This is a genomic window from Bradyrhizobium sp. USDA 4461, assembly GCF_054055655.1.
In genome coordinates this window covers 5,905,100-5,959,909 of sequence record NZ_JBSRXM010000001.1, presented here as the reverse complement: position 1 = coordinate 5,959,909, position 54,810 = coordinate 5,905,100, and the positions used below count along the sequence as shown (strand labels likewise).

Here is a 54,810-nt window from a genome sequence, read left to right as displayed (position 1 = left end):
GACAGCGGCAGCAACCCGCGCTGATAGGCATAGCCCATCACCATAATGTTGGTGGCAATGCTGTCACCGAGCAGCGCTTCGGCCGGCTTGGTGAAATCGAAGAACGCGGAGTCCTTGCGCAGCTCGGTCTCCAGCACGCTGTTGACCTTGCGGCTCTGGAAGTTGAAGTCGCGGTTGAGGATGAAATCCGCGGTCGGGATGATGTGGCTGTTGATGATGCCGACGGTGCGGCTCGGATCGCACAGCGTGATGGTGTCCTTCGACACCGCCACGACCTCGTCGGCGGCGAGCACCAGATCGGCCGTGCCGGTCACGATGCGCGAGCAGGTCACGTCTGCCGTGTGCTCGGAGAGCCGGACGTGGCTGAGCACCGCGCCGCCCTTCTGCGCGAGGCCGGACATGTCGAGGATCATCGAGGCCTTGCCCTCGATATGCGCGGCCATGCCGAGCAGCGCGCCGATCGTCAGCACGCCGGTGCCGCCGACGCCGCCGACCGCGATGTTGTAGGGCCGGTCGAGCGCGGGCTTCGAGGCCGGCTCCGGCAAGGCGCCGATATCGCCGAGTTCAGCCGGCGCGCGACGCTTGAGGGTGCCGCCATCGACCGTGACGAAGGACGGGCAAAAGCCCTTCACGCAGGAATAGTCCTTGTTGCAGGTCGACTGGTTGATGGTGCGCTTGCGCCCCAGTTCCGTCTCCAGCGGCTCGACCGAGATGCAGTTCGACTGCACCGAGCAGTCGCCACAGCCTTCGCAGACCGCAGGATTGATCAATACACGGCGCGCCGGATCCTCCATCTGGCCGCGCTTGCGGCGACGGCGCTTCTCGGCGGCGCAGGTCTGCACGAACACGATCGCCGAGGTGCCCTTGGTGTCGCGGCACATCTTCTGGACGTTCTCGAGCTCGTCGCGATGGAACAGCTTGACGCCGGGCGCGATGGTGTCGGCCGGATAGGCACTCGGGTTTTCCGAGACCAGGTAGATCTCCCGAATGCCTTCAGCATGCAGCTGGAAAGTGATCTGCTGCGGCGACAGATCGCCGTCATGGCGCTGGCCGCCGGTCATGGCGACCGCGTCATTGTAGAGGATCTTGTAAGTGATGTTGGCCTTGGAGGCGATCGACTGGCGGATCGCCAGAATGCCGGAGTGGAAGTACGTGCCGTCGCCGAGATTGGCGAAGATGTGGTTCTCGTTGGTGAACGGCGCGATGCCGACCCACGGCACGCCCTCGCCGCCCATATGAGTGAACGTTTCGGTCGAGCGGTTCATCCACAGCGCCATGAAGTGACAGCCGATGCCGCCGAGCGCGCGGCTGCCTTCCGGCACCTTGGTCGAGGTGTTGTGCGGGCAGCCCGAGCAGAAATACGGCGTGCGGCTGACCGGCGCCGTCGCCTGCATCTGGCTCGACTGGCGGCCGTTGAACCAATCCGCCTTGGCACGCAGCATCTCGGCGATTTCAGGGTTGAGATTCAGTCGAAGCAGACGTTCGGTGAGCGAGCTCGCAAGCGAGGCCACGCTGAGCTCGGCGGCGAAGGTCAGGAAGCGCTTGTCGTGATCGTCCATCTTGCCGACGATGCGCGGGCGGACATCGTCGCGCCAGTTGAACAGCTCCTGCTTGACCTGGTTCTCGACGATCTCGCGGCGCTCCTCGACGATGAAGATCTCCTCGAGGCCGACGGCGAAGTTGCGCACGCCTTCCGGCTCCAGCGGCCAGGGCATGCCGATCTTGTAGAGGCGCAGCCCGATCTTGGCGGCGATCTCAGGCGTGATACCGAGCTCGCGCAGCGCCTGACGGATGTCCTCGTAGCTCTTGCCGGACGCCATGATGCCGTAGCGCGCGTTCGGCGAATCCATCGTGATGCGGTTGACCTTGTTGGCGCGGGCAAAGGCGATCGCGGCAAAGCCCTTGTAGTCCTGCAACCGGCGGTCCTGCTCGAAGCGGTCGTCGGGCCAGCGGATGTTGAGGCCGCCCGGCGGCAGCTCGAAATCGGCCGGGATGATGAACGGCGTCATCTCGTCGGTGAGGTCGATCTCGGCCGTGGTCTCGACCGTTTCGGTGATCACCTTCATGCCGACCCAGCAGCCCGAGTAGCGCGACATCGCGATACCCAAGAGGCCCATCTCGATCATTTCATGGATGCTGGAGGGATAGAGGTAGGGCATCAGCGCGGAGATGAAGGCGTGGTCGGACTGATGCGGGACGGTGGAGGACTTGGCGCCGTGGTCGTCGCCGGCTAGGCAGAGCACGCCGCCATGCTTGGCGGAGCCCGCGGCATTGCCGTGGCGGAAAACGTCGCCGCAGCGGTCGACACCCGGGCCCTTGCCGTACCAGATGCCGACCGCGCCATCATATTTGGCGCCGGACGACAGGCCGAGCTGCTGCGAACCCCAGATCGCGGTGGCCGCGAGATCCTCGTTCACGCCGGGCTGGAATTTGATGTTGTACTGCTCGAGATGCTTGCGGGCGGCGAACAGCTGCTGGTCGTAGCCGCCGAGGGGGGAACCGCGATAGCCGGAGATGAAGCCCGCCGTGTTGAGGCCTGCGGCGCGGTCGCGTCTGATCTGCGCCATGGGCAGGCGGACCAGCGCCTGGATGCCGGTCATGAAGACGTGGCCGGTGCCTTGGGTGTACTTCTGGTCGAGGCTGATAGGCCCTTGGTTGATTCCCATTTAGCCCTCTTTGCGCTGGCCGCGACGGCTGCTTTTTAGCTAGTCATCCGAGCTTGTTAGAACCAGTCTATGTCGGATTTTCCGGCCCGCGCAGCACAATTCTGGGCGACCGAGCCCGTCGCCCAAAAATCGCAATTTCGTGCCGGGAATATCGGAGGGCCGTTTCGATTTCTGTCGCAGGACAGGCCCGCGGCGAAATGGCGTGACGCGTCTTGTGGACCGGAAAGGTGCGGAAGGTGAATGGATGCGGCGACGACATCGAACGACGGGTGCGATTCTGGCCGGCCTGCTGTTGTGCAGTGCGTTCGCGGCGCGCGAATGTGCCGCCGCATCGACCGACGACGTCATTGCCCGCGGCAAGGCGCTGATCATCGCCGGCGACTGCGCGAGCTGCCACACCGCCGACCCGGCCAAGCCGTTCGCCGGCGGCAAGCGGATCGACACGCCGTTCGGCGCGGTATTCTCGCCGAACCTCACCCCTGACCGCGATACCGGCATCGGCGGCTGGAGCGACGACGACTTTGTCCGTGCACTGCGGATGGGTGTCGCACCGAACGGAAAGCATTATTATCCCGCCTTCCCCTACCCGTACTTCACGAAGCTGATCCGCGACGACATCCTGGCGATCCGCGCCTACCTCGCGACGTTGGCGCCGGTCAGCAACAGGGCGCCGCCGCCGCAGTTGCGCTGGCCGCTGTGCTACCGCGTGCTGATGCGGGCGTGGAATGCGCTGTTCTTCACGCCAGGCATCATCCAGCCCGACCAGAGCAAGGGCGCGGAATGGAATCGCGGCCGCTATTTGGTCGAAGCCCTCGGCCATTGCGGCGCCTGCCATACGCCGAAGAATGCCTTCGGCGCCGACGAGCGCGGCCGGGCGCTCAGTGGCAGCATGGTCCAGGGCATGTTCGCGCCCCGGCTCGACGGCGCCGCGCGCAGCGGGCTGAAGACATGGAGCGCCGACGACATCGCCGAATATCTGCAGAGCGGCCGCAATGCGCACAGCCACGCCGGCCCCTTGATGTCCGAGGTGGTGCTCAATTCGACCTCGAAGATGAGCGACGCCGATGTGCGCGCGATCGCCGCCTATCTGAAGGGCCTGCCGGCCGGCGCGCCGGAGCCGGAGGTCACGGCGCCCTCGCCGGCGCAGATGAGCGACGGCGAGCGCATCTATCGCGGCGCCTGCGTGGCCTGCCATGAGCTCGACGGCTCGGGGAGCCCACGAATCTATCCGCCGCTGCCCGGCAATGCCAATCTGCAATCGGCCAATCCGGCGAGCACGCTGCGCATCATCCTCGACGGTGCACAGACCGTGACCACGCCACGCGCGCCCAATTCAGGCTCGATGCCGGCCTATCCGAAGCTCACCGACCAGGAGATCGCCGACGTTGCGACCTACATCCGCAACTCCTGGGGCAACGTCGCGCCTGCCGTGACGGCGGACGAGGTCGCCAAGGCGCGGACAGCGAAATGAAGGCGCGGGCGGCGAAATATCCGCTCAGCGGTCCTGGCCCGAGAACACGAATTTCGGCATCTCCCATTTGTAGCGGATCGCGAGCATCCGGAAGGTCAGTCCGATCGCGAAGGTCAGCAGGGTCCAGACCGGAGGGTTGAGGTTCAGTCCGAACGCGGTCGCATAGAACAGTCCCGTCACCACGGAGACGCTGGCGTAGAGCTCGCTGCGGAACAGCAGCGGCACCTCGTTGCAGAGGATGTCGCGCAGCACGCCGCCGGCGCAGCCGGTGATCATGCCCGAGACGATCACGATCGGCAGCGAGGCATCGACCTGCCAGGCCACGTCGCAGCCGGCCATGGTGAACACCACGAGCCCGATCGCATCGAGCACCAGGAAGGCGAGATTGAGCCTGACCACCAGCCGCGCCAGCAGGATGGTGGCGAAGGCGCCGGCGGCTGCGATTGCCAGGTAGACCGGCTGCGCGACCCAGAGCAGCGGATAATGCCCGAGCAGCACGTCGCGGATGGTGCCGCCGCCGAGCGCGGTGATCGCCCCGAGCATGCAGACGCCGGCCCAATCCATGCTGCGCCTGCCGGCCGCCAGCGCCGCCGTCATCGACTGCGCCGCCACCGCGATGAAGGAGAGCACGTGCAGCACCGAATCGGTGGGCGGCATGGTCCACATCGAAAACGCCTCATCAAGCAGGTCGGAACCGGGAATCGCGGGTTCCATCGTGAACAGGTTGCAACATTGACGCGGAACATCCTCGCGCGCCAGCCATTGTCCCCTGCGTTGAGCTTGAGGTGCTAACGGAGGAACTTTGCAATGGCTTACAACCCTGACGATCCGTATCGCGCCAACCTGACCGATGACGAAGTCCGCCGTCAGGCGCGCTTCAACAGCTTGGACAATGAGCTGCAACCGGATCCGGAACTCCAGGAGGGACCGGCCAGCACCACCAAGATCGCAATGTTCGCAGTTGCGGTGGCCGTGGTGCTCGGTGCGCTGTTCTACGGCTTGAACAATACGTCGGTGCACGAGGCCGGCACCACGCCATCGACGCAGACCGCGCAGCAGGCACAACCGGCCAACCCGGCCGCGCCGCCTCCCGGCATGCGCGACGTGACGCCGAAGCCGAACAGCCAACCCGGCATGACGACCGGCGCGGCGCCGGCCCAGCCGGCGTCCCCTTCGCAGAACAAGCCGACCGGACAAGAGATCGACCGCTCGGCGGCACCGACCGATTCGACGGGCGACAAGAAGTAACTCGCTCGCTTGGCGTGAGTGGAGAAGCGGCGGGCCGAGATGGCCCGCTGCTTTTTACGCGCGGTCTACTTGAACATCCTGTTGAGCTCGCCGCCGGGATAGCCATTGGCGAATTCGGTGAAGGTGCCCTTCTCAGCCATCTCCTTCGCCGCCTTCATGACGCCGGTCCAGGCCATCCGCGCCAGCGCGCCGCCGACGCTGATCCGGCGCACGCCGAGATCGGCAACCGTTTGCAGCGTCAGATCGGACCCACCCCCGACCAGGAGATTGACGGGCTTCGGCGCCACCGCCTTCACGACAGCGACGATATCGTCCCTGGTCGAGATGCCCGGCGCATACAAAACGTCGGCGCCGGCTTCGGAATAGGCCTGCAGCCGCTCGATCACCAGGTTGAGATCCTTCTTGCCCCACAGGAATGCCTCGCAGCGGCCGGTGAGCAGCACGCCGCTGTGATCGGCATCGATCGCCTTGCGCGCCGCCCGGATGCGCTCGACCGCCAGTTTGTGCTCGAACAGCGGGTTGGCGGCGTCTCCGGTGGAGTCCTCAATCGAGAGCCCGGCGACGCCGGTCTTGACGCCACGCGCGACATTGACGGCGACCTTGTCGGGCTCGACAGCGAAGCCGCCCTCGAAATCCGCATTGACGGGAATATCGACCGCCGCGCACACCGCGGTCAGATGATTGCAGACGTCATCGACGGTCACGCGGTTGTCGGCCTTGGCGATGGTCCAGGCGAAGCCCGCGCTGGTCGAGGCCAGCGCCTTGAAGCCGAGATGTTGCAAGGCACGGGCGCTGCCGACATCGAACGGGTTCGGGATGATGAAGCACCCGCTCTCATGCAGCTTCTTGAAGGCGGCTCGTTTGTCAGCAGTTGGCAGTGGCATGGGTCGCTCCCTGATGTCGTTGGCCGCGCACAGATAGGCACGCATGCGTCCAGACGCTAGTGCGGCTCATGCGCCGCGCGACTGTCTTTCGGCGCCTGCTCGCGCTCGTTCAGTCCGTAATCCCTGATCACGCTCGCAACGCGCAGGCGATAGTTGTCAAAAATCCGCGCGCGGCCCCTGGCCTGGGTGCGGCGATGCTCGACGGTGTTGCGCCAGGCTTCCACCGCGGCCTCGTCGCGGAAGAACGACAGCGACACGAACTTGCCCGGCTCGGTGATGCTCTCGAACCGCTCGACCGAGATGAAGCCGTCGATCTCCTGCAGGATCGGCTTCAGCTCGGCGGCGAGGTCGAAATAGTGTTGCCGCTCGTCCGGCTTCGGCCAGACTTCGAAGATCACGGCGATCATGGGCGCCTCCGCTCGTTGTTGTTATGGCACCATTATAGCTCGACCTTGCGCAGAAATGTCCGCTCTTCGGCGAGGATGAAGCGGTTTTCTTCCGCGAAGTTGAAGTTCGCCATGGCTTCCTTGTCCTGGCGCAGCCGCGCGCGATAGGTCTCATAGGCGGCGAGGCTTTCGAACGAGATCAGCGCGAAGCCGATATTGTTGGTGCCCTCATGCGGCATCCAGTAGCCGATGAGATCGCCGCCGCAGCGCGGGATGATCGACAGCCAGTTCCGCGAATACTCCTCGAACATCGCGCGTTTGAACGGATCGAGCTGGTAGCGGATGAAGACGGTGATGGTCACTTGATTATCCTCCATTTGATCGTCATTGCGAGCGCAGCGAGGCAATCGATCGCTCCACATATGCGGGACGATGGATTGCTTCGGCGCTTCAGCGCAAAATTGCTTTGCAATTTTGTCGCGAGCGCCTCGCAATGACGGCACGGTGAAGACTACCCGCTTGCCCGCCATCGATGCTTCGGCTATCATCGAACTATGAAAGCAGGACCCGACATCTCCCGGATCGCCGCTCTGGTCGGTGATCCCGCACGCTGCAACATGCTGACTGCGCTGATGACCGGCCGCGCGCTGACCGCGAGCGAGCTGGCGCAGGAGGCCGGCATCACGCCGCAGACCGCGAGTTCGCATCTCGCCAAGCTCGAGGCCGGCGGGCTGATCGAGCCCGAGAAGCAGGGCCGCCACCGCTACTATCGCCTCTCCGATCCCGACGTCGCCGACGTGCTCGAAGGGTTGCAGGGCATCGCCGCCCGCGCCGGCCATATGCGCGTGCGCACCGGGCCGAAGGATCCGGCGCTGCGCCGCGCCCGCATCTGCTACGACCATCTCGCCGGCGATCTCGGCGTTCAGATGCTCGACAGCATGAAGCGGCAGAAGCTGGTGCGCCAGAGCAAGCAGGCGATCGAGCTGACCGGCGAAGGCAAGCGCTTCATGGCGGAGGAGCTGCAGATCGACGCCGATGCGCTGACGCATCCGCGCCGTCCGGTGTGCAAGGCCTGTCTCGACTGGAGCGAGCGACGGCACCATCTCGCCGGCACGCTGGGTGCTGCGATGATGGACCGCTTCACCGCATTGAAATGGGCCGTGCGCGATGCGACGCCCGGCAACCGCGTGGTGAATTTCTCGCGCAACGGCGAGAAGCGGTTCGCGGCGCTGTTCGGCGCCGGCGAATAAGGTCGCGCGCTCCCATGAGCGTCGGCGCGCTCGCGCGCGATGTCACAGTCTTACTTGTTTCGTTCTCACTTGTTTCGTTCTCCGATATTTTTGTGTCCGCGTCGCGATGCGCTCCGTCGTGCCCGCGCCTGCGAAATATTTCGAAACGATGCCGCGCATGGTTGCGGCGCACTGACGCAGGTGTGAGCTGCAACATTCATGTCGCATTCAGCCCGCAACACTAACGTCGGCGACATCGGGCACGGCTTCTGCAATGATCCGGCCGGGCGAATCGGTAATCTAAAGTTTGTTGCGGTGCCGCAGCGCGGCCCAAATAAAAGGAGAAGACATGAAGTATCTTTTTACAGCAGCAGTCTTGGTGACGACCGCTTTCGCCGGCATCAGTGCCGCTGATGCTGCCGGTGGCTGCGGCCCGGGCTGGCATCGCGGGCCCTATGGCGGCTGCGTCAGGAATCGCGGTCCCGTCGTCGTTGCGCCCGGCCCGGTCGTGGTTGAGCGCCCAGTTGTCGTCGCACCCGGCCCGGTCGTGGTGGCGCCGCGCGTGCGCGCCTGCCCCTATGGCTTCGCCTGGCGCTACGGCCGTTGCCGCCCGATCTGATCGCGGCACATTGCGAGCAAACAAAACCCCGCCTCGCGCGGGGTTTTTCTTATGTGATGACCGCGGCAGGCACGCTAACGCCTGCCGCGGTCAAAGGCTCACCAATTGGGGAAGCAGCGGCGGCCGAATGGGCCCGAGTGCCAGCCCGGCGGGCAATTGTACATCGGACGGCAGCCGCCATAGGGCCCGCGATGCCAACCCGGGCCGCAGCCGCCGGCAACGCGGATGGTGTTGTCCGATGCGGCCTGGGCCGGATCGAGCGGCGCGATCGGCATGGCCTGTGATGCAGACATCGCCGCCAGACCAAGGCCAAGCGCAAGCACCGACGCAGCAACAATTTTCATGAGCAATCCTCTTCGTTGAAACCACTGCACTTGAAACGACGTCTCGCGCGGATATCAGCCGGTTCAATCACCAGCGGCGCCAATGATGATGCCGGCGCCAGTGGCGGCGGCGCCAGCCCCAATGCCGGTGGTGCCAATGCCGGTGATGCCAGCGGCGGTGGCCGTGATGCCAGCGCACCTGCTCGGGCTTCAGCCGATCGACCTCGTCGCCGGTGGTGACGGCGGGATGCGCATCGTTGCCCGCGGGCGATCGTGCATCCTGATCGAGGGGAAGCGGCGCGAGCGGCGCCGCCTGCGCCGTTGCGGCGAACGTCGCGGCGCCGGCGACGACACCGAAGGCGATCTTCAGAAAATCCCTGCGTTCCATGAGAGTTTCCCTTTGTTGCTAGAATGGACCGACCAAGTCAGTGAGTTTTTTCGCCACGACCTGAACGCTTGCTGAACCGCGCAGTCACGTTTGACGGAACTCGATGGGTTGCCGACGTTGTGATGTCACACAACCGTCCGCCCGACCCGCCCGCACCTCGTCACCAACGCCGGCACCTCGTCGCTGACGTTCCCGATCCTGCAAGGCGCCGGCGAATACGACTACGTGCCGCTGGCTTCGAGCTAGCCACGCGCACCGCTGCCAATACCGTTATCCTGAGGAGCGCGAAGCGCGTCTCGAAGGATGCACGGCCACCAGCCGGGCCGTCGATCCTTTGAGACGCCGCTTCGCGGCTCCTCAGGATGACGGGGAAGCGTCTCTCTCTCCACGTCATTGCGAGGAGCGAAGCGACGAAGCAATCCATCCCTCCGCATGCGCTGAATGATGGATTGCTTCGCTCCGCTCGCAATGACGGGGTCAGATTCCGATTCACATCTCAAACAGCATTGAGAGTAAGCGTCCGCATTCTCGCGGCGCGTTTCGCCCGAGCTTTGCGTTTGGTTTCGCCGCTCTGCGAGCAGAGGGCGCAGGGAAAGCCGGGTGCCGATCGCACCCATGGGCCCCGTGCAAAAGGGTAGAAAGCACGGGGGTAGGACCACAGGTGTAACCGGAGCAATCCGGCTTTCCCTGCGCGATGGCTTACAGCTTATACGTGCTCACCCCGGCGAGACTTGGCTTTGTTGTCACCGTCTCCGCACGCGCAAATGCGCAATGGGAAAGACACCTGCCACTAGGGTGTCAGGCCTGCACGATTTCGCCGTCCGCCCGATCGCGCACTCGTCAGTTGCGCAATCGGCGTCCACCGCATCTCACCGCAACACTCCTGACGATGCGCAGCGCCCCTCGATCGGGTGAGACACGCATATTGAACATCTGAGTTGGGTGAAACGCGAAGCGGAATTTTGCCCGTCGGGTTAATATGTCGCAGGGCACGCGCACTCCACCCGTCATTCCAGGGCGTGCGAAGCATGAGCCGGAATCCATTGCCCCACACGCTTTGCGGCCCAATGGATTCCGGGCTCTCGCCTACGGCGAGCCCCGGAAATGACGGAGAGTAGTGAGCGAAGCATGTAGCCCGCATGAGCGAAGCGATATGCGGGGCGATGCTCGCCGAGCGTTAGAACGGCCCCGGATATCGCGGAGCCTATCATCGGGCGCGCGTTCGGGCGACCCGTTGGCTCATCCGGGCTACAGCCTTTGCCTCACATCAACTTTAGCGGCGCATCATGCACGAGCCGAAGATCGATATTGCCGATCAGCCGCGCACGACGCGCCTCGGCGGTGCTGATCGCGGCCTCGGTCTGCCGCAAGGTGCTGACATTCGATCCGAGCGACACGATACCGCCGAGCACCAGCGCGATCGATCCGAGCGCTGCGGTCTGCCCTGCCCCGAACAGGCCGATCAGCGCGATCGCCAGCAATGCGAACCCACCGGCGATTGCGACCTTCGAGCCGAGAATGATCCGCCGCGATCGTTCGGCGCTTTCGGCCAGTTCCTCGATCTGCGCCTCGATGTCGGAAATCTCGTCGGTCGGATCGTCTTCAGTCATCGGATTCGAACCCTGCAGAGCGGGTCAGGCAACGGCGGAAGCCGTAACCCGCCATGTTCATTTTCGCAAGGAACCGCTACGCTCACAAGCACGCCATCCGATCGGGGCTCAAATCGATGCTAGCCTGCGCAACGCTTGACGACGGATGGGCCGTTGCGGCTCCCGCCGAGGTCGACTTCGATGCCGACCGGCTCTCGGCGCTCGACGCGTTTCTCAAGCAATGGCCCAAGCGTAATGTTCACGCCGTTGTCATCGTGCGGCGCGGCAAGCTGGTGTTCGAGCGCTATTTCTCCGGCCGGGAACGGCGGTGGATGGAGTGGTCTGCACCCGTTCAGTTTTCGCCGGAAACGAAGCACGACATCCGCTCCATCACGAAAAGCGTGACCTCGCTGCTCATCGGCCGCGCCGTGAGCGACGGACAATTTCCGCCACTCGATTCCTCACTGATCGACTACTTCCCCGAATATGCCGATCTTCGTACAGCCAAGAACGCGCGGATCACGTTCCGGCACCTGCTCACCATGTCGCATGGCCTGCGCTGGGACGAGGCGCGCGGCTGGAAAAGCCAGGCGAACAACGAACGGCATCTGCTCGAAGCGCAGGATCCCTATCGCTATGTTCTGCAGCAGCGGATGGCGCTACCGCCCGGCGTCCTGTTCAACTATAGCGGCGGCGCCACCAGCCTGCTCGCTGCGGCCCTTGCCAAGAGCGTCGGCCAAAGGATCGATGTCTATGCCCGCGAGAAGCTTTTCGAACCGCTATGCATCACCGACGTCGAGTGGCTGACCTTTACTGGCAGCTCCGAACTTGCGGCCTTTGCCGGATTGCGACTGCGGCCGCGCGACCTCGCCAAGCTTGGCCAACTCGTCGCGGATGATGGACGCTGGAACGGCAGACAGGTCGTGCCCGCCGCGTGGATCGCCGAGTCGACCAAGCCCCGCGTCAACGCCGGAGGGCACGTGGGCGTCTACTATGGCTATCAATGGTGGCTCGGCCGTTCCCTGCTGCACGGTCGCGACCTGACCTGGATTGCCGGGTTCGGCGCTGGCGGCCAGCGCCTTTTCATCCTGCCCAGGCTCGATCTCGTTGTCGTCGTGAACGCCTTCGATACCCATCTCATCCCGAACGCCATCTTCAACCAGTTCGTCCTGCCTGCCGTCACGGATTGTCCGCCCGTTTCCGGATAAAAGGGCGCGAATGGATTGAGGTCCACTTCGGTTGGTAGGGCGGGTCAGGCGAAGCCGTAACCCGCCGCGGATCGTGCGGACGAAGATGGCGGGTTACGCTTGCGCTAATCTTACTGCGTCATAATTCTGCCTCCGCCGTCATTGCGAGGAGCGATAGCGACGAAGCAATCCATCCAACCGCGTTTGCGGGCCGATGGATTGCTTCGCTTCGCTCGCAATGACGGCTGGATTCGTTCACGGCCTCTCAGGATCGGCTGAAAGAGCGCTTGTGACGCAGTAGTACTAACCCACCCTACGCTGCCGTCACAACGGCAAATTGTCGTGCTTCTTCGCCGGGATCTCCACCTTCTTATCCCTGAGCATCGCCAGCGCCCGCGCGATCCGCTTCCTCGTCGAATGCGGCATGATGACGTCGTCGATGTAGCCGCGCTCGGCGGCGATGAAGGGGGACAGGAAGCGGTCTTCGTATTCCTTGGTGCGCGCCGCGATCTTGTCGGGGTCGCCGATGTCACTGCGGAAGATGATCTCCACCGCGCCCTTGGCGCCCATCACGGCGATCTGGGCGGTCGGCCAGGCGTAGTTCATGTCGGCGCCGATCTCCTTCGACGCCATCACGTCGAAGGCGCCGCCATAGGCCTTGCGGGTGATGATGGTGACGAGCGGCACCGTGCACTGCGAATAGGCGAACAGCAGCTTGGCGCCGTGCTTGATCAGCCCGCCATATTCCTGCGCGGTTCCGGGCAGGAAGCCCGGCACATCGACGAAGGTGACGATCGGGATGTTGAAGGCATCGCAGAACCGCACGAAGCGCGCGGCCTTGCGCGAGGCGTCGGAGTCGAGCACGCCCGCCAGCACCATCGGCTGGTTGGCGACGAAGCCCACGGTGCGGCCGGCGATGCGGCCGAAGCCGGTGACGATGTTCTTGGCGAAGGTCTCCGAGATCTCGAAGAAGTCGCCCTCGTCGACGACCTTCAGGATCAATTCCTTCATGTCGTAGGGCTTGTTCGGATTGTCGGGGATCAGCGTGTCCAAGGACATGCCGAGGCGGCCGACATCGTCGAAGCTCGGCCATTCCGGCACGCCGTCGGTGTTGTTCGACGGCAGGAAGTCGATCAGCCGGCGCATCTGCAAGAGCGCGTCGACGTCGTTCTCGAACGCGCCGTCGGCAATCGAGGAGCGCGTCGCATGCACCGAGGCGCCGCCGAGTTCCTCCGCGGTCACCACCTCGTTGGTGACGGTCTTCACCACGTCGGGGCCGGTGACGAACATGTAAGAGGTGTTCTTCACCATGAAGATGAAGTCGGTCATCGCGGGCGAGTAGACGTCGCCGCCGGCGCAGGGGCCCATGATGACGGAGATCTGCGGGATCACGCCCGAGGCAATGACGTTGCGGCGGAACACGTAGGAATAACCTGCCAAGGCAGCGACGCCCTCCTGGATGCGCGCGCCGCCGGCGTCATAGAGGCCGATGATCGGCGCCCTCGCCTTCATCGCCATGTCCTGAAGCTTTGTGATCTTCAGCGCATGGGTTTCGGACAGCGAGCCGCCGAACACGGTAAAATCCTTGGCAAAGACAAACGTCTTGCGGCCATTGACCGTGCCCCAGCCGGTGACGACGCCGTCGCCGGGAATCTTGCTCTTCTCCATGCCGAACTCGATCGAGCGGTGCTCGACGAACATGTCGAATTCCTCGAACGAGCCCTTGTCCAGCAACAGCTCGATCCGCTCGCGGGCGGTCAGCTTGCCGCGGGCATGCTGCGCCTCGATGCGCTTTTCGCCGCCGCCCAATTTGGCGCCGGCGCGCCGCTCTTCGAGGGTGTCGAGGATGTCTTTCATTTGTTTCCGCCCGTGTTAGCTACAGTTCGCGTCCCGGCGCCAGCCGGGGGTCCGTTTGGTTCGGAAATAGCTTTAGCACGGCCATTTCGGAACCGGAAAGCCGCTTGTGGGCGGCTAAAGCGCGATGGAATCGAGTGAATGGCGCTTTAGCTCCTTGTTTGGGCATGATCTCTTCGGAAAACCGCTTCGCACTTTTCCGGATCATGCCGTGGGGCGCAAAAACGGTAGGATTTTCCGACATCTGGGGAGACAGCGATGACTGACACGACCACGGCCGAGACCGGCGCTGCGACCGGCGGGGTCCGCACCCTCCTCCGGCTGGAAGGGCTGGTGCTGTTCGTCGGGATGACCGTGCTCTATTACAAGTGGGAGGGCTCCTGGCTGGTCTATGTGCTGCTGTTCCTGGTGCCGGATATCAGCTTCGCCGCCTACCTGATCAGCCCGCGCGCCGGCGCCATCGCCTACAATGCCGCCCACACCTATCTGGCGCCGGTGGCGCTGATGACGCTGGGTTTTGCCGGCGAAGGCCCGCTGGTGCTCTCGATCGCGATGATCTGGCTCGCCCATATCGGGATCGACCGCGCGCTCGGCTACGGGCTGAAATACTATGCCGGGTTCGGCTACACCCATCTCGGGCGAATCGGCAAGGCACAGGATCCCGCCTGAGGAGAAACAGCCGTCAGGCGAAGCGGCGCGCGAACACCACGCAGACGACGACCAGCATGGTCGCTGCCATCATCGACCACGGCACCGGCTCGTGCAGCAGCAGCCCGGCCAGCGCGAGGCCGAAGAACGGCTGCAAGAGCTGCAACTGGCCGACGCTGGCGATGCCGCCGCGCACAAGGCCGCGGTACCAGAACATGAAGCCGACCAGCATGCTGAAGATCGAGACATAGCCGAGCCCGAGCCAAGCCGGCGCGCCGATGCCCTGCCAGCTCGGCGGCAGCGTCATGACGGTCATCACGAGCACCACCGGCGCCGAGAGCACCAGCGCCCAGGAGATCACCTGCCAGCCGCCGAGCCGGCGCGACAGCGCAGCCCCCTCGGCATAGCCGAGGCCGCAGACGATGATCGCCGCGACCATCAGCAGGTCGCCGGTGAGCGACGCCGATCCGCCGCCCGACAACGCGAAGGCTGCGACCGTGGCGCTGCCGACGCCGGAGAACAGCCAGAATTTTGGCCTCGGCCGCTCGCCGCCGCGCAGCACGCCGAAGATCGCGGTCGACAGCGGCAACAGCCCGATGAACACGATCGAATGCGCCGAGGTGATGTGCTGAAGCGCGAGCGCCGTCAGCAGCGGAAAGCCGATCACGACGCCGAGCGCCACTGTCGTCAGCGACACCAGGTCGCGCCGTTGCGGCCAGGGCTGCCGCAGCACCGCGAGCAGCACGGCCCCCAGCAGCGCCGCGATCGCGGCGCGGGCCGAGGTCAGGAACAGCGGCGAGAACCCGGCCACCGCGACACGGGTCGCCGGCAGCGAGCCGCTGAAGATGATCACGCCGAGCAGGCCGCTGCCCCAGCCCTCCAGCGACGCGCCGCCGCTCCCCTCGCCCGCCCAAGACGTTTCCGACAATGACTTTCCCGACAATGACTTGCCCGACAACGTCTTCGAATCGCTCATCGCACACCTCGACTTTCGCGGGCGAGGATAGCGGCGACGGACTGGCCAAGGCAGTCACGGATCAGTACAATATCGCCAAGCTGTATGGGTAAAGGTAGGCATACACTTGCGGCAACCATCCAACGATCGCGCTATTTTGGCGCCGAAGGCGAGGCGGACCACCGACGTGATGAACGCGATCCGCGCCAGGATCGCGAGCCGCACGCTCGCCGCCAGCGACCGCCTGCCCTCGATCCGCAGCTTTGCCGCGACCATGGGCGTCTCGCCCTCGACCGTGGTCGAGGCCTATGACCGGCTCGCCGCCGAAGGCCTGATCCGGGCCCGGCCGGGCTCAGGCTTCTATGTCTCGTCCGCGGCGCTGCCGCCGCTGTCGCTGGCCAAGGACCAGCCGCAGCGCGACCGCGCCGTCGATCCGTTCTGGGTGTCGCGGCAATCGCTCGATGCGGCGAGCGGCGCGCTGAAGCCGGGCTGCGGCTGGTTGCCCGCCGACTGGATGCCGACCGAGGCGCTGCGGCGCGCGTTCCGCGGCCTGGCGCGGGCCGAGGACGCGGTGCTTGCCGATTACGGCGCGACGCGCGGCTCGCTGGCCCTGCGCCGCACGCTGATGGCGCGGTTCGCCGACGAGGGCCTCGACGTATCGCCCGAGCAGGTGCTGCTGACGATGTCCGGCACCCAGGCGATCGACCTGATCTGCCGCTTCCTGCTGCGGCCCGGCGACACGGTGCTGGTCGACGATCCCTGCTATTTCAATTTCCGCGCGCTGCTGCGCGCCCATCAGGTCAAGCTGGTCAGCGTGCCCTACACCCCGGCGGGCCCCAATGTTGCAAGCTTCGAGGCGGTGCTCGAGGCCGAGCGGCCGCGGCTCTACATCACCGTGTCCGGGCTGCACAATCCGACCGGGGCGACGATGTCGCCGCAGACCGCGCACCGCGTGCTGAATTCCGCCACCGCCTGCGATCTCACCATCGTCGAGGACGACATCTTCGCCGATTTCGAGCCGGAGCCGTCGGCGCGGCTCGCGGCGCTCGACGGGCTGAACCGCGTGATCCGGATCGGCAGCTTCTCCAAGACGCTTTCGGCGTCGTTGCGCTGCGGCTTCATCGCGGCGCGCGCCGACTGGATCGAGCAGCTGGTCGATCTGCAGGTCGCGACCGGGTTCGGCGGCCCCTGCGCGGTCGCGACCGAGATCATCGCCAGCGTGCTCGCGACCGGCTTCTACCGCAAGCATGTCGAGGAGCTGCGCCGGCGGCTCGTGCGCGCCCGCCGCGACGTCGGCGAGAAATTGCAGCGCATCGGCATCGAGCCGTGGCTGATGCCGCGCGGCGGCTTCCAGCTCTGGTGCCGCCTGCCCGACGGCTGCGACTCCGCCGACGTGGCACGCGCCGCGCTCGCCGACAACATCGTGCTGGCGCCGGGCAACGTGTTCTCGACCACGCAATCGGCCACCGGCTTCATGCGCTTCAACGTCGCGCAATGCCGCGACCCGAAGCTGATGCCGGCGTTGCAGCGGGCGATCGGGCGGTGATGGCTACCGCGACGGCGCTCTACTCCCTCGTCCCGTTCTTACGGGGTCGAGACAAGCGAAGCTTGCTCTTAGAGGGTTGGGGTGAGGGGCTGTCTCCGCAAACACGGTAATAGCTGCATTCGCGGAGACTCCCCCTCACCCGGACCGCATCTACGATGCGTTCCGACCTCTCCCCGCAAGCGGGGCGAGGTGAAGTGGGGGCAGCACCCTACTTCTCCCCGACCTTGAACGGCTCCTCCTTGCCGGGCGGCACGGTCTCCTCGGCCATCGCCAGGATCATCGCGACCATCACGTAATTGCCGGCGAGCGCGGTGAGATCGACGATCTGCTGATCGTTGAAGATCTTTTTCGCCCGCGCATAGGTCTCGTCGGACACCTTCTTGGTCGTGGTCAGCTCGGTGACGAAGTCGTACACGACGGCCTCGTCGTCGGCCATTTTCGACGGCCGGTTGCCGGCCTTGAGCTCGGCGATCACGTCGGTCGACAGGCCGGCCTTGGCCGCCAGCGGCGCATGCGCGAACCATTCGACCTGCGAGCGCCACTGCCGGCCGATGATCAGGATCGCGAATTCGTTGAGCCGCGTGGGCACCGAGGTCTGCCAGCGCAGATAGTAGAACAGATCGTACAGGCGTTGGCCGAGCACCGGGCTGCGGATGATCGGATTGTAGGGCCCGCCGATTCCGACGCTCGACACCTTCATGATCTGCTCGCCGAGCGGCTTCTGCAGATCGTTGAGCTGATCCATCGTGAGCTGCGGGAAGCGCGGCTCCTTGCTGGTTGCCGGTGCCGAGAACGTCGTGGCCGCGAGCCAGCCGCCGGCTGCGGCCAGCGTCAGCGACGAGAGCCAGACTGTTGCCGAATGCATGATTTCCTCCGCTTGATTTTATTGGAGGATGCTAGTCGAGCGCAGCGGCGGTCACCAGCCGTTGGGAACGCAGGTCAGCTCGTCACAACGCGACGATATCGGTGAGGCATTGCTGCGTCACGCTCATCCGCGCGTCGATCTGCGCCTGGGTCTTGCAGTCCATGTTCATCGCGAACACGGTGACGTCATTGCCCTTCTCGCTCCAGCCGACCAGCCATCCCAGCGAGCCATGCTCCTTGTCGGTCAGGCCGGTCTTGGCGCGGATGACGGCGTCGCCGACCTTCGTCACCGGCAGGATGTCGCACACCAGCTGCTGGCTGCGCTTGCCGACCGGCAGCACGCCGCGGCGCAGCCGGTCGAGGAAGTCGATCTGCTGCACCGGATCGATCCGCAAATTGCCCGAGACCCAGAACCGGTCGATGCCGCCGCCGATGTCGCGGTTGCCGTAGTCGATGATGTCGACATACTTCTTCATCCGCTCCTCGCCGATCCGGCGGGCGATCTCCTGGAACACCGGAAAGGCCGACACCGCGAGCGCCGAGCGCAGCGTGTGATCCTTGTTCCAGGCCTCGATGCTGCGGGTCGTGCCGTCCCATTTGAAGACGTCCTTGTCGGGGTCCTGCACCACGCCGGTCTCGAGCGCGATCAGCGCGTTCGGGATCTTGAAGGTCGAGGCCGGCAACTTGCCCTCGCCCGAGCGGGTCTTGTCGCTTGCGATGATCAGATAGTCGTCGATCTTGTAGCCGACGAAGGTGCCCTCAGTGCCGAGATCGAAGAACCGCTTCTGCAAATCCTCGCGAAACTCGCTGCGCTGGTAGGATACGTTGGCGAAGCTGCGCGACGGCAGGATGCCCGCGGCAGCAAGCAGACCGAGCGCATGGCGGCGATGGATCACGGGAGACCTGATCTGGTTCGGGTTGGCGACGATGGTGGATGCCATCGTGGTGAAAGGATGGCAAGAAGGCTCTCGTCTGACGCGCGATCGCTACCGCGCCCGGCCCGACATCCGCAGTACGAACACCAAGACCTCGGCGACGGCCTTGTAGAGCTCGGCCGGAATCTCGTCGCCGAGCTCGACATTGGAGAGCGCGGCGGCCAGGACCTCATTCTCCTCGATCGGGATATCGTTGGCCTTGGCGACTTCGATGATCTTGGCGCCGATCGCGCCCTTGCCTTTGGCGACCACGCGCGGCGCGCCGGCATGGTCGTAATGCAGCGCGACCGCGAGCTGGTTCTGCGTCTCGCTCATGATGCGCGGTCCAGGAAATGGCCGGCGCGCGCCGGCGCCGGTTGCGGCGGGCTGCCGTCGCGGATCTCGATGTCGCCGGGCACGAGCTCGGCCCTGGTCAGCGCCTGGCTGAGTTCGGAGGCGCCGGCGCGCAACTGCGCGGCGGTCGAGGGACGCTCGGCCCACATCCGCACCGAGGTGCGCTCGCCGTTCAGCGAGACCAGCGCGTGCACCGGCCCGGCCGGCTCGACGTCGAGCGTGAAGCGCGCCCGCCACACCCGCTTGGCGGCTTCGGCCTCGTTGCCGCCGCCGTCGCGGGAAATCTCGAACTGCGCCATCGCCGTGCCCTGCTGGGTCAGGAACGGGATCTCGAAATTCCAGCGCGGCACCAGAGCGTCGAGCTGCGCGTGCGCGGCATCGCCATGGCCCGGCAGCGACGCGACCTGCAGCAGCGTCTGCCGCGCCAGCGCGGCGTCGGTGTTTTCCAGAAGACGATGGGCCGCGGTCGCGAGCGGCGTGCCCTGCGCAATCGACGGCTCGGCGACGGCCTGCGCCGACGGCAGCGCGCCGTGAAACGGCGGTGGCGGCGTGCTGCCGCGTGCGGGCATATCGCCCGGCAGCATCTCCCGCGGCGCGGTGCCCTGCCGTGCCGGATTGCCGAGCTCGTGCAGCGCTTCCTGGATCAGATTGAGCGCGCCGCCCGATGACGGGCCGGCATCGAGCGCGTCCGCGAGCGCGCCCGCGAGCCCCGTGGCGGTGCGCGTCACATCCTCGGCGACCGGCACGCGGGCCTGCGGCAGCAGGATCTCCTGAACCTCGAGGCCGGGCGTATCCGGCGGCACGATGCTCGGCGCCGTGCCGACGCTGGGCAGCGCCGGTTGCGGCGGTGGTGGCGCGGACGCCGGGTTTGCGGCATCCCCGGCGCCGAGCGAGGTCAGCGCCTGGCGCAGCACGATCAGCGCGGCCTTCAGATCGGGCGCGCTGCCGGCTGGTGGCGTGACGCCCGCGGCGAGCGTCGCCTCGAGCAGCAGGCCGGATTTCTGGAAGCCCGCCTTGACGGCATCGCCGCTCAAAGTCCCGTCGAGGCTGGTCTGCTGCGCCAGCACCTGCGCGATCGCAGCCTGTAGTTTGGGCGGCAGATTGGCTGTCGCGACCGCGGTGAGATTGGCAAACAGCGGCGCCTGGCTGCCCTGCACCGTGGCCGCGTGCTGCGCCGTCGCGGTGATCGTGACGCGCTCCAGCGGCGTCAGTGCAATCCTCGGTGCCGTGGCGGCAGGCTGAGCGGCTGACGTGGCGTTGGCCGCCTGGGGCGACAGCTGCACCGCATCGCCGGTGTCCGCGCCCGGTCCGACCAGTTGCAGGCGGACGCCGCCGTCATTGCTCTGCGACACCGCGAGTTGCAGGGTCTGGCCCTGTTGCAGCGGCACCTCGGTCTGGACGTCGATCGCGAGGCTCGCAATCACGATCCGCACCAGATCGGCGGACAAGACCTTCAGCACCTGCGCGTTGACGACGCTGCCGGTCTCGAGCGTGAGATCGGGCGCAACGCCGTCCGCCTCCTTCGAGGCGAGCACAGGCAGCACGGGATTGACGGCAATTGCCATGTCGGGGGTCTCGGCCGGGCGCGAGGAACGTGCCGCAGGCTAGCCCGGCGCCGTAAAGGTCTCGTTAACCGGTCGCCGGCCTGAGCTCCCTGAGGACGCCGGCGGCGGCCTTGAAATCGACCAGGCGGGCGGCGCGGCGCTGAGCGACCTCCTCGTCGACGCCCCATTTCTCGATATTCCAGTCCTCGTCGACATGGGCTGCCGCCCAGATCTGGTCCTCGTCGCGGACACCATGCGCCAGCGCCAACGCCAGCAGCGCCGAGCCGGTCAGCGTCGTCACCACATGGAGTGCGGCAACCGACCATGGATCAGTCGGGAACGCGGCGCGCGCGGCCTTGATCGCGGGTTCGGGCTGGCCGACATGCATGACCCCCTCCGCCATCACGAAATGGGCGCCGAGCGCGTCCGCGGCCCAGAACAGGATCGGATCCCAATGCTGGGCCTCGCGCGCCACCAGGGTGTCGGGGTAGCCGGCGCGATAGAACAGCAGATCGCTGCCGAGGAATTTTGCCGCATCGTCGGCGACCTCGTCGACGCGATCGATCACGCCCTCGATCACGCTGTTGGCAAGCCGCGTCAGCGGCATGGTGGTGGGATCGATGGTCTCGCCTTGCGCATTCCATTCCGCTGCGGCCGTATCCGCGAGAGCACGCGTGGGCACCACGATCGGCTTGCCGGAGGGCGAGCGGATCTGCTTGCCGTCGAGCGTGACCGAGAATCCGCCATCGGCTTCAGTGACACCGGCGCTGGTGTAGAACCGCTTGCGCTGCGGCGTGCGGATGTGGCGCCGCACCGCCTGCTGCGGATCGAGCGGAGCTTGGTCGGGGACGTCTTCGAAGAGTTCGCGCATTGCGCCGGCAGGCTTTCGTTCGGAGGGATTTCCCTGCAAGATATGTCAGCGGCAACGGCAAATAAAGCTGATGGGACGCGGCAAATTCCTTGCGGGTTTCTCACTGGTTGCGGCGGTTTTCGCCGCCACTACCGCCGGTGCCGGGTTCCGCTCGCCGGAATCCCTGATCCGCAACGTCTACGCCCATTACGGCAAGGGCAGCGCGGAGCATTCAGCCGGGCTGCCGCGCGACGAGGCGACGGCGCGGCAGTTCTTCGAGTCCGGCCTGCGCGCGGCGTGGTCCGCCCCGCACGATGCGCCCTATGATTTCCTGGTGCAGAGCCCGGCCTGGCAGCTCGGCGCCGTCTCGATCGCGATCCTGCGCCGGCAGTTCGACAGGACCTACCTGACCGTCACGTTCGACAACCAGGGCCGCAACGTCACGCTCAACTTCATCGTCGTCAACGGCCCCGACGGCTGGGTGATCTCGGACGTCGAGAGCCCGCACGATTCATTGCGGATGTTTCTGGCGCAGTTCAGACGGTAGATGGCAGTCGGCCGCGATCGACGCCCACATCGTGCGATTTCGGAACAAGCCTTTCGGTTTGCGTTGCTGTAAAGCTGTGGGGGCGACATCAGAGGAATGGATCGTGGCCAACGAACCTGACAGCTCCAACGACGGGCCACTGGATCGGGCGATCGCGATCCTGAGCTTCGTTGCCGAACAGAAGAAGGCCTTGTCGGCTGCCGAGATCGCGGCCGCGTTGTCCCTTCCGCTTCCGACGGCGCACCGGCTGATCGGCAATCTCGAAGCGCGAGGCCTGATCCAGAAGGCGCTCGGCACCAAGCGCTACGTGGTCGGAAGCAAGCTCGTGACGCTCGCCGCCAAGACGATCGGCGCCGCGTTTCGCACCGTGCGCCGGCACGCGGTGCTGAGTGCGGTGGCTGATCGCATCGGCGAGCAATGCGAGATCGGCGTCGTCCGCGACAACGTCGTGGTCTATGTCGACAGCGTTCGCTCCAAGCAACAGCAAGCGCTACAGTTCAATCCGGGTGAAGCGGCGCCGCTGCACTGCACGTCGACCGGCAAGATCTACATGAGCCGTCTGCCCGCCAAGATCCGCCAGCGGCTGGTGCAGTCGCTCCCCCTCGTGCGCTACACCCCGACCACCATCGCCGATCCCGACGCGCTGTTGGCGTTACTCGAGGAGACGCGGCGCAGGGGCTGGGCCAAGACCAACGAGGAATTCGTACAGGGCGTCGTCGGCTGCGCCGTGCCGATCGTCTCGCCGGACGGCGACCTGATCGCATGCCTCGGTGTTTCGGTGCCGGCGGCACGCGTCGGCTTCGCCGGGCTCGACGCCTTCATCGCCCCGTTGCAGGAGGCGGCAACGCTGCTGTCCGAGACCATTCTACAGGATCATGAAGAACATTTCGCATATTCTCATTTTTCGGAATAAATTCTCTCGTTTTTCGAATTAGTGATCGATCTTACGCCAATCCTGTGTATCCTTGAGGCAGTTGATTGCGCTGACCACGATTGAGGCAGCGCACGCCAAGTCCACTTTGCGACGTCAGACCTGATCGCGCCGCCGGCCCGTCCGGCGGAACGTCTTGCCCTGCCCAGAGCCACCGGAGTGATCATGCGCCAGCACTATGACATCTCGGCCGTTCGCAAGGCCTTCCCGGCCGCCGAGCGCGTGGTCTACCTCGACAGCGGCTTTCAGACGCCGCTCTCCCGTCCGGTGAAGGAGGCGTATGAACGCTTCCTGTCGGAGAGCTTCGAAAACGCCGGCCCGAAGCAGGTCTGGCTCAATCGCCTCGAGGAGACCCGCGCCAAGGTCGCCAATTTCCTCGGCGTCAAGCCGCGCGAGATCGCGTTCACCAAGAACACCTCCGAGAGCATGAACATCGCCGCCAATGCGCTGCCACTGCGGGCCGGCGACAAGGTGCTGATGATCCATGGCGATCATCCCAACAACGCCTACGCCTTCCTCAATTTGCGCAAGAAGGGCGTCGAGATCGTGTTCATCCCGATGACCGACGTGGTGGATGCGGACAGCTTCCGGCCGCATATCGACGAGCGGACACGGGCGATCTCGATGTCGCAGGTCACCTTTCACGCCGGCCATCGCTTCGACGTCGAGAGCGTCGGCGAACTCTGCGCACAGCATTCGCTCTACTTTGTCGTCGACGTGATGCAGGGCATCGGCGTGGTGCCGATCGACGCCAAGACCATGAAGGCCACCTTCATCGGCTCCGGCACGCACAAGGGCCTGCTGGTGCCGCAAGGCCTCGGCCTGCTCTACTGGGATGCGACACGGACCGAGCTGCAGCCGGCCTACCTTGCGGCAGCCAGTCTCGCCGAGCCGCCGCTCGATTTCATCGCTAGCGCGGACAACATGGCACTATCAGCGACCGCGGGCCGCTTCGAGCTCGGCAATTTCAACCTGCCGGCGGTCCAGGCCCTGGGCGCGGCGATCGACCTCATCAACCAGATCGGACTCGAGAACATCCAGCAGCATTGCTTCGAGCTCGGCGATTACCTGATCGAGCGCCTCGATCGGCTCGGGATCGGCCTGATCGGCCCGCGCGCGCGGCAGCATCGCGCGCCGCACATCTATGTCATCGCGTTGCCGGCGGCCGACTGGCTGGACTACTTCACCCGGAACGGCATCCGCATCTCGCCGGAGCGCGACGGCATCCGCGTGTCGCTCGGCATGTTCAACACCACTGAAGACATCGACCGTCTGATCGAGGCCATCCGTGCCCGCAACGCGCCATCGACCCAGGCGCGTGCGGCCGTCTTGTCCAAGCTAGGCTAGCCTATTCGACTGTCCATTCAATTCAGCGGCACCCCGAGACGCCGGAAGGCGCGCCACAGCTCGGATGCGGCAACTCTCCGGTGGCGCAGGATCACGTCATGCAGGCAGGCAGCAGAGTCCAGACTTCGAGCAAGCTGACCACGTACATCATGGTCAGCCTGTTGCTGGGTATCGCCGTGGGTTACGCGTGCAATGCTCTCGCGAGCCCGGAACAAGCCAAGGCGATCGCCGGCTATTTCGCCATCATCTCCGACATCTTCCTGCGCATGATCAAAATGATCATCGCGCCGCTGGTGTTCGCCACCATCGTCTCCGGCATTTCCAGCCTCGGCGCCAGCGGAGGCGCGGTGGGACGCATCGCAGTCAAATCGCTGGCCTGGTTCATCACGGCGTCGGTGGCGTCGCTGACGGTCGGTCTGGTGCTCGCGAACCTGCTGCAGCCGGGGCACGGCCTCGGTCTTACGCTGCCCGACGCCAATGCCACCGCCAACGTCCAGACCGGCGCCCTGAACATCAAGGATTTCGCCGCCCACGTCTTCCCGATCAGTGTGGTCCAGGCGATGGCCGGCAACGAGGTGCTGCAGATCCTGGTGTTTTCGATGTTCTTCGGGTTTGCGCTGAGTGCGGTCAAAGGCACGCTTGCCCCCGACATCGCGCGGTCGATCGATCAGATCGTTCCTGTGATGCTGAAATTCACCGACTATGTCATGCGCTTTGCGCCCGTCGGCGTGTTCGCCGCGATGGCCGCGGTCATCACCACGCAGGGACTTGGCGTGCTCGTCACCTATGGCAAGTTCGTCAGCGCCTTCTACTTCGGCCTGCTGGTGCTCTGGGTGATCATCATCGGCGCGGGCAGCGTCGTGCTCGGCGGGTCGATCAGGAACCTGCTGCGCCTGCTGCGGCAGCCGATGATGATCGCGTTCTCGACCTCGAGCAGCGAGGCCGCCTTCCCGAAGATGATCGAGCAGCTGATGAAGTTCGGCGTATCGGAGCGGATCACCGGCTTCGTGCTGCCGCTCGGCTATTCGTTCAACCTCGACGGTTCGATGATGTATCAGACCTTCGCCGCGCTGTTCGTCGCCCAGGCCTTCAACATCGAGATGCCGATCACGACCCAGATCGCGATGCTGCTGCTGCTGATGATCACCAGCAAGGGCATCGCCGGCGTGCCGCGCGCCTCGCTGGTCGTGGCCGCCGCCACCCTCCCCACCTTCGGCCTGCCGGCCGGCGGCCTGGTGTTGCTGATCGGAATCGACGCCTTTCTCGACATGGGACGGACGATGACCAATGTCATCGGCAATGGCGTCGCAACCGCCGTCGTTGCGAAATGGGAGAACGAACTGAGCGAGCCTGCCGAGCAAGACGCAAAGTTCCTGCCAACCGCTGTCGCGGGATAGCGAGAGGTCGCGGCCGTGGAATCACGCGGCCGCTTGCTGGAATTTGTTCGTCGTCGGCAGGGATGCACGCGACGGCATCATCGTTGCTGAAAAAATTTCTGCCTATTGCCTGCGCGTCTCCGTATCTCCGCAATTCAGTCGGTGAATGGGCCATCCGATTGATCGCTCAGCAGGTTTGAACGTTGCGCGCACTTCTGCGTCGAAGTGCCGCAAGTTTCTGTCATCTGCGTGTTAAATACTTGCCAGATTTCGGCAACAACGCGCCGCTAGCTTTCCGATACCAAACAGAAGCATTTGCCGACCCCTGCGGTCGCAAGACGTGAACTGACGTCACCCGTGACGCCGGTCGCGCGCTTGCGCACGCGTGGCGGCGCATAAGCGGGGCGGCGTGGCGCGACGACTTTCGACCGTGTGTTGTGTCATCGCTGCGGCATGCCTCGGGCTCGCTGCGAGCGGCGTGACGGCCTTGTTCGGTGCAACCGGCCTGCAGGATGCGCCGCGAGCACAACCGGACGTCTGTGCCCGCCCCGACCCCGGCAGCACGATCAACGAGCCCGGCGAATTGCGCAGCCGCGACGGCGTGCTCGAAACCGACCTCGGCATCCACGACGAGAAGCTGGCCGATGGAGCGAGCCGCTATTGCTACCTGACGCCGGACGGCAAGCCGTCGCCGACGCTGCGGCTGAAGCCCGGCGATCAGCTCGTCATCCATTTCAAGAACGACCTCGTCGATCTCGATACAGCCACGCCTGCGATCGACAAGCCTCTCGCGGGCGCGCCGATCTGCACGACCAGGCCGAAGGTCGATGCCTGCGCAAGCGGCGCGATGACGCCGATCTCGACCAATCTGCACTTCCACGGACTGACAGTGCCGCCGGTCTGCCATCAGGATGATGTGCTGAAGACCTCGATTCAGCCCGACGATGCGCCGTTCGAATACCGCCTGCGGATTCCGGACGACGCGCCGCCCGGACTCTATTGGTATCACCCGCATCTGCACGGCTTCAGCAAGACGCAAGTGCTCGGCGGTGCCTCCGGCACCATCATCATCGAAGGCATCGAGCGCGCCGATCCGCAGCTCGCTGGCCTGCCCGAGCGCGTGCTGGTGATCCGCGACCAGGACCTCGTCAATCCCGACGCGCCGCCGTCGAGATTCGAGCCGGTCATGACCAAGAGCCAGCTCGACAATGACGGCGATGTCGCCAACTCCGGCACCGGCTTCGGCAAGCCGTCGAAGGATCTCTCGGTCAACTTCGTGCCGGTGCCCTATCCGAACTATCCGCCGGCCCAGTTGAAGATGAAGCCGGGCGAGCGGCAGCTCTGGCGCGTGCTGAACGCCTCCGCGATCACCTATCTCAACCTCGCTTTGTTGGTCGGCCGCGCACCGCAGCAGATCGGCATCGTCGCCCTCGACGGCATGCCGTTGCAATTCCAGGGCAGCCCGTCGCCGCCGGTGCAGTGGGTCAACCATATCGGCCTGCCGCCGGGCTCGCGCGCCGAGTTCATCGTCGAAGGACCGCCGGCCGGCTCACAGGCATTGCTGGTGACGCGTGCGGTCGACACCGGGCCCGCCGGCGAGAACGATCCCAATCGCGCGCTGGTTGCCATCACTGCCTCAGCGGATGCCGCCGCGCCGCAGGCCGCGCTGCCTGCGCATGCCGAGCCGATGCCGCGGCCGGAGCGGCCCTGGGTCGGCAACGTCGCGCCGGTGCGGGTGCGAAAATTGTTCTTCTCCGAACAGCCGGAGAACCCGAACGATCCGAACAGCCCGACCAAGTTCTTCATGACGGTCGACGGCGAGACCCCGAAGCCGTTCGATCCGCAATCCGATAGTCCCGACATCACCGTGAGACAGGGCGACGTCGAGGACTGGATCATCGAGAACCGCTCGATGGAGCTGCATGATTTCCATATCCACCAGCTGCACTTCCAGCTGCTCGACTGGTCCGGCGTCGCGGTCAACGAGCCGTTCCTGCGCGATACCGTCAACGTCCCCTACTACAACGGCCGGATGCTGAAATATCCGAGCGTGCGCCTGCGCATGGATTTCCGCGATCCCAACATCGTCGGCACCTTCGTCTACCACTGCCACGTCCTCGAGCATGAGGACGGCGGCATGATGGGACGGATCAAGGTCGTGCCGCGAGACACCGCAAGTTCCACCAAGCCGCTCAACGAGCAAAAAGGAGAGCTTTAATGCGCGACAGGCACAAGTCACGTTGGCTGCAGGGATGCCGCCTCACCCTCAGCGCGCTGGCGCTGGGTCAGTTCACCGCCGGCCCGGTGCTTGCGGAAGACTGGAATCACCATGGTGGCGGACACGAAACCCGGACCCCGATCAAGCACGTGATCGTCATCGTCGGCGAGAACCGCAGCTTCGACCATGTGTTCGCGACCTACGTGCCGCAGCGTTCCGGCGAAAGCGTGTTCAACCTGCTCTCGCAGGGCATCGTCAAGCTCGACGCCAACAAGAACGCGATTCCCGGTCCGAACTTCGAAAGGGCGCACCAGCAGGCGGCGATGGATAACGGCCCGAACGATGCGTTCCTGCTGAGCCCGCCGAAGCAGAACTTCCCCAAGGACCAGCTGCCGGCGCCGCTGGTCGGCGGCCCCAAGGTCTCCTACATCCCGAACCAATGCGGCAGCTCGCCGATCACCAGCTGCGAGGCGTCGCTTGCGCTTGCGCAGCAGTCGGAATCCGGCCTGCCGTCCGAATACTACCAATACCTGCTGTCCGGCGGCACCGGCCAGACCTCGCAGACCCCCGACCAGCGCATCACCAATGTCAGCGCGCTGCCGGCCGGCCCGTTCCAGCTCACCAACGGCGAGGCGATGCCCTACGACTCCTATTCGGCGAGCCCGGTGCATCGCTTCTACCAGATGTGGCAGCAGCTGAACTGCAACCACTCGGCGGCCAGCCGCGACAATCCGTCGGGCTGCGGCGGCAACCTGTTCGCCTGGGTTGAAGTGACCGTCGGCGCCGGCGCCAACGGCGCGACGCAGCCCTCCAACTTCTCCACCGAGTATTCGCCGACTGCGACGACCACCGGCGAGGGTTCGACGGCGCTCGGCTTCTACAATGTGCAGAAGGGCGACGTGCCCTACTTCACCTCGCTGGCACAGAAATATGCGATGAGCGACAACTTCCACCAGTCCGTCAACGGCGGCACCGGCGCCAACCACATCATGCTCGGTCATGCCGACATGATCTACTTCAGCGACACCTACGGCAACGCCGCGGTGCCGCCGAACGGCACGCAAGTGTTCGGCGGCACGCCGGACGCCGGCATCGTCCATCAGATCGAGAATCCGAATCCGGCTTCCGGCACCAACAACTGGTACACCGAGGACGGCTACGGCGCCGGCGGCAATGGCGGCTATCCCCCGCCCTACCAGACCAGCCCGGTGTCCGGCGGCGGCTCCTACAGCGACTGCTCGGATCCGACCCAGCCCGGCGTCAAGCCGATCCTCGACTATCTGAAGAACATCCGGATCAACGCGAATTGCGAACCGGGCCACTATTATCTGTTGAACAACTACAATCCCGGCTATTTCGGCAACGGCAAGAACGCCTACACCGACACCAATCCGTCGAACACGCCGTTCACGATCCCGCCGTCCACCCGCAAGAGCATCGGCGACAGCCTGAACGAGCGCAACATCTCCTGGAAGTATTACGGCGACCAGTGGAACAACTACGTCAACGATCCCTACCAGCTCAACTGGGGCGTCGCCGGCCCGACCGCCGACGAGTACTGCAACATCTGCAATCCGTTCCAGTACGACACCTCGATCATGTCGCATCCGGAACAGGTCGCAGCCCACATCAAGGACTCGGTTGATCTGTACTCCGACCTCTCCAAGCACTCGCTGCCGGCGGTCTCCATCGTCAAGCCGAGCGGCTTCACCGACGGTCACCCGTCGTCGTCCAAGCTCAATCTGTTCGAGGGCTTCGCCAAGAAGATCGTCGACCAGGTCCAGGCCTCGGACTACGCCAAGGACACCGCGATCTTCATCACCTTCGACGAAGGCGGCGGATACTTCGATTCCGGCTATGTGCAGCCGCTCGACTATTTCGGCGACGGCACCCGCATTCCGCTGATCGTGGTGTCGCCGTTCGCGCGGCAGGGCCACATCTCGCATGAATATGCCGATCACGTCTCGATCATCAAATTCATCGAGCGGAACTGGCGCCTGGAGCCGATCACCAACCGCAGCCGCGACAACTACCCGAATCCGGTCACGGCGCCCGGCAATCCCTATGTTCCGGTCAACAGCCCGGCGCTCAGCGATCTCTTCGACTTCTTCGACTTCGACGGCGGCGGCCATCATCATCACGATGGCGACGGCAACGATCGGGGCGGTAACTGGAACAACTGACGACCGCACCTCGCAACCTAACGATCCGCCGGCCCGAAAGGCCGGCGGATTTCGTTTTGTCGGGCTTGCGATTGGCGTGGAGGCCGCATGAGCGCAGCGATAGACGGGAACGGGCTTTCCCGGATGTCGCGGAGCCTGTCATCGGGCGCGCGTTCGCGCGACCCGTTGGCTCATCGAGCTACGGATTCCCGACTGGGCGGCAATGGTTCGCGTGACTGCCGAATGCGTCCAAGCTGCCGTTGAAGTGTCCCCGCCGGCCGTTACGGCTTCTGATAGATCACGTGGCCGGCGCGGATCGTCGTGCTCACCTTCGCGAGATTGCCGACGTCGGCGAGTGGATCGCCGTCGAGCACCACGAGATCGGCGTCAAAGCCCTGCTCGACCTTGCCCTTCTTCGCCGCCTTGAAGAACCGCGCCGGATTGGTGGTCAGCGACGCCAGCACCTGGCGCTCCGACAGCACCCGGTGCATCAGCCGGACTTCCTGCGTGGTATCGTACTGCGTCGTGAAGCCGACATCGGTGCCGAACAGCACCGTGCCGCCGTTGTCGGAGAACTGCTTGAGCTGGTTGACGGTCGCAGCAATCAGACGGTTGGTGACGTTGGGATCGAGCACGACGGTGGTGAACAGCCCGAGCGTCGGAATGAGCGCCGTGCCCTGCGCCTTGAACCGCGCCAGCTGGTCGTCGGTGTAGGCGCGCTCGCTCGGCGTGGTGTGCGCAAGCACGTCGACATCGGATGCGATCACCGTCTCGACGCCGACCTTGTTCTGCGGGTGCGCGAACACCGGGCGGCCCTGCGCATGCGCGACGTCGACGGCCGCCTTGGCAATCGCGGGATCCATGTTGATGACAGGCTTGTCGCCCATGAACGCGCCGGTGAACAGCTTGATGCCGTCCTCGCCTATCGCGAGCCAGTCGCGCGCCCATTTTGCGGCCTCCTCCGGCGTCGCGACCTCGGGCAGTTGCACCTCGCTCGGGACGTAGACGGGATGGCCTCCCTTCGGAAAAATGTTGCCGGCGAGCAGGATGGTCGGACCCGCGACCTCGCCCGCCGCGATGCGCTTGCGCAGCGGCAACGTGTCGTTTGGATCGGAGCCGAGATCCCAGACCGTGGTGAACCCCCACCGCGTCAGCATCTCCTGCATGTGCTGTGTCAGCACCGCGGCCGGCGCTGCGCCGGCGTTGTGCCAGACACGCTCCGTGAAATGCACATGGCTGTTCCAGAACCCGGCGACGATGGTCTTGCCGCTGCAATCGATCACGCGCGCATCCGGGGGCGCCGTGACCTCGCCTGATTTGCCGACCGCGCTGATGACGCCGTCCGATATCACGATCACCGCATCCGGCAGCGCCGCCGCATCGGCCGATGCGTAAAGCGTGCCGCCGCGGAGCACCATGGTTTCGGCATCTGAAGTCGCCGTCGTGGCGACCAAGGCAATGAGAACAAGCGCGACGCGTAGCCGGATCCCGGTCATGGACAGCCTCTTTCAGGATTGCACGCCGGCAACGGTCCGGCGCGCGGCACCATAGAGGCTGTGTGCGGCGCGGTTTGATCGTTCTTGCTGTGCGCGAGGGATATTGGGGCAGCGCGCCCGCCTCGTCACTCCTCGGGCGCGTTCTCGATCGGGTCGAAGCGATCGGCCTCGAGCCCGAGTAGATTCCAGGATTGCAGCATGTGCGGCGGCAACGGCGCGCTGACATCGATCACGCCGCCGCGCGGGTGCGGGATCACGATGCGGCGGGCGAGCAGATGCAGCCGGTTTTGCAGGCCACCGGGCAGCTGCCAGTTCTCCTTGTTGAAATATTTGGGGTCGCCGACGATGGCGTGATCGATATGCGCCATGTGCGCGCGCAATTGATGGGTGCGGCCGGTCACCGGCTTGAGCGACACCCAGGCGAGCTTGGTCGCGGAAGCCTCGACCACGGCGTAATAGGTCACGGCGTGGCTGGCGCCTTCGTCACCATGCTCGGCGATCCGCATGATGCTGTCCTCCTCGCTCTCCTCCTTGGCGAGGTAGGTCGAGATGCGGCCCTGCTTCGGCTTCGGCACGCCGGCGACCAGCGCCCAGTAGATTTTTCGCGCGGAGCGGTGGCGGAAGGCGCCGGTGAGGAACGATGCAGCGAAGCGCGTCTTGGCGATCAAGAGGCAGCCGGAGGTCTCGCGGTCGATGCGATGCACCAGCCGCGGCTTCTGCCCCTTGGCATCGCGCATCACCTCCAGCATCTGGTCGACATGGCGCGTCATGCCGGAGCCGCCCTGCACGGCGAGACCGGCCGGCTTGTTCAGCACCAGCACGTCGTCGTCCTCGTACAGCGTCATCTCCTTCAGCGCCTGCAGCGTCTTCGCCTCGGCCTCCGAGAGCGTACCGACCGTCTTCGGCGTATCGAGCCGCAGCGGCGGGATCCGCACGCTCTGGCCTTCCTCCAGCCGGTCCTTGGAATCGGCGCGCTTGCCGTTGACGCGAAGCTCGCCTTTCCGGACGATGCGCTGGATGTGGGAGAACGACAGGCCGGGAAACCGCGCCTCGAGGAAGCGGTCGACGCGCATGCCGTTCTCGTCAGCGGTAACGACGACGGTCTGCACCTTGGTCGGCAAGAGCTGCTCGGCCGCGGGCTTCGCGGCGGCGGGCTCGACCCGCTCCCCGCGGTCGCGGCGCGGCTCGGCAAAGCGCGGCGGCTTTCCCGGCGCACGGTGCGCGAACGGACGGTCGCCCGACTTGCGGTCAGCTTTGCGATCGTCCGGCTTGCGGCCGCGTTGTGCCGATCCGCCCTTGCTGCGATCCTTGCTGCGATCCTTGCCGTGTTCGCCGGCACGGTCACGGCCCTTGTCGCGCCCTTTGGCGCGATCGCCCGGCGATGTGGTTCTCTTGATGCGGCGGCTCATGATGGTGTTTCGGCTCCAGACCTGCATTGTGCCTAGCGCAAATGCCGCGAATCGTCACGGCGAAATCGGTACAATTCCGGCGCAACATCGGCCATGGTCGCGCCGGCTGCGGCAAGCGATGGGGGCGCCCCCCGCAATGAGACCTTCGATAGCGGCGCTGGCGGGCACCCAGTTGGTGAAGTGCGGCCGCCCAGTTGGTGAAGTGAAGCGCTAGCCGCCGCGCTCCTTGCGCAGCCGCTGCCAATAATCCAGCCGTTTCCTGATCTCGCGCTCGAAGCCGCGGTCGGGCGGATCGTAGAAGGTCTGGCGGCCGAGCGCTTCCGGGAAATAGTCCTGGCCGGAGAACGCGTCGGGTGCGTCGTGATCGTATTGATAGCCGGAGCCATAGCCCTCCGACTTCATCAGCTTGGTCGGCGAATTCAGGATGTGCTTCGGCGGCAACAGCGAGCCGCCCTGCTTGGCGGTCTGCATCGCCGCACCGAACGCGGTGTAGACCGCGTTCGATTTCGGCGCGGTGGCGAGATAGACCACCGCCTGTGCGATCGCGAGCTCGCCTTCCGGCGAGCCGAGGAAATCATAGGCATCCTTGGCGGCGTTGCAGACCGCCAGCGCCTGCGGATCGGCCAGGCCGATATCCTCGACCGCCATGCGTACCACGCGTCGCGCCAGGAACAGCGGATCCTCGCCGGCGTCGAACATGCGCGCGAGATAATACAGCGCCGCATCCGGATCGGAGCCGCGCACCGACTTATGCAGCGCCGAGATCAGATTGTAGTGGCCGTCGGCCGATTTGTCGTAGATCGGCGCGCGGCGTTGCAGGATCGCCTGCAACTGCTCGGCGTTGAACACCTCGCCCTTCCGCGCGGCGCGCCAGACCTCTTCGGCCAATGTCAGCGAGGCGCGGCCGTCGCCGTCGGCCATGCGCACCAGCACGGCGCGTGCCTCCGCATCGAGCGGCAGGGCCTTGCCCTCGATCTTCTCGGCATTCGCGAACAGCCGCTCGATCGCCGCGGTATCGAGCGAATGAAACACCAGCACCCGGGCGCGCGACAGCAGCGCCGCGTTGAGCTCGAACGACGGGTTCTCCGTGGTGGCGCCGACCAGCACCACGGTGCCGTCCTCCATCACGGGCAGGAAGGAATCCTGCTGCGCGCGGTTGAACCGGTGCACCTCGTCGACGAACAGCAGGGTGCCCTTGCCGGTCTCGCGGCGGGCACGCGCGGCATCGAACGCCTTCTTCAGATCGGCGACGCCGGAGAACACCGCGGAGATCTGCTCGAAATGCAATTCGGTGGCGTCGGCGAGCAGCCGCGCCACGGTGGTCTTGCCGGTGCCGGGCGGTCCCCAGAACACCAGCGAGCCCAAGGTGCGCGTCTCCAGCATGCGGGTCAGCGCGCCGTCGGGGCCGAGGATGTGATCCTGCCCGACGACGTCGGCCAGCGTGCGCGGGCGCAGCCGGTCCGGCAGCGGGTGTGGCGCGTCCTGCTCCATCCCCGCCGCAGCGAACAGGTTCGGCGCGTCGCGCGGTCTCTTTGGGCTCATCCGCCGAGCGTCACGTTGATCTGCTGGCCGCCGCGCACCAGCGTGATGCGCCAGATCCGCGAGCCTGCCTTCGATACCTTCTCGAGATCGCTGGTGCGCACGATCTTCTCATTGTTGACCGCCAGAATGATGTCGCCCTTCTGGAAGCCGACATTGGCGGCGGTGCCGTCATCGGCGAGCTCGGTGACGACAACGCCCTCGGCGCCGGCATCGAGATGCAGCTCATCGGCGAGCGCCGGCGAGATGTTGGCGACCCGTGCGCCCTGGAACGGCGAGCGCGCGGTCAGCACGATCTCGTCGCGGTTGGTGTCGGGCGCGGTCTCCAGCGGCACGGTCAGCTTCACCGGCTTGCCGGCACGCTGCACCTCGATCTCGGCGCTGCCGCCGAGCGGACGGGTGGCGAAGCGGTAGTCGAAGGCGTTGGGATCGTCGACCGGCGTCCCGTCGATCCCGACGATCAGGTCGGACAGTTTGAGCCCGGCCTTCGCCGCCGGGCTGTTCGGCGCGACGTTGGCGACCAGCGCACCGGACGGCAACTTCAGCCCCAGCGTCTCCGCGATCTCCGGCGTGACCGCTTGCAGCCGCGCGCCGAGCCATGGCCGCTTCACATTCTTGCCGCCGCTCTTGGCGGAGGCCACCACCACGCGCACCATGTTGGCCGGGATCGCAAAGCCGATGCCCTGCGAGCCGCCGGAGCGCGAGAAGATCGCGGTGTTGATGCCGGCGAGCCGGCCGGTCATGTCGACCAGCGCACCGCCCGAATTGCCGGGATTGATCGCGGCGTCGGTCTGAATGAAGAATTGATAATCCGTGATCCCGACTTGAGTACGCGCCAGCGCCGAGATGATGCCGTGCGTCACGGTCTGGCCGACGCCGAACGGGTTGCCGATCGCGAGCACGACGTCGCCGACCTGCAGCTGGTCGGAATTGGCGAAGTCGAGCGTTGCGAACTTCTCCTTGTTGGTCTCCTTCAGCCTGAGCACCGCAAGGTCGGTGCGGCTGTCCTTCAGCACGATCTCGGCCTCATATTCGCGCTTGTCGGCGAGCGAGACCTTGACCTGGTCGGCGCCCTCGATCACGTGATTGTTTGTGACCACGAGGCCGGACGCATCGACCATCACGCCGGAGCCGAGCGAGCGCTGCATCTGCTCGGGCTGCTGCCCGGGCACGCCGAAAAAGCGGCGGAAGATCGGATCGTCCAGGAACGGATTGCGGTTCTGCACCATCTTGGCGGCGTAGACATTGACCACCGCCGGCTGCACCCGCTGCACGATCGGCGCATAGGATAATTGCAGTTCGGCCTGCGAGGACGGCACGCGGCGGTCCTGGGCTGCGGCCGGGGATAGAATCCCCATGAAAGCCAATGTGCACAGGGCGGATATGGCAGCAAAACGGACGGGTCGGAGCATTCTCACCTCTCGAGGAAACGCCGGAATATAGGCGCGTTCGCCGGGCAAATGAAGGGCGCCCGACCGGATAAACCGCCCCTGCCGGACCGGTGCAAAACCCCTGGCCGCCGCGTTGAAGCGCGCCGCCAGGCTTCTATGATGGCTGTCATCTCACTGCGCCGCGCCGCTTGTTGCCTGCGGACAACAAGCGGAACTGCGAGGCTCGAAATCGCTGTCGTGCGTCAGTCACGTTCGACTCCTAGGACGTCTCGGTGAGTGAGTGGGGACTTCAAAACACAACAGGGGTGCACAATGGGTGCAACAAAACTTGGTGCCATCGCCATCGGGCTGGCCGGGGCGCTCGCCGCCTCGCCGGCCTATTCGCAATCGGCCGGAGGCGGCAGCGACGCGGAGATCGCGCTGCTCAAGCAGCAGCTGAAGATGCTCGAGCAGAAGCTCGATAAACTTCAGAAGCAGACCAATGCCAACACCGCGACCGCGGCCAGCGCGAACGCCAACGCGAAGGCGGCCGATGCCAAGGCAACCGATGCGAAGGCCGCGCGCGTCGCAAGCGCCAACGCCGCGATCCCGGTGAAGGGCCCGGTCGCGCCGTCGGGCGTCGTGGTGACGATGCCGAACAACCGGCCGACGATCTGCACCGCGGACGAACAGAACTGCGTCGCGATCACCAGTCGCGTGCACTGGGATGTCGGCGGCTACGACTATCGGCCGAACACCGCAGCCACCTCGCCGCAGAAGCTCGACAGCGGCGAGAACGTGCGCCGCGCGCGCATCGGCATCGTCGGCAAATTCCTCGGCGACTGGAATTACGCGTTGATCTACGACTTCGGCGGCTCGTCCGACGGCTTCGGCGGCGCGGCAGCGGGATCGCTGCCCGGCGGCGGCACCTCCGGCATCGAGAACGCCTATCTGAGCTACACCGGCTTCAAGCCGTTCGGCGGCAAGATGGCGATCGAAGGCGGCATCATGGATATCCCGTGGACGCTCGACGAAGCCACCAGCTCCAACGACATCCTGTTCATGGAGCGCGCCTCGGTCGGCATCATCGCGCAGAACATCGCCGCCGGCGACTTCCGCTCCGGCGCCGGCACCCGCTGGTGGAACGACCAGCTCTGGATCGGCGGCTACGTCACCGGACCGACCACCGGCGCGATCCACTCCGCCTCGTCGGCCTCGCCGGCCGGCACCTCCGAGCAGTATGGCGGCGTCGTCCGCGTCGCCGGCAATCCGATCAGCGGCAAGAACTATTCGGTGCATATCGGCGCCGACGCGGAATGGCTGGTGCAGCCGCCGCGCAACCAGCTGACGCAGGCGCAGACGCTCACGCTGAGCGACCGGCCCGAGCTGCGCATCGATCCGACGACGCTGATCTCGACCGGCGCGATCGCCAATGTCTCCGGCGCCCAGGTCTACGGCGTCGAGGCGGCGGCGACCTATGGCCCGTTGATCGCCCAGGGCGAGTACTACTGGTTCAACGTCGACCGCTCCGCGAATACCGGCCTGCCGCCGTTCGGCGCGCCGAGCCTGAAATTCGACGGCGGCTACGCGCAGGTCGGCTACGTGCTGACCGGCGAGAACCACGCCTACAATGCGGCGACGGCCTCCTATAGCGGAATCAAGCCGCACGATCCGGTCTCGCTCGCCGGCGGCGGCATCGGCGCCTGGGAAATCGCCGGCCGCGTCAGCACGATGAACCTCAACGACCAGGTCGGCCAGGCGGTCGGCGTCGCCGGTGGACGGCAGACCGTCTACACCGCCGCGCTGAACTGGTACGTCAACAACAACGTTCGCTTCATGCTGAACTATCTGCACGGCGACGTCGCCAAGCAGGCTTCCGCGACGTCGAGCGCGGATGCCGGGTCGAAATTCGACGCGGTCGCGCTGCGCACGCAGGTCGCGTTCTGAGGCAGTGTGATCTGTCGCTAACAAACAGACGGCCGGGGCATTGCTCCGGCCGTTTCGTTTTGGAGTGCTAAGCCGCGCGCTTCTTCTTCACCACGACCTCCGGCGCCGGCGCACAGGACAGCCGCTCCTGATGGCCCTCGCCCCAGGCTTTCAGAATATCGATCACCGGGCGCAGGCTCTCGCCGAGTTCGGACAGCGTGTATTCGACCCGCGGCGGCACCTCGGCATAGACCTTGCGGATCACGAGGCCGTCGTCCTCGAGCGCCCGCAGCTGCTTGGTCAGCATGCGTTGCGTGATGCCGGGCATCCGCCGCCGCAGCTCGCCGAAGCGCTGGGTGCCGGCCTGCAAGTGATAGAGGATCACGCCCTTCCATTTACCGTCGATCAGGTCGAGCGCCGCCTCGACCGCGCAGCCCGGCCGGCGGGCAAAATTCTTCCGTTTCATCGGTATTTTCCCAATAGTATACAAACAGTGACTAGTTCCCTGATTTTACAGTACTTGCCAAAAGGACGCCAGCGCGACAGGTATCACGGCAGGCAATCGCCCATCACGGAGACCAACATGAAGGCCGTCGGATACCAGAAGTCGCTGCCGATCGAGGCGGCGGAGTCGCTCGTCGATTTCGAGATCGCCAAGCCCGAACCGAAGGGACGCGACATCCGCGTCGCGGTGAAGGCGATCTCGGCCAACCCGGTCGACTACAAGGTGCGCAAGCGCGCGGCGCCGACCGACGGGAGCTACAAGATCCTCGGCTTCGATGCGGCCGGCGTGGTCGACGCCGTCGGACCCGACGTGTCGCTGTTCAAGCCGGGCGACGAGGTGTTCTACGCGGGCTCGATCCAGCGCCAGGGCACCAATTCGGAATTTCACCTGGTCGACGAGCGCATCGTCGGCAACAAGCCGGCCTCGCTGTCGTTCGCGCAGGCCGCTGCCCTGCCGCTGACCTCGATCACCGCCTGGGAGCTGCTGTTCGACCGGCTCGGCGCCGTACCCGGCAAGAGCCTCGATCCGCGCACGCTGTTGATCATCGGCGGCGCCGGCGGCGTCGGCTCGATCCTGATCCAGCTTGCCCGCCGCCTCACCGGCCTCACCGTTGTCGCAACCGCGACGCGGCCGGAGTCGCAGAAGTGGTGTCGCGATCTCGGCGCACATGCGGTGATCGACCACTCGCAGCCGATGAAGGAGCAAATCGAGACGTTGAAGCTGGCGCCGGTCGGCCTGGTCGCCAGCCTCACCTTCACCGACCAACACTACAAGTCGATCGCCGACTTCATCGCGCCGCAAGGCAAGTTCGGCCTGATCGATGATCCCGCCGAATTCAACGTCGCCGTGTTCAAGGGCAAGGCGGTGTCGGTGCACTGGGAATCGATGTTCACGCGCTCCTCGTTCCAGACGCCGGACATGATCGCGCAGCATCACCTGCTCAACGACGTTGCCGACCTCATCGACAAGGGCGTGCTGCGCACCACGCTCGACCAGACCTTCGGCACCATCAACGCCGCCAACCTCAAGCGCGCCCACGCGCTGCTGGAGAGCGGCAAGTCGCGTGGCAAGATTGTGCTGGAGGGCTGGTAGCCCCCGCTGCGGTGGGTGGATTGGGCCTACTGCGTCATGGTTCTGCCCCCGTCGTCATTGCGAGGAGCGATAGCGACGAAGCAATCCATCCAACCGCGTTTGCGGGCAGATGGATTGCTTCGCGGAGCCTGTCATCCGGCGGCGCTTCGCGCCGATCGGGTGGCTCGCAATGACGGCTGGGCCGCAGGATCTGTGGAGAATCGGCTGCAGCGCGGTAGGCGCAGCCAAGCCGCCCTACATGACTTCCCCACAGGCCTGCTTGTGGCTTTTGCCAAAGCCGCCGGCGCCTGTATGATTTGCGCAACGATCACCCCGTCTTCAATCCGGCCGATGCAAAGCGTGGCTGGAACGGTGGTGACGCTCACGGGGATGGGAGGAAACCGATGCGTTTGCTCACGGCCGATCCGTCGCGGATCGATCCGGAGTGGATGACGCGGGTGCTGCGCACGGGCGGTGCGATCGACCAGGTCAGGGTCACTGATCTCGTGTGCAATCCGGTCGGCAACGGCCTCGTGGGCGACAGCTATCGATTTCACCTGAGCTATGACGGTTGTGAGCCGAATGCGCCCGCGAGCGTGGTCGGCAAATTCCCGGCCGCAGATCCCGACAGCCGCCATTCCGGTTCCGCGCACACGCTTTACGTCCGCGAGGTCGCGTTCTATCGCGAGCTGGCAACAACGGTTGCCATTCACACCCCGCGGCCGATCCTCGCCGAAATCGATCCGGCCACCGACGATTTTACGCTGATCCTGGAAGATCTGGCCCCCGCACGCCCGGGCGACCAGCTCGCCGGATGCACAATCGCGGACTGCCAGACCGCGATCCGTGAGGCCGCCGCGTTGCACGCGCCACGCTGGAACGATCCGACGCTCGATGCCGTGCAATGCTTCACGGTTGCTGCCAGCCGGCGCAAGGACCTGCGCGCGGTGCTGCCCGGCATTATCGGCCACTACAAGGAGCGCTATCGCGGCGTGATCGAGCCCGAATTCCTCGATCTGATCGATCGGCTTCCGGACGCGATCCCGCGCTATCAGGCCGATCGATCGGTGCCGCGAACCCTGCAACATGCGGACTTCCGGCTCGACAACATGCTGTTCGACGTCCGCGGCAACAGCCGTCCGATGGCGACGCTGGATTGGCAGACGCTGACGGTGGGGCCCGGGATGGTCGACGTCGCCTATTTCCTGTCGGCCGGAATCGATCCAGCCGAACGGCGATTGCATGAATCCGATCTGGTGCGGCTCTATCATTCCGAGCTGATCCGGCGCGGCGTGCGCGACTACGGCTGGGATCAATGCTGGCGGGATTACCGGCGCTACACGCTGCATGGCATCATGATGGGCGTGGTCTCGGCGCTCAGTGTGCAGCGCTCCGAGCGCGGCGACGCGCTGTTCCTGAAGATGACCCGCGGCGCCTGCGCGCAAGCGCTCGACCACGACAGTTTTGCATATTGGCAGGACTGAAGCGGTTCGCGTGAGGAAACCGCGTCAAGACATCGAAAGGGATCGCGTGCTCAACAAACTGGACGACTTCCCCATCCACCAGACGCCCGAGCCGATCGCGGTTCCCTCGACCAGCGACCGCAATGTCTATGACCGGACCTGGTTCAACGGCTACACCGCCGACGGCGCGTATTATTTCGGCATCGGGATTGCGATCTACCCGCACCGCAGGATTCTCGACTGCGCCTTCAGTGTCGTCGAGCGCGGCGGACGGCAGCACTGCTTCTACGGCTCGCGGCGCGCGCCGCTCGAGCGCACCGAGATGCAGGTCGGCCCGTTCCGGCTCGAGGTGCTCGAACCGATGCTGCGGACCCGCGTCGTGCTCGACGACAATGCGACCGGCCTAGCCTGCGACCTGACCTTTTCCGCACGCACGGCCGCGATCCAGGAAGCGCGCCAGACGCTGTGGTCGGGCGACCGCCGCGCGATGGATGCGACCCGGTTCGACCAGTTCGGCCGCTGGAGCGGCGTCATCCGCCACCCCGACGCCGAGATCAAGGTCGACGATCAGACATGCTACGGCACCAAGGATCGCTCCTGGGGCGTACGCAATGTCGGCGAGCGCGACGTCGGCGGCGCGCCGATGCCGCTGCCGAGCGTGTTCTTCCTGTGGGCGCCACTGGTCTGGGACGACCACATCTCGCACGCCATCTTCTTCGACGGCACGCAGGGCGAGGCGCTGGTCCGCGAAGGCATCACCGCGCCGCTCTACCGCAGCGAGGCCGAGATCCCCGGCGTCATCGACGGCCTCGATCGCCGCATGGCGACCGCACGGCATCGCGTCACCTATGTGCCAAAGACGCGGCTGGCGCGCTCGGCCGAAATCGACCTGGTCGACATCGACGGCCACACCACGACCATCGCGCTCGACCCGATCCTCAAATTCCAGATGAAGGGCCTCGGCTACGGCCATCCGCAATGGGGCCAGGGCATGTGGAAGGGCGAGCTCGAAATCGGCGGCGAGTCGTTCGATCCCCTGACGCTCGACCCGCTGGCCCGCGAGAACGTCCACGTGCAGCAGGTGGTGCGCGCCAGCCAGGGCGGCGAGACCGGAATCGGCGTGCTGGAGCAGATCTGCTTCGGCCCCTACCGTCCCGCGGGGTTCAGCGAGTTCCTGGACGGAGCGAAGGGATAGCTAAACCGGCGGCACGCCCTCGACAAACAGCAGCCGCCGCTCCAGCGCCGTCCACCGATGCTTGAGCGCTTCCGCGTACTCCGCGGACGCGTACCATTCGCGCAGACGCGCCATCGTCGGAAATTCGACGATGATGATTGTCTTCGGCGGCGGACCGCCCTCCGCCAGTTCGGCGCCGCCGCCGCGCACGATGTAACGCCCGCCATACTGTTCGATGGTCTTCGCCGCCAGCGTGCGATAGACCTCGAACGCGGCAGCGTCCCGTATCTCGACTTCCGAGATCACATAGGCCGGCATGCGGCCTCACGCGATGGTATTGACGATGCCGCCTTCGGCGCGCAGCGCGGCGCCGTTGGTCGCGGAGGCCTGCTTGGAGCAGACATAGACCACGAGGTTGGCGATCTCCTCGGTGCTGGCAAGGCGCTGCAACAGCGAGGTCGGCCGGTGCTGCTTGACGAAGTTGGAGGCCGCCTCCTCGACCGACTGCCCGTTCTGCCTGGCGAGGTCCTTGATGAAGGTCTCGACGCCTTCCGACATGGTGGGTCCGGGCAGCACGGAGTTGACGGTGACCGCGGTGCCCTTGGTCAGCTCGGCAAGCCCGCGCGCGATCGCAAGCTGCGCCGTCTTGGTCATGCCGTAGTGGATCATCTCGGTCGGGATGTTGAGGCCCGATTCCGAGGAGATGAAGACGATGCGGCCCCAGTTGCGCTTCAGCATGCCCTGCATGTAGCCGCGCGACAGCCGCACGCCCGACATCACATTGACGTCGTAGAAGCGGCTCCAGTCCTCATCGGGAATATCGAAGAAGCCCTTCGGCTCGAAGATGCCGGCATTGTTGACGAGGATGTCGACCTCGGGCAGCGCCGCGAGCAGCGTCTTGCATCCCTCCGCGGTCGAGACGTCGGCGGCGATGCCGCGGACCTTGGCGCCGGGCACGGTCTTCGCGACCGCGGCGACCGCTGCATCGACCTTGGCCTGACCGCGGCCGTTGACCACGACCTCGGCGCCGGTTCCTGCCAGCCCCCTGGCGATGGCGTTGCCGATGCCCGCGGTCGAGCCGGTCACCAGCGCAGTCTTTCCGGAAAGGTCGATTTTCATGACTTCATCTCCATTGATGGTGACGGAGATATCGGGCGCGGCATGATGCATCGCAATTGCATCTCACCGACGCGTGAGGAACATGCCACAGCGAGGTCGTTCTGGCGAAGGCCAGGAGGTGGATTCACACTCGAAGTGCAACACTTGAGAGAAGGCCTCGAGAGGGGTTTGGAAGTCAAGGCATTTGCGCGGGGTGTTGTTGTAGGCGTTGATCGACTGGCGGAGGCGGCGCGTCGGGAAGGTCGCGAGATCGGTTTTGCGTGGAATGAAGCGGCGCATCCGACCGATCGCATTCTCGATGCCGCCCTTCTGCCAGGGCGCGTGCGGATCGCAGAAGAAGGTCTCGATCGCGAGGCGGTGCAGCTCCAGGTGACAGGCGAACTCGGTCCCATTGTCGAAGGTAACGGTCTGGCACAGGCCTTCCGGCAAGGCAGCAAACAAGCGGACGAGATGACGGGCGATACCGCGCGCGAGCTTGCTGGCGATGCGGATGCCGAGCAGCAGGCGCGAGGTGCGCTCGTGCACGGTCAGGATCGCCTGACCGTATTTGGAGAACATCATCAGGTCGGCTTCCCAATGACCGGGGGCATTGCGATCGGCGGCCTCGATAGGCCGTTTGTTCAAGGAAACACGGCCTTCTATGAAGCTTGCGGGACTGCCGCCCTTCTTGCCGCGGTAGCCGCGTTTGCTCTTGCCGCGTGGCAGATAACGCCGCCAGCTGAAGTCCGAGGTGCGTCGGATCTGGGCGTATATGAAGCGGTAGATGGTCTCGTGGGAGATCACCTTGCGGCCGTGTTCGCGGGCCAGCCGGCCCGCGACCTGCTCGGGCGACCAGCCCCGACCAAGGCGCTCCAAGACCGCGCGGCGCAGGCCGGGCTCCCGTTCGAGGCGTACGCCCGTCCAGCGCCGCGCTCGCATCTGTTGCTGGGCATAGCTGGGTTTGTAGCCGACCTGGGCGCCAGAATTGCGGTTCAGCTCCCGAGAGATCGTTGATGGCGAGCGATCCAGAGCTGCCGCGATTTGCCGCACCGAGCTGCCATTGGCTGAAAGCCGGGCAATCTCGCATCGCTCGTCCAGGGATAGCTGCTCGTAACTCCGCCCCATCGCAACACCTCCTCAAGGAAGTGTTGCACTTCGTTTGTGAACTCAGGGGACCCATTACCACCGCCTTCGATGGTGAGCGGGAACGTGGCCCCAGCGTCAACAATGAGCTGTTGGGGTTATGGGTCCTGGCCTTCGCCAGGACGACCGCGGGGAGAGAGCCATTTCTCCTGACCAAACAAAAACGGCGCCCGAAGGCGCCGCTTTCAAACCTTGGCTCGTAGACCGGCTTACGCCGCCTCGGCTTCTTTGTCCTGGGCGGGACCCGAGTCCTGGCCCTTGGCGTCGACGTCGCGATCGACGAACTCGATCACGGCCATCGGTGCGTTGTCGCCGTAGCGGAAGCCGGCCTTGATGATGCGGGTGTAGCCGCCCTGGCGGTCCTTGTAGCGGGTCGCCAGCGTGTCGAACAGCTTCTTGACCTGGTCGAGGTCGCGCAGCTCCGAGATCGCCTGGCGGCGCAGCGACAGCCCGCCCTTCTTGCCGAGGGTGACGAGCTTCTCGACGATCGGCCGCAGCTCCTTGGCCTTCGGCAGCGTGGTGACGATCTGCTCGTGCTTGATCAGTGCGGCCGCCATGTTGGCGAACATCGCACGCCGGTGCTCGGCGGTGCGGTTGAGTTTCCGATGAACCTTGCCGTGACGCATTGACTTCTTCCTTCTTCAATTCTGTCGCGGTGGTTCAGCGACAAGTGCAGGTGGGCATCCCGCGTTCGCCCAAGACAGCGAATAGCGAATGGCGAGTAGCGAATGGTGTTCTATTCGCTATTCGCCACTCCCAATTCGCTCAGTAATGATCCTCGAAGCGCTTGGCGAGCTCGTCGATGTTCTCCGGCGGCCAGCCCGGCACTTCCATGCCGAGGTGCAGACCCATCTGGGCCAGCACTTCCTTGATCTCGTTCAGCGACTTGCGGCCGAAGTTCGGGGTGCGGAGCATTTCCGCTTCCGACTTCTGCACGAGGTCGCCGATATAGACGATGTTGTCGTTCTTCAGGCAGTTTGCCGAACGCACCGACAGCTCGAGCTCGTCGACCTTCTTGAGGAACGCCGGATTGAACGCGAGATCGGGGATGATCTCCTGCGTGACTTCCTTGCGCGGCTCTTCGAAGTTGACGAACACGTTGAGCTGATCCTGCAGGATGCGCGCGGCATAGGCCACCGCGTCCTCCGGCGTGATCGCGCCGTTGGTCTCGATCGTCATGGTCAGCTTGTCGTAGTCGAGGATCTGGCCCTCACGGGTGTTCTCGACCTTGTAGGACACCTTGCGGACCGGCGAGAACAGGCTGTCGACCGGGATCAGGCCGATCGGCGCATCCTCGGGCCGATTGCGCTCGGCGGCGACGTAGCCCTTGCCGGTCGTGACCGTGAACTCCATGCGGATCTCGGCGCCGTCGTCCAGCGTGCAGAGCTGCAGGTCGGGGTTGAGCACGGTGACGTCGCCGACGGTCTGGATGTCGCCGGCGGTGACGGCGCCCGGGCCCTGCTTCTTCACGACCATGCGCTTCGGGCCTTCGCCCTGCATCTTGATCGAGATGTCCTTGATGTTGAGCACGATGTCGGTGACGTCTTCACGGACACCGGCGATCGAGGAGAACTCGTGCAGCACGCCATCGATGTGCACCGACTGCACCGCGGCGCCCTGCAGCGAGGACAGCAGGATGCGGCGCAGCGCGTTGCCGAGCGTCTGGCCGAAGCCACGCTCGAGCGGCTCGGCGACCACGGTGGCGAACCGGCTCGCGTCCGAGCCCGGCGTCACCTGCAGCTTGTTCGGTCGAATGAGTTCTTGCCAATTTTTCTGGATCGTCACTTTTTCACCCTTTGCCGGTCGTTCGGGCCACGCGAATGGCCGAGCCTGGCGTTGGAGATCGCGGATCAGTCCGCGCGGTCAATTCCAAAAACCATCGCAGGGCGGCCAAGGGCCGCCCGCGACTTACAGATCAAACGCGCCGACGCTTGCGCGGACGGCAGCCATTGTGCGGGATCGTGGTCACGTCGCGGATCGAGGTGACGGTGAAGCCCGCAGCCTGCAGCGCGCGCAGCGCCGACTCACGGCCCGAACCCGGGCCGGCCACTTCAACCTCCAGCGTGCGCATGCCGTGTTCCTGCGCTTTCTTGGAGACGTCTTCGGCCGCGACCTGCGCGGCATAGGGGGTCGACTTGCGCGAGCCCTTGAAGCCCATCGTGCCGGCCGACGACCAGGCGATGGTGTTGCCCTGCGCGTCGGTGATGGTGATGGTCGTGTTGTTGAACGACGAATTCACGTGCGCGATGCCGGAGGCGATGTTCTTGCGTTCGCGGCGGCGTACGCGGGTGGCTTCCTTGCCCATTTCAAACCTTTCCTGTGATCTCAACGCCGCCGTAGTGCCAGCGGCTACACCTCAAAACGCAAATAGCGAGTAGCGAATTTCGATTCGCTACCCCCCACCTGCAATTCGCAAAACTTACTTCTTCTTGCCGGCGATCGCCTTGGCCGGCCCCTTGCGCGTGCGCGCATTGGTGTGGGTGCGCTGGCCGCGGACCGGCAGACCGCGGCGGTGACGCAGGCCGCGATAGCAGCCGAGGTCCATCAGCCGCTTGATGTTGATGCCGACCTCGCGACGGAGGTCGCCCTCGACCAGATAGTCGCGGTCGATGACTTCGCGGATCTGGAGGACCTCCTGGTCGGTCAACTGATTGACGCGACGGTCCACCGGGATCTTCACCTTCTCCATGATGTCGGCCGCGTTCTTCTGGCCGATGCCATGGATGTACTGAAGCGCGATCAGCACGCGCTTGTTGGTCGGAATGTTGACGCCGGCAATACGGGCCACGGACTTCTCTCCTGTCGCCGCTCCATCACGGATACGGGCTTCTCAAGTTCTTGCTACTTGCGGGCTTGTGTCCACAAACGCGAACACGACGCCCACCCCTCATGTCCTTTGGGGCCCGGCATCGTCATAAAACTATCCACTTGGATGCGGGGCTTATTAAAGGATTCATGTCGGTTTCGTCAACCGCTCCTAGCGTTTAGCTCGCTTTTTCGTGAGCTTTTTGCGGCCTTTTTGGCGGTCTTTGCCCCCTTCCGGGCGTTCGCCGCGCGAGCGGCCTTCTTTGGGGCTTTCTTGGCAGTCTTCCCGGCAGCCTTCTTGGCCGCTTTGGCCTTGGAGGGCGCCTTGGCGGCCTTCCGAGCAGGCTTTGCGGCTTTTTGGGCCGCCTTGGCTGCCTTCTTGGCCGGTTTCTTCGCTGTCTTCTTCACCGTCTTGGCGGCCTTCTTGGCCGCCTTGGGGGCGTGATCCTCGTGTTCCCGGGGTTCCAGCGCGCCGAGCGCGGTCAGGATCCGGTTGATCTCGCGGGTGACGTGCTCGATGGTCATCATGCCATCGACCGTCAAAAGCTTCCGCCGCTCCGAGTAATAGTGAATCAGCGGTTCCGTCAGCGAGCGGTACTGCGCCAGCCGCTTGGTCAGCACTTCCGGCGTGTCGTCGAGGCGGACTTCCTCGCCGCGGGCGCGGGTCTCTTCGGCACGCTTCTCGACGCGGGCGAGCAGCGCGCTCTCGTTGACGCGCAGCTCGACGACGGCGTCGAGCTTGAGGTGCTTCTTCCGCAGCAGCTCGTCGAGCGCCTCGGCCTGCGGCACGGTGCGCGGGAAACCGTCCAGGATGAAACCCTTCTTGGCGTCGGGCTCCTCGATCCGGTCGGCGATGATTCCCACCACCACCTCGTCGGGCACCAGGCCGCCATTGGCCATGATCTCCTTGGCCTGCAAGCCGACCGGGGTGCCTGCGGCAACCGCTGCGCGCAGCATCTCGCCGGTCGAGAGCTGAACGATGCCGTGCCGGTGCACCAGCCGCTGCGCCTGGGTTCCCTTGCCCGAGCCCGGCGGCCCCAAAAGGATCAATCTCATATCTGTTTCGCCCCCCGGCTAGGTGGGCGACGTCCGCACACCTGTGTTTTGAGTTTGGCGCCGCGCCGCGATCAGCGGCGGCGGCCTCCCCTGAGCTTCGACTTCCTGATCAGCCCTTCATACTGATGAGCGAGCAGATAGCCCTGCACCTGCGACACCGTATCCATCGTCACGCTGACGACGATCAGGAGCGAGGTGCCGCCAAAGTAGAACGGGACCGAAGCGTAGGAAATCAGAATTTCGGGAATCAGGCAGACGATCGCCAGATAGATCGCACCGAGCACCGTGATGCGCGACAGCACGTAGTCGATGTATTCCGCGGTGCGCTCACCGGGCCGGATGCCCGGGATGAAGCCGCCATGCTTCTTGAGATTGTCCGCGGTCTCGGTCGGGTTGAACACGATCGCGGTGTAGAAGAAGGCGAAGAACACGATCAGCGCCAGATAGAGCAGCAGGAACAGCGGGCGGCCGTGGCTGAGCTGGGTGGTGAGCCACTGGAACCACTCCGGACCCTTGCCGGCGTTGAAGTTCGCAACCGTGGTCGGCAGCAGCAGCAGCGACGAGGCGAAGATCGGCGGAATCACGCCGGAGGTATTGAGCTTGAGCGGCAGATGCGAGGACTGGCCCTCGAACATCTTGTTGCCGACCTGGCGCTTCGGATACTGGATCAGCAGCCGGCGCTGGGCGCGTTCCATGAACACGATGAAGGCGATCACCGCGACCGCCATCACGATGACGATCAGGATCAGGCCGGTCGACATCGCGCCCTGGCGGCCGAGTTCCAGCATGTTGGCGAGTGCCGACGGCAGCTCGGCGACGATGCCGGACAGGATGATCAGCGAGATGCCGTTGCCGATGCCGCGCGAGGTGATCTGCTCGCCGAGCCACATCAGGAACATGGTGCCGCCGGTCAGCGTGATCGCGGTCGAGATCCGGAAGAACATGCCGGGGTCGCTGACGACATTGCCGGCGCCTTCGAGGCCGATCGCGATACCGTAGGACTGGAACAGCGCCAGGATCACCGTCAGATAGCGGGTGTACTGGTTCAGCGTCTTGCGGCCCGCCTCGCCTTCCTTCTTCAGCGCCTCGAGCTGCGGCGACACGGTGGTCAACAGCTGCACGATGATCGATGCCGAGATGTACGGCATGATGTTGAGCGCGAAGATCGCCATGCGGTGGATGCCGCCGCCGGCGAACATGTTGAACATGCCGAGGATGCCGCCGGACTGGCTGCGGAACACCTGCTCCCAGATGTTGGGATCGATGCCCGGCAGCGGGATGTAGGTGCCCAGCCGATAAACAAGCAGCGCACCCAGCGTGAACCAGATGCGCTTCTTCAGCTCGTCGGCTTTCGCCAGAGATCCGAAATTGAGGTTGGCTGCGAGTTGTTCGGCTGCTGAGACCATGTTCGGCTTTCTCCCGGAGCCCCCTATGCCCACCGCCCCGAGAACTCGTTCTGTTGGGGTGGTCGGCAGACACCGGACATTATCTGGTGCTCGGCCTCGATAAGTCCATCATTCGATCTGCGGATTGCCCGCGCAGGCCGCGGGCAATGACGCAGATGTTACGCGGCTTCGCCTTCTTCCTTGGCGGGGGCCAGGATCTTGACCGAGCCGCCGGCCTTCTCGACCGCGGCAATGGCCGACTTGGAAGCGCCGTGCACTTCGATGGTCAGCTTGGCCTTGATTTCGCCGCGGCCGAGCAGCAGCCGCAGGCCGTCCTTGGCGCGGCGCAGCACGCCGGCCTTGACCAGCGTCTCGACGTTCACCGTCGCGCCCGCATCGACCAGCTTATTGTCGATCGCTTCCTGCAGACGGTCGAGATTGATCTCGGCGAAGTCGAGCCGGAAGATGTTGTTGAAGCCGCGCTTCGGCAGACGGCGATGCATCGGCATCTGGCCGCCTTCGAAACCCTTGATGCGGACGCCCGAACGCGCGGTCTGGCCCTTGCCGCCGCGGCCCGAGGTCTTGCCCTTGCCGGAACCGATGCCACGGCCGACACGCATGCGCTTCTTGCGCGAGCCGGCGTTGTCGGCGATATCGCTGAGCTTCATCGCCCTTCTCCTTATCTCTGCTTACTCGCCGACGACGCGGACGAGATGCTGAACCTTGCTGATCATGCCGCGAACTTCAGGGGTGTCCTGCAGCTCGGCAACCCGGCCGATCTTGTTGAGCTTGAGGCCGATCAGCGTCGAACGCTGCGAGTGATGGCGGCGGATCGCGCTGCCGGTCTGCTCGACCTTGATCGTCTTGCTGGCCTTGGCCATCGTCTTGAACTCCAGAAAGCGCTGGTCGCGCGGGGTTATTCCGCCACCGCTTCAGCGTCGCCGCCGACGCGGCGCGACTGCAGGGTGGAGACCTTGATGTTGCGGCGCGCAGCCACCGAGCGCGGCGAATCCTGATGCTTCAGCGCGTCGAAGGTCGCGCGAACCATGTTGTAGGGATTCGACGAGCCGATCGACTTCGCCACCACGTCCTGGATGCCGAGCGTCTCGAACACCGCGCGCATCGGGCCGCCGGCGATGATGCCGGTACCGGCCGGAGCGGCACGCAGATAGACGCGGCCGGCGCCATGACGGCCGGCGATGTCGTGATGCAGCGTGCGGCCTTCGCGCAGCGCGACGCGAGTCAGGTTGCGCTTCGCCGATTCGGTCGCCTTGCGGATCGCTTCCGGCACTTCGCGCGCCTTGCCGTGGCCGAAACCGACCCGGCCCTTCTGATCGCCGATCACGACCAGCGCCGCAAAGCCGAAGCGCTTGCCGCCCTTGACGACCTTCGCCACGCGATTGATGTGGACGAGCTTGTCGACGAACTCGCTGTCGCGCTCCTCGCGCTCCCTGCTCCGTTCGCGTCCGCCGCGTTCGCGTTCACCTGCCATGGTGTTTTCCAATCTCTAGGAGGCCCGAAGCCTCTTTCCTTGTAATCGTTCGATTCGTTTAGAAGCTCAATCCGCCTTCACGCGCCGCATCCGCGAGCGCCTTGACGCGCCCGTGATAGATGTAGGCGCCGCGATCGAACACGACTTCCTTGACACCCTTCTGCGCCGCGCGCTCGGCGAGCAGCTTGCCGACCGCCTTCGCCGCATCGATGTCGGCGCCGGTCTTGCCGGCGTCGCGCATGGTCTTCTCCAGCGACGAGGCGGACGCCAGCGTCTCGCCCTTCTGGTCGTCGATGACCTGGGCGTAGATGTGCTTGGACGAGCGGAACACCGACAGCCGCGGACGGCCGCCAGCCGAGCGGCGAATTGCAAGGCGCACGCGCTGCTTGCGCCGGGCATTCGTAACCTTGAGTGACATGACCGGCTCCGTTACTTCTTCTTGCCTTCCTTGCGGAAGATGAATTCGTTGGCGTACTTCACGCCCTTGCCCTTGTAGGGCTCCGGCGGACGGTAGGCGCGGATCTCGGCGGCGACCTGGCCGACGCGCTGCGGATCGTTGCCGGTGATCGTGATCTCGGTCGGCTTCGGCACCGCGATGGTGATGCCTTCCGGGATCGCGTAGACCACGTCGTGGCTGTAGCCGAGCGCGAGCTGCAGGTTCTTGCCCTGCATCGCGGCGCGGTAGCCGACGCCGGTGATCTCGAGCTTCTTCTCGAAGCCCTTGGTGACGCCCTCGACGAGGTTGGCGACCTGCGCGCGCGCGGTGCCGTACATCGCCTGCGCGCGGTTGGTCTTGACGCGCGGAGCGACCTTGACCTGGCCGTTCTCGAACTTCACCTCGACGTCGTCATGCACGACGAACTGAAGCTGGCCCTTCGGCCCCTTCACCTTCACCGTCTGGCCCTCGACGGTCGCCGTCACACCCGACGGGATCGCCACCGGCCGCTTGCCGATACGTGACATCGTAAAATCCTTCCTCAGAACACCGTGAAGAGAACTTCGCCGCCCACGTTGGCGTCGCGCGCCTCGTGGTCAGCCATGATCCCCTTCGGCGTCGACAACACCGAAATGCCGAGACCGTTGTTCACGCGCGGCAGGTTCTTCACCGAGGCGTAAACGCGGCGGCCCGGCTTCGACACCCGCTCGATCTCGCGGATGACGGGCTCGCCGTCGAAATACTTCAGCTCGATCTCGAGCTCGCTGCGGCCCGAGGCATGCTCGACGCTGGCGTAGCCGCGGATGTAACCCTCGGACTTCAGCACTTCGAGCACGTTGGCGCGCATCTTCGAGCCCGGGCTCGAGACCTTGGACTTCGAACGCATCTGCGCGTTGCGGATGCGGGTGATGAGATCGCTGATCGGATCGTGCGTAGACATGGTTCCGACCCTCCCCTTACCAGCTCGACTTCACGAGGCCGGGAACCAGGCCCTTGGAGCCGAGTTCACGCAGCGCGATGCGCGAGAGCTTGTTCTTGCGATAGTTCGAGCGCGGACGCCCGGTCAGCTCGCAACGGTTGCGGATCCGCGTCGGCGACGAGTTGCGCGGCATCTCGGCGAGCTTCAGCGTCGCCGCGAAGCGCTCTTCCATCGGCTTGGTCTTGTCGGCGATGATCGCCTTCAGCTTCTCGCGGCGCGGGCCGGCGTTCTTCGCCATCCGCTTGCGCCGGTTGTTCTTCTCGACTGAACTCTTCTTTGCCATGCTTGGCTCCTGGGTATCCGCGTTTGAGTGGCTTTGGCTCAGCTACTCACTGCCGGAACGGGAAATTGAAAGCGGTCAACAAGGCGCGCGCCTCGTCGTCGGTCTTGGCGGTGGTGCAGACCGTGATGTCCATGCCACGCGCTTCCGAGACCTTGTCGAAGTCGATCTCGGGGAAAATGATGTGCTCCTTGATGCCGAGCGAATAGTTGCCGCGGCCGTCGAAGCTCTTCGGGTTCAGGCCGCGGAAGTCACGGACGCGGGGCAGCGCCACGTTCACCAGGCGGTCGATGAACTCGTACATATGGGCCTTGCGCAGCGTGACCTTGCAGCCGATCGGCTGGTTCTCACGCAGCTTGAAGGTCGCGATCGCGATCCGCGAATAGGTCACGATCGCCTTCTGGCCGGCGATCTGGGTCAGCTCGGCGGCGGCGGTCTCGGCCTTCTTGCGGTCGTTGACGGAATCGCCAACGCCCATGTTCAGCACGACCTTGTCGAGCCGCGGCACCTGCATCACGTTGGCATAACCGAACTTCTCGGTCATCATGCCGCGGATCTTCTTGTCGTACTCCGTGCGCAGGCGCGGAATGTAAGCGGTATCAGCCATCGATCTCTGCTCCCGAGCTCTTGGCAACACGAACCTTCTTGCCATCGGCCTGAATCTTGAACCCAATGCGGGTCGGCTTGCCGTCCTTGCCGACATACGCAATGTTGGACAGGTGGATCGGCGCCTCCTTGGAGATGATGCCGCCTTCCTGGGTCTGGCTCTGCTTCTGGTGACGCTTCACCATGTTGATGCCGCGAACCAGCGCCTTGTTCTCGTCCGGACGCACCTCGAACACCTCGCCGGTGCGACCCTTGTCGCGGCCGGTGAGCACCATCACCTTGTCGCCCTTGCGGATCTTGGCAGCCATCACAGCACCTCCGGCGCGAGCGAAATGATCTTCATGTGGTTCTTGGCGCGCAGCTCGCGCGGCACCGGCCCGAAGATACGGGTGCCGACCGGCTCGGACTGATTGTTGATCAGCACGGCGGCGTTGCGGTCGAAACGGATCACCGAACCGTCGGCGCGGCGGATGTCCTTGCGGACCCGGACCACGACGGCCTTCATAACGTCGCCCTTCTTCACCTTGCCACGCGGAATGGCTTCCTTGATCGACACAACGATAACGTCGCCCACGGTGGCATAGCGGCGCTTGGAACCTCCAAGAACCTTGATGCACATGACACGGCGTGCGCCAGAATTATCGGCCACGTCGAGGTTGGTCTGCATCTGAATCATTGATGCACCTCGTCCTCTTTCTGCGCTTTAGCGCGCTCAAAATTTCCCTGAAGTACTTCGGCCAGGCCGAAGAAATCAGGCCGTTTTCTTGTGTTCGCCCCGGACCACGGTCCAGCGCTTCAGCTTCGAGATCGGCTTCGATTCCTCGATCCAGACCATGTCGCCCGGCTTGAACTGGTTGTTCTCGTCGTGCGCGTGGTAGTTCTTGGAACGGCGGATCGTCTTCTTGTAGATCGGGTGGGTGAAGCGGCGATCGACGCGCACCACGATCGTCTTGGCTTGCTTGTCGCTGACGACCACGCCCTGCAGAGTACGTTTCGGCATAGCGGCCCCTTACTTCTTCTTCGCGCGCAGCTGCGCGGCGATGGTCTTGATACGAGCGATATCGCGGCGGGCTTCCCGCATCCGCGAGGTGTTCTCCAGCTGCCCGGTGGCGCGCTGGAAACGCAGGTTGAAGCGTTCCTTCTTCAGGTTCAGGACCGCGTCTTCCCGCTGGTCGTCGCTCATCGCGCGAATGTCTTCAACTTTCATCTCGGCCATGGCGATTACTCCGCAATGCGCGCGACGAAGCGCGTCTTGATCGGCAGCTTGGCGGCGGCGAGCGACAGTGCTTCCTTGGCGGTCTGCACCGGCACGCCGTCGATCTCGAACATCACGCGGCCCGGCTTGATCCGGACCACCCACAATTCCGGCGCACCCTTGCCGGAGCCCATGCGGACTTCGGCGGGCTTCTTCGACACCGGCACGTCCGGGAACACGCGGATCCAGACGCGGCCGGCGCGCTTCATGTGACGGGTCAGC

Annotated in this window: 59 protein-coding genes (2 of these 59 only partly in view); 17 read left to right on the top strand and 42 right to left on the bottom strand. The window is 65.1% G+C overall.

The features are described 5' to 3' along the window. Positions 1–2,666, bottom strand: partial view of an indolepyruvate ferredoxin oxidoreductase family protein gene (locus ACVINW_RS27880; RefSeq protein ID WP_456754239.1) — the 5' portion only. The gene continues 829 nt to the left of window position 1, outside the view; the window shows 2,666 of its 3,495 coding nt (coding positions 1–2,666); it begins with the start codon at positions 2,664–2,666; the stop codon falls past the left edge of the window. Between the two features lie 244 nt (positions 2,667–2,910). Here ACVINW_RS27880 and ACVINW_RS27875 point away from each other — a divergent pair, with 244 nt between their 5' ends. Then, positions 2,911–4,137 carry a c-type cytochrome gene (locus tag ACVINW_RS27875; protein WP_456754238.1) on the top strand — a complete coding sequence of 409 codons (1,227 nt, stop codon included), beginning with the start codon at positions 2,911–2,913 and terminating at the stop codon, positions 4,135–4,137. A 24-nt stretch (positions 4,138–4,161) separates the two neighbouring features. Here the strand turns inward: ACVINW_RS27875 and ACVINW_RS27870 are convergent, their stop codons facing one another. Then, entirely contained in the window at positions 4,162–4,803 is a 642-nt protein-coding gene (locus tag ACVINW_RS27870; protein WP_456754237.1) for a trimeric intracellular cation channel family protein, read from the bottom strand. Positions 4,804–4,944: 141 nt separating this feature from the next. Here ACVINW_RS27870 and ACVINW_RS27865 point away from each other — a divergent pair, with 141 nt between their 5' ends. Further along, complete coding sequence (locus ACVINW_RS27865) at positions 4,945–5,385, top strand: hypothetical protein (RefSeq protein WP_456754236.1); 441 nt, start codon at positions 4,945–4,947, stop codon at positions 5,383–5,385. Between the two features lie 65 nt (positions 5,386–5,450). Here ACVINW_RS27865 and ACVINW_RS27860 read toward each other — a convergent pair whose 3' ends face one another. The 3 genes from ACVINW_RS27860 to ACVINW_RS27850 are packed head-to-tail and all read right to left on the bottom strand — an operon-like array spanning position 5,451 to position 7,017. Next, on the bottom strand, positions 5,451–6,269 hold the full coding sequence (locus ACVINW_RS27860; protein ID WP_456754235.1) for an isocitrate lyase/PEP mutase family protein: 819 nt from the start codon (positions 6,267–6,269) through the stop codon (positions 5,451–5,453). Positions 6,270–6,325: 56 nt separating this feature from the next. After that, a complete protein-coding gene (locus ACVINW_RS27855; RefSeq protein WP_456754234.1) occupies positions 6,326–6,676 on the bottom strand; it encodes an antibiotic biosynthesis monooxygenase family protein in 351 nt (116 codons plus the stop codon). 32 nt (positions 6,677–6,708) lie between these two features. After that, on the bottom strand, positions 6,709–7,017 hold the full coding sequence (locus ACVINW_RS27850) for an NIPSNAP family protein (protein WP_456756519.1): 309 nt from the start codon (positions 7,015–7,017) through the stop codon (positions 6,709–6,711). A gap of 192 nt (positions 7,018–7,209) precedes the next feature. Between ACVINW_RS27850 and ACVINW_RS27845 the strand changes: the two genes are divergently transcribed. Together ACVINW_RS27845 and ACVINW_RS27840 are read left to right on the top strand one after the other, a co-directional pair. Continuing rightward, on the top strand, positions 7,210–7,905 hold the full coding sequence (locus ACVINW_RS27845) for an ArsR/SmtB family transcription factor (RefSeq protein ID WP_456754233.1): 696 nt from the start codon (positions 7,210–7,212) through the stop codon (positions 7,903–7,905). 328 nt (positions 7,906–8,233) lie between these two features. After that, positions 8,234–8,503, top strand: coding sequence for a GCG_CRPN prefix-to-repeats domain-containing protein (locus tag ACVINW_RS27840; RefSeq protein ID WP_456754232.1), 270 nt, complete (start codon positions 8,234–8,236; stop codon positions 8,501–8,503). Positions 8,504–8,601: 98 nt separating this feature from the next. Here the strand turns inward: ACVINW_RS27840 and ACVINW_RS27835 are convergent, their stop codons facing one another. From ACVINW_RS27835 to ACVINW_RS27825, 3 genes are all read right to left on the bottom strand, one after another. Next, entirely contained in the window at positions 8,602–8,847 is a 246-nt protein-coding gene (locus tag ACVINW_RS27835; RefSeq protein ID WP_456754231.1) for a GCG_CRPN prefix-to-repeats domain-containing protein, read from the bottom strand. A gap of 67 nt (positions 8,848–8,914) precedes the next feature. Further along, positions 8,915–9,214, bottom strand: a complete 300-nt coding sequence (locus tag ACVINW_RS27830; RefSeq protein WP_456754230.1) for a twin-arginine translocation (Tat) — start codon at positions 9,212–9,214, stop codon at positions 8,915–8,917. 1,262 nt (positions 9,215–10,476) lie between these two features. Further along, the gene (locus ACVINW_RS27825; protein WP_456754229.1) at positions 10,477–10,824 is read right to left on the bottom strand and encodes a hypothetical protein; all 348 of its coding nucleotides are present in this window, start codon (positions 10,822–10,824) and stop codon (positions 10,477–10,479) included. Positions 10,825–10,877: 53 nt separating this feature from the next. Between ACVINW_RS27825 and ACVINW_RS27820 the strand changes: the two genes are divergently transcribed. Beyond that, entirely contained in the window at positions 10,878–12,011 is a 1,134-nt protein-coding gene (locus ACVINW_RS27820; protein ID WP_456754228.1) for a serine hydrolase domain-containing protein, read from the top strand. A 303-nt stretch (positions 12,012–12,314) separates the two neighbouring features. Here ACVINW_RS27820 and ACVINW_RS27815 read toward each other — a convergent pair whose 3' ends face one another. Next, entirely contained in the window at positions 12,315–13,847 is a 1,533-nt protein-coding gene (locus ACVINW_RS27815) for an acyl-CoA carboxylase subunit beta (RefSeq protein WP_456754227.1), read from the bottom strand. Between the two features lie 255 nt (positions 13,848–14,102). On the opposite strand from ACVINW_RS27815, the gene ACVINW_RS27810 reads away from it, so the two are divergent. Next, positions 14,103–14,513 carry a DUF4260 domain-containing protein gene (locus ACVINW_RS27810; protein WP_456754226.1) on the top strand — a complete coding sequence of 137 codons (411 nt, stop codon included), beginning with the start codon at positions 14,103–14,105 and terminating at the stop codon, positions 14,511–14,513. Between the two features lie 13 nt (positions 14,514–14,526). Here ACVINW_RS27810 and ACVINW_RS27805 read toward each other — a convergent pair whose 3' ends face one another. After that, positions 14,527–15,468 carry a DMT family transporter gene (locus ACVINW_RS27805; protein ID WP_456754225.1) on the bottom strand — a complete coding sequence of 314 codons (942 nt, stop codon included), beginning with the start codon at positions 15,466–15,468 and terminating at the stop codon, positions 14,527–14,529. A gap of 169 nt (positions 15,469–15,637) precedes the next feature. On the opposite strand from ACVINW_RS27805, the gene ACVINW_RS27800 reads away from it, so the two are divergent. After that, positions 15,638–16,993 carry an aminotransferase-like domain-containing protein gene (locus ACVINW_RS27800; protein WP_456756518.1) on the top strand — a complete coding sequence of 452 codons (1,356 nt, stop codon included), beginning with the start codon at positions 15,638–15,640 and terminating at the stop codon, positions 16,991–16,993. 208 nt (positions 16,994–17,201) lie between these two features. On the opposite strand, the gene ACVINW_RS27795 is transcribed toward ACVINW_RS27800, so the two are convergent. The 5 genes from ACVINW_RS27795 to ACVINW_RS27775 all read right to left on the bottom strand — a co-directional run bounded on the left by ACVINW_RS27795 (position 17,202) and on the right by ACVINW_RS27775 (position 21,540). Then, complete coding sequence (locus tag ACVINW_RS27795) at positions 17,202–17,858, bottom strand: carboxymuconolactone decarboxylase family protein (protein ID WP_456754224.1); 657 nt, start codon at positions 17,856–17,858, stop codon at positions 17,202–17,204. Between the two features lie 82 nt (positions 17,859–17,940). Next, positions 17,941–18,753 (bottom strand): class D beta-lactamase, encoded by an 813-nt coding sequence (gene blaOXA / locus ACVINW_RS27790; RefSeq protein WP_456756517.1) that lies wholly within the window; start codon positions 18,751–18,753, stop codon positions 17,941–17,943. Positions 18,754–18,843: 90 nt separating this feature from the next. Further along, positions 18,844–19,107, bottom strand: a complete 264-nt coding sequence (locus ACVINW_RS27785) for an EscU/YscU/HrcU family type III secretion system export apparatus switch protein (protein ID WP_456754223.1) — start codon at positions 19,105–19,107, stop codon at positions 18,844–18,846. Next, on the bottom strand, positions 19,104–20,690 hold the full coding sequence (fliK, locus tag ACVINW_RS27780; protein WP_456754222.1) for a flagellar hook-length control protein FliK: 1,587 nt from the start codon (positions 20,688–20,690) through the stop codon (positions 19,104–19,106). The genes ACVINW_RS27785 and fliK overlap by 4 nt, the downstream gene beginning before the upstream one ends. Positions 20,691–20,754: 64 nt before the next feature. Next, positions 20,755–21,540: an ATP12 family chaperone protein gene (locus ACVINW_RS27775; RefSeq protein ID WP_456754221.1), complete on the bottom strand. Its 786-nt coding sequence runs from the start codon at positions 21,538–21,540 to the stop codon at positions 20,755–20,757. A gap of 70 nt (positions 21,541–21,610) precedes the next feature. Between ACVINW_RS27775 and ACVINW_RS27770 the strand changes: the two genes are divergently transcribed. The 6 genes from ACVINW_RS27770 to ACVINW_RS27745 all read left to right on the top strand — a co-directional run bounded on the left by ACVINW_RS27770 (position 21,611) and on the right by ACVINW_RS27745 (position 30,121). Continuing rightward, on the top strand, positions 21,611–22,066 hold the full coding sequence (locus ACVINW_RS27770; protein WP_456754220.1) for a hypothetical protein: 456 nt from the start codon (positions 21,611–21,613) through the stop codon (positions 22,064–22,066). 103 nt (positions 22,067–22,169) lie between these two features. Further along, positions 22,170–22,979, top strand: a complete 810-nt coding sequence (locus tag ACVINW_RS27765; protein WP_456754219.1) for an IclR family transcriptional regulator — start codon at positions 22,170–22,172, stop codon at positions 22,977–22,979. Positions 22,980–23,162: 183 nt separating this feature from the next. After that, positions 23,163–24,344 (top strand): aminotransferase class V-fold PLP-dependent enzyme, encoded by a 1,182-nt coding sequence (locus ACVINW_RS27760; RefSeq protein ID WP_456754218.1) that lies wholly within the window; start codon positions 23,163–23,165, stop codon positions 24,342–24,344. 98 nt (positions 24,345–24,442) lie between these two features. After that, positions 24,443–25,741, top strand: a complete 1,299-nt coding sequence (locus tag ACVINW_RS27755) for a dicarboxylate/amino acid:cation symporter (protein WP_456754217.1) — start codon at positions 24,443–24,445, stop codon at positions 25,739–25,741. Between the two features lie 457 nt (positions 25,742–26,198). Continuing rightward, positions 26,199–27,938 carry a multicopper oxidase family protein gene (locus ACVINW_RS27750; protein ID WP_456754216.1) on the top strand — a complete coding sequence of 580 codons (1,740 nt, stop codon included), beginning with the start codon at positions 26,199–26,201 and terminating at the stop codon, positions 27,936–27,938. Further along, positions 27,938–30,121, top strand: a complete 2,184-nt coding sequence (locus ACVINW_RS27745) for an alkaline phosphatase family protein (protein WP_456754215.1) — start codon at positions 27,938–27,940, stop codon at positions 30,119–30,121. The genes ACVINW_RS27750 and ACVINW_RS27745 overlap by 1 nt, the downstream gene beginning before the upstream one ends. Before the next feature lie 260 nt (positions 30,122–30,381). Here the strand turns inward: ACVINW_RS27745 and ACVINW_RS27740 are convergent, their stop codons facing one another. The 4 genes from ACVINW_RS27740 to ACVINW_RS27725 all read right to left on the bottom strand — a co-directional run bounded on the left by ACVINW_RS27740 (position 30,382) and on the right by ACVINW_RS27725 (position 35,902). After that, complete coding sequence (locus tag ACVINW_RS27740; RefSeq protein WP_456754214.1) at positions 30,382–31,596, bottom strand: amidohydrolase family protein; 1,215 nt, start codon at positions 31,594–31,596, stop codon at positions 30,382–30,384. A 125-nt stretch (positions 31,597–31,721) separates the two neighbouring features. Continuing rightward, the gene (locus ACVINW_RS27735) at positions 31,722–33,005 is read right to left on the bottom strand and encodes an RluA family pseudouridine synthase (RefSeq protein WP_456754213.1); all 1,284 of its coding nucleotides are present in this window, start codon (positions 33,003–33,005) and stop codon (positions 31,722–31,724) included. A 210-nt stretch (positions 33,006–33,215) separates the two neighbouring features. Beyond that, complete coding sequence (locus tag ACVINW_RS27730) at positions 33,216–34,547, bottom strand: replication-associated recombination protein A (protein ID WP_456754212.1); 1,332 nt, start codon at positions 34,545–34,547, stop codon at positions 33,216–33,218. Beyond that, on the bottom strand, positions 34,544–35,902 hold the full coding sequence (locus ACVINW_RS27725) for a DegQ family serine endoprotease (RefSeq protein ID WP_456754211.1): 1,359 nt from the start codon (positions 35,900–35,902) through the stop codon (positions 34,544–34,546). Before ACVINW_RS27725 ends, ACVINW_RS27730 begins: the two co-directional genes overlap by 4 nt. A gap of 345 nt (positions 35,903–36,247) precedes the next feature. Between ACVINW_RS27725 and ACVINW_RS27720 the strand changes: the two genes are divergently transcribed. Beyond that, positions 36,248–37,861, top strand: a complete 1,614-nt coding sequence (locus ACVINW_RS27720; RefSeq protein ID WP_456754210.1) for an OprO/OprP family phosphate-selective porin — start codon at positions 36,248–36,250, stop codon at positions 37,859–37,861. A gap of 67 nt (positions 37,862–37,928) precedes the next feature. Here the strand turns inward: ACVINW_RS27720 and ACVINW_RS27715 are convergent, their stop codons facing one another. Then, entirely contained in the window at positions 37,929–38,306 is a 378-nt protein-coding gene (locus tag ACVINW_RS27715) for a winged helix-turn-helix transcriptional regulator (protein ID WP_021081638.1), read from the bottom strand. Positions 38,307–38,423: 117 nt separating this feature from the next. On the opposite strand from ACVINW_RS27715, the gene ACVINW_RS27710 reads away from it, so the two are divergent. From ACVINW_RS27710 to ACVINW_RS27700, 3 genes are all read left to right on the top strand, one after another. Then, positions 38,424–39,437: a zinc-binding alcohol dehydrogenase family protein gene (locus ACVINW_RS27710; protein WP_456754209.1), complete on the top strand. Its 1,014-nt coding sequence runs from the start codon at positions 38,424–38,426 to the stop codon at positions 39,435–39,437. 383 nt (positions 39,438–39,820) lie between these two features. Continuing rightward, positions 39,821–40,900: a phosphotransferase family protein gene (locus ACVINW_RS27705; protein WP_456754208.1), complete on the top strand. Its 1,080-nt coding sequence runs from the start codon at positions 39,821–39,823 to the stop codon at positions 40,898–40,900. Between the two features lie 46 nt (positions 40,901–40,946). Continuing rightward, a complete protein-coding gene (locus tag ACVINW_RS27700; protein WP_456754207.1) occupies positions 40,947–42,074 on the top strand; it encodes a hypothetical protein in 1,128 nt (375 codons plus the stop codon). Here ACVINW_RS27700 and ACVINW_RS27695 read toward each other — a convergent pair whose 3' ends face one another. From ACVINW_RS27695 to rplP, 22 genes are all read right to left on the bottom strand, one after another. Further along, positions 42,075–42,371 carry a DUF1330 domain-containing protein gene (locus ACVINW_RS27695; RefSeq protein WP_456754206.1) on the bottom strand — a complete coding sequence of 99 codons (297 nt, stop codon included), beginning with the start codon at positions 42,369–42,371 and terminating at the stop codon, positions 42,075–42,077. A 6-nt stretch (positions 42,372–42,377) separates the two neighbouring features. Then, positions 42,378–43,172, bottom strand: coding sequence for an SDR family NAD(P)-dependent oxidoreductase (locus ACVINW_RS27690; RefSeq protein WP_456754205.1), 795 nt, complete (start codon positions 43,170–43,172; stop codon positions 42,378–42,380). A 63-nt stretch (positions 43,173–43,235) separates the two neighbouring features. After that, on the bottom strand, positions 43,236–44,276 hold the full coding sequence (locus tag ACVINW_RS27685; RefSeq protein ID WP_456754204.1) for an IS30 family transposase: 1,041 nt from the start codon (positions 44,274–44,276) through the stop codon (positions 43,236–43,238). Positions 44,277–44,503: 227 nt separating this feature from the next. Continuing rightward, the gene (rplQ, locus tag ACVINW_RS27680) at positions 44,504–44,920 is read right to left on the bottom strand and encodes a 50S ribosomal protein L17 (protein WP_456754203.1); all 417 of its coding nucleotides are present in this window, start codon (positions 44,918–44,920) and stop codon (positions 44,504–44,506) included. Between the two features lie 139 nt (positions 44,921–45,059). Continuing rightward, complete coding sequence (locus ACVINW_RS27675) at positions 45,060–46,079, bottom strand: DNA-directed RNA polymerase subunit alpha (protein ID WP_018272129.1); 1,020 nt, start codon at positions 46,077–46,079, stop codon at positions 45,060–45,062. Between the two features lie 130 nt (positions 46,080–46,209). Further along, entirely contained in the window at positions 46,210–46,599 is a 390-nt protein-coding gene (gene rpsK / locus ACVINW_RS27670; protein ID WP_006021048.1) for a 30S ribosomal protein S11, read from the bottom strand. A gap of 114 nt (positions 46,600–46,713) precedes the next feature. Beyond that, positions 46,714–47,082: a 30S ribosomal protein S13 gene (rpsM, locus tag ACVINW_RS27665; protein ID WP_016843766.1), complete on the bottom strand. Its 369-nt coding sequence runs from the start codon at positions 47,080–47,082 to the stop codon at positions 46,714–46,716. Between the two features lie 179 nt (positions 47,083–47,261). Continuing rightward, entirely contained in the window at positions 47,262–48,155 is an 894-nt protein-coding gene (locus tag ACVINW_RS27660) for an adenylate kinase (protein WP_456754202.1), read from the bottom strand. A 71-nt stretch (positions 48,156–48,226) separates the two neighbouring features. After that, positions 48,227–49,561 carry a preprotein translocase subunit SecY gene (gene secY, locus ACVINW_RS27655; protein ID WP_456754201.1) on the bottom strand — a complete coding sequence of 445 codons (1,335 nt, stop codon included), beginning with the start codon at positions 49,559–49,561 and terminating at the stop codon, positions 48,227–48,229. A gap of 158 nt (positions 49,562–49,719) precedes the next feature. Further along, complete coding sequence (rplO, locus tag ACVINW_RS27650; RefSeq protein ID WP_456754200.1) at positions 49,720–50,208, bottom strand: 50S ribosomal protein L15; 489 nt, start codon at positions 50,206–50,208, stop codon at positions 49,720–49,722. A gap of 21 nt (positions 50,209–50,229) precedes the next feature. Further along, a complete protein-coding gene (rpmD, locus tag ACVINW_RS27645) occupies positions 50,230–50,421 on the bottom strand; it encodes a 50S ribosomal protein L30 (protein WP_024578582.1) in 192 nt (63 codons plus the stop codon). A 35-nt stretch (positions 50,422–50,456) separates the two neighbouring features. Continuing rightward, on the bottom strand, positions 50,457–51,032 hold the full coding sequence (rpsE, locus tag ACVINW_RS27640) for a 30S ribosomal protein S5 (protein ID WP_139862949.1): 576 nt from the start codon (positions 51,030–51,032) through the stop codon (positions 50,457–50,459). 58 nt (positions 51,033–51,090) lie between these two features. Continuing rightward, the gene (rplR, locus tag ACVINW_RS27635; RefSeq protein ID WP_456754199.1) at positions 51,091–51,450 is read right to left on the bottom strand and encodes a 50S ribosomal protein L18; all 360 of its coding nucleotides are present in this window, start codon (positions 51,448–51,450) and stop codon (positions 51,091–51,093) included. An 11-nt stretch (positions 51,451–51,461) separates the two neighbouring features. Beyond that, the gene (gene rplF, locus ACVINW_RS27630; RefSeq protein ID WP_024578581.1) at positions 51,462–51,995 is read right to left on the bottom strand and encodes a 50S ribosomal protein L6; all 534 of its coding nucleotides are present in this window, start codon (positions 51,993–51,995) and stop codon (positions 51,462–51,464) included. A gap of 14 nt (positions 51,996–52,009) precedes the next feature. Next, positions 52,010–52,408 (bottom strand): 30S ribosomal protein S8, encoded by a 399-nt coding sequence (gene rpsH, locus ACVINW_RS27625; protein WP_021081651.1) that lies wholly within the window; start codon positions 52,406–52,408, stop codon positions 52,010–52,012. 16 nt (positions 52,409–52,424) lie between these two features. Then, the gene (gene rpsN / locus ACVINW_RS27620) at positions 52,425–52,730 is read right to left on the bottom strand and encodes a 30S ribosomal protein S14 (RefSeq protein WP_016843757.1); all 306 of its coding nucleotides are present in this window, start codon (positions 52,728–52,730) and stop codon (positions 52,425–52,427) included. A gap of 46 nt (positions 52,731–52,776) precedes the next feature. Then, positions 52,777–53,334, bottom strand: a complete 558-nt coding sequence (gene rplE, locus ACVINW_RS27615) for a 50S ribosomal protein L5 (RefSeq protein ID WP_106318314.1) — start codon at positions 53,332–53,334, stop codon at positions 52,777–52,779. After that, a complete protein-coding gene (gene rplX / locus ACVINW_RS27610) occupies positions 53,327–53,641 on the bottom strand; it encodes a 50S ribosomal protein L24 (protein WP_456754198.1) in 315 nt (104 codons plus the stop codon). The genes rplE and rplX overlap by 8 nt, the downstream gene beginning before the upstream one ends. Then, a complete protein-coding gene (gene rplN / locus ACVINW_RS27605) occupies positions 53,641–54,009 on the bottom strand; it encodes a 50S ribosomal protein L14 (protein ID WP_011473865.1) in 369 nt (122 codons plus the stop codon). Before rplN ends, rplX begins: the two co-directional genes overlap by 1 nt. Positions 54,010–54,084: 75 nt before the next feature. After that, positions 54,085–54,333: a 30S ribosomal protein S17 gene (gene rpsQ / locus ACVINW_RS27600; protein ID WP_016843754.1), complete on the bottom strand. Its 249-nt coding sequence runs from the start codon at positions 54,331–54,333 to the stop codon at positions 54,085–54,087. A gap of 9 nt (positions 54,334–54,342) precedes the next feature. Next, positions 54,343–54,549, bottom strand: coding sequence for a 50S ribosomal protein L29 (gene rpmC / locus ACVINW_RS27595; protein ID WP_021081654.1), 207 nt, complete (start codon positions 54,547–54,549; stop codon positions 54,343–54,345). 5 nt (positions 54,550–54,554) lie between these two features. Continuing rightward, positions 54,555–54,810 carry the 3' portion of a 50S ribosomal protein L16 gene (gene rplP / locus ACVINW_RS27590; protein WP_016843752.1) on the bottom strand. It continues 158 nt past the right edge of the window, so the window shows 256 of its 414 coding nt (coding positions 159–414); the start codon falls outside the window, past its right edge; its stop codon occupies positions 54,555–54,557.

Coding starts and splice junctions, on each gene's coding strand:
- ACVINW_RS27715 (WP_021081638.1), bottom strand. CDS start 38,306: ATGAAACGGAAGAATTTTGCCCGCCGGCCGGGCTGCGCGGTCGAGGCG.
- ACVINW_RS27735 (WP_456754213.1), bottom strand. CDS start 33,005: ATGAGCCGCCGCATCAAGAGAACCACATCGCCGGGCGATCGCGCCAAA.
- ACVINW_RS27825 (WP_456754229.1), bottom strand. CDS start 10,824: ATGACTGAAGACGATCCGACCGACGAGATTTCCGACATCGAGGCGCAG.
- ACVINW_RS27845 (WP_456754233.1), top strand. CDS start 7,210: ATGAAAGCAGGACCCGACATCTCCCGGATCGCCGCTCTGGTCGGTGAT.
- ACVINW_RS27710 (WP_456754209.1), top strand. CDS start 38,424: ATGAAGGCCGTCGGATACCAGAAGTCGCTGCCGATCGAGGCGGCGGAG.
- ACVINW_RS27830 (WP_456754230.1), bottom strand. CDS start 9,214: ATGGAACGCAGGGATTTTCTGAAGATCGCCTTCGGTGTCGTCGCCGGC.
- ACVINW_RS27755 (WP_456754217.1), top strand. CDS start 24,443: ATGCAGGCAGGCAGCAGAGTCCAGACTTCGAGCAAGCTGACCACGTAC.
- secY (WP_456754201.1), bottom strand. CDS start 49,561: ATGGTCTCAGCAGCCGAACAACTCGCAGCCAACCTCAATTTCGGATCT.
- ACVINW_RS27705 (WP_456754208.1), top strand. CDS start 39,821: ATGCGTTTGCTCACGGCCGATCCGTCGCGGATCGATCCGGAGTGGATG.
- fliK (WP_456754222.1), bottom strand. CDS start 20,690: ATGGCAATTGCCGTCAATCCCGTGCTGCCTGTGCTCGCCTCGAAGGAG.
- rpsE (WP_139862949.1), bottom strand. CDS start 51,032: ATGGCAGGTGAACGCGAACGCGGCGGACGCGAACGGAGCAGGGAGCGC.
- ACVINW_RS27840 (WP_456754232.1), top strand. CDS start 8,234: ATGAAGTATCTTTTTACAGCAGCAGTCTTGGTGACGACCGCTTTCGCC.
- ACVINW_RS27820 (WP_456754228.1), top strand. CDS start 10,878: ATGTTCATTTTCGCAAGGAACCGCTACGCTCACAAGCACGCCATCCGA.
- rpsN (WP_016843757.1), bottom strand. CDS start 52,730: ATGGCAAAGAAGAGTTCAGTCGAGAAGAACAACCGGCGCAAGCGGATG.
- ACVINW_RS27775 (WP_456754221.1), bottom strand. CDS start 21,540: ATGCGCGAACTCTTCGAAGACGTCCCCGACCAAGCTCCGCTCGATCCG.
- ACVINW_RS27875 (WP_456754238.1), top strand. CDS start 2,911: ATGCGGCGACGACATCGAACGACGGGTGCGATTCTGGCCGGCCTGCTG.
- rplF (WP_024578581.1), bottom strand. CDS start 51,995: ATGTCACGTATCGGCAAGCGGCCGGTGGCGATCCCGTCGGGTGTGACG.
- ACVINW_RS27860 (WP_456754235.1), bottom strand. CDS start 6,269: ATGCCACTGCCAACTGCTGACAAACGAGCCGCCTTCAAGAAGCTGCAT.
- ACVINW_RS27785 (WP_456754223.1), bottom strand. CDS start 19,107: ATGAGCGAGACGCAGAACCAGCTCGCGGTCGCGCTGCATTACGACCAT.
- rpmC (WP_021081654.1), bottom strand. CDS start 54,549: ATGGCCGAGATGAAAGTTGAAGACATTCGCGCGATGAGCGACGACCAG.
- ACVINW_RS27690 (WP_456754205.1), bottom strand. CDS start 43,172: ATGAAAATCGACCTTTCCGGAAAGACTGCGCTGGTGACCGGCTCGACC.
- ACVINW_RS27720 (WP_456754210.1), top strand. CDS start 36,248: ATGGGTGCAACAAAACTTGGTGCCATCGCCATCGGGCTGGCCGGGGCG.
- ACVINW_RS27695 (WP_456754206.1), bottom strand. CDS start 42,371: ATGCCGGCCTATGTGATCTCGGAAGTCGAGATACGGGACGCTGCCGCG.
- rplE (WP_106318314.1), bottom strand. CDS start 53,334: ATGGCTGATACCGCTTACATTCCGCGCCTGCGCACGGAGTACGACAAG.
- ACVINW_RS27870 (WP_456754237.1), bottom strand. CDS start 4,803: ATGTGGACCATGCCGCCCACCGATTCGGTGCTGCACGTGCTCTCCTTC.
- rplR (WP_456754199.1), bottom strand. CDS start 51,450: ATGTCACTCAAGGTTACGAATGCCCGGCGCAAGCAGCGCGTGCGCCTT.
- ACVINW_RS27865 (WP_456754236.1), top strand. CDS start 4,945: ATGGCTTACAACCCTGACGATCCGTATCGCGCCAACCTGACCGATGAC.
- rplN (WP_011473865.1), bottom strand. CDS start 54,009: ATGATTCAGATGCAGACCAACCTCGACGTGGCCGATAATTCTGGCGCA.
- ACVINW_RS27800 (WP_456756518.1), top strand. CDS start 15,638: ATGAACGCGATCCGCGCCAGGATCGCGAGCCGCACGCTCGCCGCCAGC.
- rpsK (WP_006021048.1), bottom strand. CDS start 46,599: ATGGGCAAGGAAGCCACCCGCGTACGCCGCCGCGAACGCAAGAACATC.
- ACVINW_RS27760 (WP_456754218.1), top strand. CDS start 23,163: ATGCGCCAGCACTATGACATCTCGGCCGTTCGCAAGGCCTTCCCGGCC.
- rplQ (WP_456754203.1), bottom strand. CDS start 44,920: ATGCGTCACGGCAAGGTTCATCGGAAACTCAACCGCACCGCCGAGCAC.
- ACVINW_RS27810 (WP_456754226.1), top strand. CDS start 14,103: ATGACTGACACGACCACGGCCGAGACCGGCGCTGCGACCGGCGGGGTC.
- ACVINW_RS27745 (WP_456754215.1), top strand. CDS start 27,938: ATGCGCGACAGGCACAAGTCACGTTGGCTGCAGGGATGCCGCCTCACC.
- ACVINW_RS27805 (WP_456754225.1), bottom strand. CDS start 15,468: ATGAGCGATTCGAAGACGTTGTCGGGCAAGTCATTGTCGGGAAAGTCA.
- rplO (WP_456754200.1), bottom strand. CDS start 50,208: ATGAAGCTCAGCGATATCGCCGACAACGCCGGCTCGCGCAAGAAGCGC.
- ACVINW_RS27725 (WP_456754211.1), bottom strand. CDS start 35,902: ATGGGGATTCTATCCCCGGCCGCAGCCCAGGACCGCCGCGTGCCGTCC.
- ACVINW_RS27855 (WP_456754234.1), bottom strand. CDS start 6,676: ATGATCGCCGTGATCTTCGAAGTCTGGCCGAAGCCGGACGAGCGGCAA.
- ACVINW_RS27660 (WP_456754202.1), bottom strand. CDS start 48,155: ATGAGATTGATCCTTTTGGGGCCGCCGGGCTCGGGCAAGGGAACCCAG.
- ACVINW_RS27730 (WP_456754212.1), bottom strand. CDS start 34,547: ATGAGCCCAAAGAGACCGCGCGACGCGCCGAACCTGTTCGCTGCGGCG.
- rpmD (WP_024578582.1), bottom strand. CDS start 50,421: ATGGCCAAGGCCAGCAAGACGATCAAGGTCGAGCAGACCGGCAGCGCG.
- rpsH (WP_021081651.1), bottom strand. CDS start 52,408: ATGTCTACGCACGATCCGATCAGCGATCTCATCACCCGCATCCGCAAC.
- ACVINW_RS27740 (WP_456754214.1), bottom strand. CDS start 31,596: ATGACCGGGATCCGGCTACGCGTCGCGCTTGTTCTCATTGCCTTGGTC.
- ACVINW_RS27770 (WP_456754220.1), top strand. CDS start 21,611: ATGGGACGCGGCAAATTCCTTGCGGGTTTCTCACTGGTTGCGGCGGTT.
- rpsQ (WP_016843754.1), bottom strand. CDS start 54,333: ATGCCGAAACGTACTCTGCAGGGCGTGGTCGTCAGCGACAAGCAAGCC.
- rplX (WP_456754198.1), bottom strand. CDS start 53,641: ATGGCTGCCAAGATCCGCAAGGGCGACAAGGTGATGGTGCTCACCGGC.
- ACVINW_RS27685 (WP_456754204.1), bottom strand. CDS start 44,276: ATGGGGCGGAGTTACGAGCAGCTATCCCTGGACGAGCGATGCGAGATT.
- ACVINW_RS27795 (WP_456754224.1), bottom strand. CDS start 17,858: ATGCATTCGGCAACAGTCTGGCTCTCGTCGCTGACGCTGGCCGCAGCC.
- ACVINW_RS27835 (WP_456754231.1), bottom strand. CDS start 8,847: ATGAAAATTGTTGCTGCGTCGGTGCTTGCGCTTGGCCTTGGTCTGGCG.
- ACVINW_RS27815 (WP_456754227.1), bottom strand. CDS start 13,847: ATGAAAGACATCCTCGACACCCTCGAAGAGCGGCGCGCCGGCGCCAAA.